This is a genomic window from Streptomyces sp. RG80 (assembly GCF_040446465.1).
Classification (GTDB): domain Bacteria; phylum Actinomycetota; class Actinomycetes; order Streptomycetales; family Streptomycetaceae; genus Streptomyces.
Window position 1 is genome coordinate 121845 of sequence record NZ_JBEAAJ010000011.1, and the last position, 55426, is coordinate 177270.

The window sequence follows — 55426 nt, forward strand, 5'->3', positions numbered from 1 at the left end:
TCAAAAGACCGGCAGTCTGTAACATGGGGGGATGACGACCTTCCAGCGAGCGCGCAGCGAGGAGCAGCGCGAGATCCGGCGGCGGGCGATCCTCGACACCGCGGCAGCGATGCTCGACGAGATGTCCGTGACCGCGCTCAGCCTCAACGAACTGAGCCGACGCGTCGGCCTGGCGAAGTCGAACGTGCTGCGCTACTTCGAGTCCCGCGAAGCCGTCCTGCTGGAACTACTGGACCGTGACTGGCAGCAGTGGAACGCCGCCCTCGCCGACCAGCTCGACGCCTCGGTCACGCACGACGCCCCGCCGATCCAACGCGGTGAGCAGTTCGCCGCCGTCGTCGCACACTCCCTCGAGCAACACCGAGTACTGTGCGACCTGCTCAGCGCCCAGGCAGGCGTCCTCGAGCACAACGTCTCCCCGGACGTGGCCGCCCGCTACAAACGCGCAGCCCTCGACAACGTCGCCGCTCTGGCCGCACTCGCCCGCCGGCACCTCCCCGAACTCGGCGTCCACGCCGACCAGTTCTGCGCCCAGGCGATCATGGTCAGCGGCGCGGTATGGACCCACGCCCGGCCCTCCGCCGCCATGCGCGCCGCCTACGAAGCCGATCCCTCTCTCGCCGCCCTGCGCATGGACTTCACCACCACCCTGCAGGAGATGCTCACCACCCTCATCGCAGGCACCCTCACCAGGGCGGAGCACTGACCCCCCGCTACTCCCCCACAGAAACCGACGGTTACGGCAGGGCGCCTTCACGCTTCCACTGAGGGCGCCCTTGCCTTGTCGGGCGGGCCTCCTTAGCCACCGGCGAGGCCCTCGGCCGTCCCGCCCACCGCACAGTCGGCATCAAGCCCCGACGCGGCACGGACCGCCAGCGGGGGTCGACGTTGCACATGCCGGTGGCGTCGTCGTCGTATTCGATGACGGGTCTAGCAGCGCCGGCATTGAAGTCGCGACCGCGAGGCGAGTAGGCGACGAAGCCGACGCCCAGCTCGTCGAGGACCGTGAAGAGCCGCTCAACGCCCCGGCCGAACAGGTGCACTCGACCTAAAGGTTGAAGGCCGGTTGCACGACATACACCCGGCCGATCGCGGGCCTGTGGGCCGGCCTCGTTCAGGCCGAAGTACTTGACCGCGCCGCAACCACCAGCTCCTTGAAGGTGCCCGACAAGACACCCCAGCGCAGCCTCGTCCACCAGGTGGATCGGTTGCGATCAGCGACTCGGCCTGCTTACTATTACGATCGTAATTCAATCACCTGGGTCACATCAGGCCAGTCCTCAGCGCTCTGGCCGTCCCTCTCCACTTCACCGGGAACCCTCATGGACCTCTCCGCCAGCACCGCCCTTGTCACCGGAGCGAACCGGGGCTTCGGCCGAGCCCTCGCCGCCGAACTCCTCAGCCGCGGCGTCACCGTCTATGCCGGCGCCCGCAATCCCGACCAGGTCGACCTCCCCGGTGCCAAGCCGATCGCACTCGACATCACCGACCCCGCCTCGGTCGCGGCCGCCGCCGCGGTCACCGGCGACGTGACCATCCTGGTCAACAACGCCGGCTCCTCGACCGGCGCCGACCTGCTCACCGCCGACCTGGACGACATCCGCCTGGAGATGAACACCCACTACCTCGGCACCCTGACGGTGACCCGCGCCTTCGCACCGCAGATCGCGGCCAACGGCGGCGGGGCGATCCTGAACGTCCTGTCCGGCCTGTCCTGGGTCAGCTTCCCGGAGATAGGCGCCTACTGCGCCGCCAAGTCCGCGGAGTGGTCACTCACCAACGCCCTGCGCGTACAACTGGCCGACCAGGGCATCCGCGTGGCCGGTCTGCACGTGGGCTACATGGACACCGACATGGTCCGTACCGTCGACTCGGCGAAGTCCGACCCGGCCGACATCGCGCGCATCGCCGTGGACGGCATCGCCGCCGGCGCCTACGAGATCCTCGCCGACAACGCGGCCCGCCAGGCGCAGGCAGCACTGTCCGGGGGCGTCGCCGTGCTCTACCCGCAGCTCCCCTGAGGGGCACTCGCCCCCTTGGCGGACGTGCCTGGCGGTTGGCCGGTGGATGAGGAATGAGCGACGGCTCGCCATCAGCGCCGATGCAGTTCCGGCTGGCAAGTCGGCGACACCCGCGCCCCACCAGGCGCAGCAGCACCGCGCTCGTCGGACGCGGTCACGACCACACAAATCGAAGCTCAAGCCCTCTACGAAATGGAAACCACGCCATGAGCCAGCCCAGCACGATCCGCCTGGAGCGGACGAACCCGCGGACCGCGAGGATCACGTTCTCGAATCCTCCCGTGAACCTCGTGACCCCCGAGTCCATCGTGGCGCTGCACAAGATCGTCCAGGAGCTCGAGAACGACCCTGACATCCAGGTCGTAGTCTTCAGCAGCGAACTGCCCGACTTCTTCATCAACCACTTCGACGCCTCTCAGGCCGACGGCGTGCCGGTGCCCGAACACGAGGACGACAACCCGGTCTGGACCGACATGGTCCTGCGGCTGAGCAAGGCTCCGTTCGTCAGCATCGCGGCCATCCGGGGCCGTACCCGCGGTGCCGGCAACGAACTGGCCCTCGCCTGCGACCTGCGCTACGCCAGCCGCGAGAAGGCGTTCTTCGGCCAGCCCGAGGTCGGCATCGGCATCGTCCCCGGCGGAGGTGGCGGCGAGCGGCTTCCACGCTCCATCGGCCGCGACCGCGCGCTGGAGGCGATCCTGACCAGCGCCGACTACGACGCCGACCTGGCCGAGCGCTGGGGATGGGTCACCCGAACCCTGCCCGACGCAGAGCTCGACGCCTTCGTCGACGCGACGGTCGCCCGTCTCGCCTCCTTCGACCGGCAGGCACTGGCGACCGCGAAGTCCCAGGTCAACCGGGCGACATTGCCGCCGGACGCCCACCTGGTCGCCGCCTTCGGCGAGTTCGCGGGCACCCTGACACAACCGGGATTCGCCGCGCGCGGAGCCGCACTTGGCGCACTGGCCGCCGAAAAGGGCCTCGACGTCGAGTACCAACTGGGCGAGTACATCGGCCGGGTCAACGAAACCCTCTGAGTTGCCCCCGGCCGTGCTCACGACGGGCCCAGCACCCGCAGGGCACCCACAGGCGCAGCGACGCCCTGGGCCCAGGGTCACCACGGTGGCCGGGCACGCTTCAACGCCAGCCCGGCCGGCGGCTCCCGGCCCGGGGGCCGCCGCAGTCGTCGGGGTCGGAACACGGAGAACGCGGCGCCCAATGCCCCACCACGCAGGGTGGTGCCGTGCACGTCGACCGGGAGCCGGCGGGCGGCTCAACGAACTGGCGCGCTGCACCACGAAGTTCGACGGGGCCAGTCGTCCCCTCTTCCGCACACGGGCTCCAGCCCAAGCACTACGCGTGCTCGGCCTGCTCACCGACGCCATCCGGCCCCCCGAAGCCCACGAAGCCCTGGCCCCTGGCGCGCCCCGGCCCCCTTCCTGCACCGTCCACCCTTCACCACTCAGTACAGTATTATGAGCGTAATATAATCCCTTCATGCTCGCGGTGGACGCCTCATCGGGCTCACAGCCCCCAACGCCGACCTCCCGGATGTCCGCCGCCAACACCCTGAGGAACCACGCATGCTCAACAGCCTGTGGACCCCGACCGTCGCCGGAAAGATCTCGCTGCCGCACCGTCTGGCGATGTCCCCCCTGACCCGCAGCCGGGCCACCCCGGACGGCGTGCCGACCGACCTCAACGCCGAGTACTACGCCCAGCGCGCCTCGCACGCCCTCATCATCACCGAGGGGACCCAGCCCTCCGCCGACGGCCAGGGCTACCCGGTGACGCCGGGGATCTACACGGTCGAGCACATCGAGGGCTGGCGGAAGGTCACCGACGCCGTACACAAGGCCGACGGACGCATCGTCATCCAGCTCATGCACGTCGGGCGCATCTCCCACCCCGACAACACCCCCCATCACCGGCAGCCGGTGGCCCCCTCCGCGATCAAGCCGGCAGGCCAGATGTTCACCGGCACCGGAATGCAGGAGATGCCGGAGCCGCGCGCCCTGTCCACCGAGGAGGTCGCCGCGACGGTCGACGACTTCCGGCGGGCCGCCGCGGCCGCCATCGCGGCCGGTGCCGACGGCGTCGAGATCCACGGCGCCAACGGCTACCTGGTGCACCAGTTCCTCGCCACCAACACCAACCAGCGCTCCGACCAGTACGGCGGCTCCCTCGACAACCGCATCCGCTTCGCGGTGGAGGTCGCCACCGCCGTGGCCGACGAGATCGGCGCCGGCCGCACCGGCATCCGACTCTCCCCCGGCAACCCCTTCCAGCTCGGCGACCTCGCGGAGGACGACACCCACGAGCTCTACCCGCACCTGGTGCGCGCCCTCGCCCCCCTCGACCTCGCCTACCTGCACCTCGCCCACGGCGGCGACGAGGAACTCCTGCACACGCTCCGCAGGCTGTGGCCCAACACACTGCTCCTCAACCGCGCCGGCACCGACATCCCCACCCGCGCCAAGGACATCGAGAACGGCATCGCCGACGTCATCACCGTGGGCTCGATGGCCCTCGCCAACCCCGACCTGGTCGAGCGCATACGCGCAGGCGCGCCCCTGAACGACCCCGACCCCGCCACCTTCTACGGCGGCGGCGCGGCCGGCTACACCGACTACCCCACCCACGCCGCCTGACCCAAGCGCCCGGCGCCCGGCGCCCGAGGGAGTCCCCTTCCTCGGGCGCTTCGGCGTACACCATGCACAGTCGGCAGGTCGGCCGCAAGATCACATTTCGGTCATAATATTACATGCGTCAGACCACAGATTAGGATGGGACACGAGGCAACGGCCCGGCGGAATTGAGGGAGGAACCCTGTGGCGCGCTACACCAAGGAGCACAAGCAGGTGACGCGGCAACGGATCATCGAGACCGCCGGCCACCGGTTCAAGCAGGACGGCATCGACGGCTCCGGCATCTCCACGCTGATGTCGGACGCCGGACTCACCAACGGGGCCTTCTACGCCCACTTCGAGTCCAAGGACGACCTTGTCGCCCACGTCGTCGCCGATCAGCTGCGCACGCAGGTGGAGCAGTACGACACGCTGCGACCCGGCCGCGAGGGACTCGAGGATTTCCTTCGCTGGTATCTGTCGCCCGAGCACCGGGACAACCCCGGTGACGGCTGCCCGTCCGCGGCCCTGCTCGACGAGATCGGCCGCTGCGGTGACGCGACCAAGGACGCCTACACCGACGGCGCCAGGGCCATCCTGGACGAGCTCGCCGCCCGCCTGAATCCGGCGGATCCGCAGTCCGCTCGCGGTCAGGCCATCGGGCTCTACACCATGGCGGTGGGGACGCTGCAGCTATCCCGGGCGATCTCCGACCGGAAGTTCTCCGACGAGGTCCTCGAGAAGGGAATCGAGAACGCCCTCGCCTTGGCGCGGTGCCAGTCACTGTCGGCTGGGTGACCACCTGGCAAGGGCCAGGACACCGGTACGCGCACCCACGCTCCCACCGTCAGAATGAGCGAGAGGACCCCGGAAAGCGCCTGCAATCCCGTCCCGTGACGGCAGCGTAGTTCCTACGTCGAACAGGTGACAGAGCCGTGACGCCACTGGGCGTCACGGCTCTGTTCCAACGTCTTCGGCCCGTACGCAGACCGCACCGCGGCCCTACGGCCGGCCGAAGAACTCGAGCGCCGTCGGCACGAACTGCTCGTGGTACTGGAAGATGCCGCCGTGGCCGCCGTCGGGGTAGATCACCAGCTCGGAGTTGGGCAGCCGCCGGTCCAGGTCGTACGTGTTCGACGTCGGCACCATGCGGTCGTCGTCACCGTTGGCGACGAGCACGGGGATCTTGATGACGGACAGATCCTGCGGCCGCGCCAGCCCCCAGCGGTGGATGGCCTTGAGCTGGGAGAAGTAGGAGGTGAGGCGGATCGCCTTGTCCCGGTCCTGCGTGCGCTCCTTCAGACGGGCCAGGAACTGCTTGCCGGCCCGAATCCCGTTCGGGGTGCGGGTGAAGAAGAGGAACTGCTTCACGTCCTGGAAGGTGAGCAGTGCCCGGACGGTGTCGTAGTGGGAGATCCGGGTGACGTTCTTGATGCCCTCACCTCCGGCCGGACCGGTGCCCGCGAGGATCAGCCTGCGGATGAGCTGCGGTTCGGTCTGGGCGATCACCTGGGCGATCATGGCGCCCATCGAGAAGCTGAGGACGTCCACCTTCTCGAACCCGAGCGCCCGGATGAAGGTGACGGAGTCCCTGGCCATCTCCTCGATGGTCTTCGGCGTCTTGCCGGTGGAGGCACCCACGCCCCTGAGGTCGAACGTGATCACCCGGTGCTTGGCGGCGATGCCGTCGACGACCCGGGGGTCCCAGTTGTCCAGGACCGCGGCGAGGTGGGTGATGAAGATGATCGGCGTGCCGGTCCGGGGGCCAAGGTCGCGGTAGGCGAAGGTCACTCCGTCGGCGGTGACGGTACGGGTCTGCGCGTTCTTGTACGACGTCACCACGTCGCCGTCGTTTCGTGTTTCGCGTGCGTTCACGGTCGTGCCCTTCGATGTGAGGGTTACCGCCACTGTGCGCAAACCCCTGCTTCCTCGCAGGTGGACGCAGCGCGGTTCCCAAATCTCCCGGCTGCGACTGCAGTCCGGAGTCGGCGGTCAGTGAAGGCCCAGGAAGTGGGAAACCCCCTGGATCAGGTCCCTGAACAACCTGTCGACTATTGAAGTATGACCGTACTTCCATTGGGGCGCAAGCGGACAGGCCGAACGAGTCGCAAGGGGCGGAATCACGAGTTCCACCGAGCATCGAGACAGCCGCCGCAGCGCACGGCCAGAACGGGCACGGCTGGACCGCCCGCGGCGGACTACGTCGTCGGCCTGATCGGGCACACCGAGCCGAGCGGGCGGCCGCCGCTCACCGTTCCTCGCCATGCCGGACAGCTACCGGGCCGCCGCGACCAGGTCCCGGGGTCAACACGGCTGGAGGTACGCCGATCTGACACGGCATCCGCGACAGCCCAGACCCGCCCCGGCCCTGAGTGCACCGGGATCCGGGATTATTGAATTACGTTCACAATACAATACATTGGAGGAACCTCTGGAGGGCGAGTGGCCCACCCGGCGCGTAGAGGAGTGTGCGGTGCGATACAGGAAAGAGCACAAGCAGGCCACCAGGCAGCGGATCATCAAGACGGCCGGCCGCCGGTTCAAGCGGGACGGCATCGACGCCTCGGGCATCTCCGCACTGATGTCGGATGCCGGACTCACCAACGGAGCCTTCTACACCCACTTCACATCGAAGGAGGAGCTGGTGGCCACCACGGTTGCCGACCAGCTGCGGGCGCAGAACGCGGACATCGTCGAGCACGCCGCCCCCGGCCGCGCCGGGCTTGAGCAGATCGTGCGGTGGTACCTGTCCGCCCAGCATCGCGACAGCTCCGACGACGGCTGCCCCTCCGCCGCCCTGCTCGACGAGATCCGGCGCTGCGCAGACCCGACCAGGCAGGCGTACACCGACGGGGTGCTGGTCGTCGCCGACAGCATCGCCTCCCGCCTGGCGCCCGAGGATCCGTCCTCGGTCCGCACCAAGACACTCAGCGCCTACGCCATGATGGCCGGGACGCTACAGCTCTCCCGAGCCCTCGCCGACCGGCAACTCGCCGATGAACTCCTCGAACAGGGCATCCACAACGCTCTCGCACTGCTGGGCATCGAGCACGGCCACGCCACCACCCCCGAACTGACCTCAGCAGAACGCACCCCGCCACCGCAGGCCACCCGTTGCGCCTGAGCAGCACACCGCTTGACCCCACACCGCCAGTTCCTGCACCAGATACCGACCACCCCGCCTGACCTCGCGGGCGGTCGCTCGGCGGACCGCCGAGGCCTCGCCGGCCCGCCCCGCGTCCGCCACGGACAAGACACCCCGAGACGGGGCCCTCCCGCCGGCCCATACGGGCCCCACGAGGAACCAACGGGAGAGTCGGGCCCACTTCGGTCGGCTGCGGTCAGGCTTCCGGGATCCGTGCCGTGGGCCGGCCGCTGCCGCTGTCGTGTGCCAGCGAGGCGAGGATTTCCTCGCGGCAGACCTCGAGGATTTCGTCCGCCAGCGGAGAACCATCGGGGCACGCCCGCGACAACATGACCGCGCCGACCGATCGCGCGAGCATGTCGAACACCATGGCGCGGGCCGCGCGCGGGTCCGCATCCCCCGGTGCGTCGCTTGAAGCCTGAAGGGCCGTCAGCAGGTTCTCGATCCCGGCCGCGAACTCTGTCTTGATGTCCTCCGGCTGACGTGCGGCGTCGCCACCAAGAGCCGCGATGGTGCAGCCGTCACCGCGCCCGTCGCGATGCTCCCGGGAGACGTAGCTCTCGACGAACTCGGCGGGGCCCAGACCTTCTGCCCGGGTCGCGGTCTGGGAGAGCCCGCTCGCGGACGCCTCGGCCATCAGGTCGGCCTTGGAGCGGAAGTGCTTGTAGAACCCGCCATGGGTGAACCCGGCGGCTGCCATCAGTTCCGCCACGCCGACACCGTCGTAGCCGCGCTCTCGGAACAGCCTGGCGGCCGTCGCGACGATGTGCGCACGGTTCTGCTCTACCTGTGCCTTGGTGACCCGCATGTGCAGCCGCCCCTCCTACGGTCGACGCTCGACGGCCAAGCTTACATAGATGTCGATCGACATCTAAGAGGTTGACTTTTTGAATGACGATCGTCATTCTATTGCTCATTCCCTCCAGAAAGGCGCAGGCCATGAGTGATACGCATGTGACCGCACCGACCCAGTTCATCGAGGTCGACGGCGACCGGTTCGCCTACCGACGCTGGGGCAAGCCCTCCGGCGTCCCGATCTTCCTCGTCCAGCACCTCCGCGGGGGAATGGACAACTGGGACCCCCTGCTCACCAACGGTCTGGCCGAAAGCCGTGAGGTCATCCTGTTCAACGGGCGCGGCATCGCCTCGTCATCCGGCACCCCGCGCAACCGGATGGAGGACATGGCCGACGACATCGCCGCGGTCATCCGGGCGCTGGGGCTGGAGCAGGTCGATCTGCTCGGCTTCTCGATCGGCGGCTGGCAGGCGGAGGAAGTCGCGCTGCGCCACCCCGAGTTGGTGCGCAAGCTCCTCCTGGTCGGCACCGGCCTGCGGGGCGGGGACCCGACGATGGACCCCAAGGTGCCCGAGGTGGCGACGAATCCGGTCCCCACCGTGGAAGACTTCCTCTTCCTGTTCTTCGGCCGCTCGGAAGCCGCCGTCGAAGCGGGCCGGGCCTTCTGGGAGCGCCGCCACCAGCGGGTGGACCAAGACCCGCCGAGCTCGCTCGCAGTCGCACAGGCCCAGCTCGAAGCAGTTGCCGCCTACGCCGAACCCCTGCCCGGCGAGAATCCCTACGCCTACCTCAACGCGATCACCCAGCCGACGCTGGTCCTCAACGGCGAGAACGACGTGATGATCGCCTCGATCAACTCCTGGCACCTCGCCCAGAACATCCCCAACGCCCAGCTGCTGATCTACCCCGACGCCGGGCACGGAGCGCACTTTCAGTACCCCGAGCGGTTCCTGAAGCACGCCCTTCAGTTCCTCGACGAGTAAGCAAGTCGACGCGCACGGGCGGCAGTCGAGCTCTCGAGGCCGCCCTGACCAGCACTCCCCGGGGCCTCGCCCCTCACCTTGGCGTGCCCCCGCGCCCGAATGAACCACCTGATCAGAAGACGCAGGCATGAAGATCGAAGGTTCGGTAGCTCTGGTGACCGGTGCCAACCGTGGCGTCGGCCAGGCATTCGCAGACGAGCTCCTCGACCGCGGTGCAACCAAGGTGTACGCGGCCGTCCGCGATGTCGCCTCCATCACGGACCCTCGGCTCACGCCCGTCGCGCTGGACGTGACGGACCCGGCAGCCGTCGCCGCGGCTGCCGCCGAGTTCGGCGATGTCGCGATCGTCGTGAACAACGCCGGTACCGCCAGCCGCAACCACGCCCTCTCCGCGTCGCTCGACGTGGCGCGCAGCGAGCTCGAGGTGAACTACTTCGGGCTCATCTCCATGACGCAGGCGTCGAGGCATCATCGATGAGATCAGTCGCACCGTGAAGTCCACGCTGCACGACGACCAGGCCCTGCTGTACCCGACCATCGAGGCGCAGTTCGCCGCGCAACTGGCCGGCTGACCCACGAAAGCGCCGACGCCGAGGGCGAATCCGCGGTACTCAGGTTGAGAGGGCCGCGTGTCGGTATCGCGCCCGTCGCGAAGGCTGACGCGGCCCCAGTCCCGGGCATGTAGCGGGGCGCCGGGGCCGGGTTCCTACAGTGCGGCTCCCACTCTGACCGTCACGGCCGCGTACCGCAGCGGCCGCTCAGACGTGGTCGTCCAGGAACTTCCGTATCTCGGCGATGGCCATGGGCCCCGTGCCGTGCGCCACCGTCTCGCCCTCCTTCAGCAGGACGTACGACGGGGCTCCGGTGACCCCGTATCGCTCGGTTGCGGCCGGACAGCGCGTGATGTCGGTGCGGACGACCGTCAGGCGGCCCGTGTAGTCGTCGGCGATGCCACCCACGACGAGGTCCATCACCCGGCAGGGCTCGATTGCCTTGGGCCAGGTCCCGATGAAGTACGCGAGGACCGGAACCGCGCTCATCCCGAGGATGAAATCGAACTCCGCGTCCTCACGGGGTCGGTGAACCCGCCTCACCATGGAAGCTCCTGACCTCGCGTTCCGTCATTCCCTCCCCATCATCCCTCGTGCGGTGCGCCAGGGATGACCCGGCGGTCGCCCGGCCGACCTGTCGGAGGGCAGGCCGAGCCGTTTCCGCCGCCATGCTGCTCAGAGACAGAGCGCCCCCAATGGGCTGCCCTGACTGGACGGTCGAAGAACGTGTCAGCCGGCCCGAAGACCGACCGCCAGCGTCAGTTCAAGCACCCGGTTCGGTGAGGCGAGATCGGGGAACAGCTCCCGCAGCTGCGACATCCGGTACCGGACGGTCTGGGGATGGACGAACAACGCCGCCGCCACCTCCTCCCGCCGGCCCTGGTGCAGCAGCCACGCCCGCAACGTCTCCTCCAGCCGCCGTGCGGTCGCTTCAGGCAAGGTCCGCAACGGTGCGAGTGCGCGGGCACGCAGGTCCGCGAACGCCTCCACGTCGGCGCTGAGCACCAGTTCGGGCAGGTGGTCCTCGGTGTCGCGGATGTCGGAGGAGAGGGAGCGCGCGCGTACGGCTCGTTCGTACGAGGCGGACGCACGGGTCCATGGCCGGGCCGGGCCGACCACGGCGGTGCGGCCGGTCAGCTGCCGCGAGAGACGGGCTCGATCGGCGTCGGGGACGAGGAGCACGCCGGAGGCGTCCGGCAGATCGTCGAGGACAAGGGTGCTCGGGTCGAGCACGCGATAGGCGGGCCGGGCCTGGGCGGCGGGAAGCAGGACCGCGGTCAGGGAACCCGGAGGCTGCCACCCGGCCCGTTGCGCAGAAGCCAGCAGCACGTCCGGGCTCGCGCCGGCGAGGAGGTCGCGGGCCAGGTGTTCCAGGTGGCGCTCCTGAGCCCGCCCCTGGGCGGCCAGTTCGTCGGCGTGGCCCGCGGCGCTCGCGGCGGAGAGCTCGTCGATGTAGGCGAAGGTCAGCTCGGCGAACTTGGCGACCTCGGCGGCGGGCAGGCCTGCGGGTACGGCGCCCGCTGCCAGGCATCGCCAGGCCACGCGGGCGCCGACGCGGTAGGCGCTGAGCAGGGCATCCATCGAACGGCCGTCGCGGACCTCGCCGCGCCCCAGCTCGTAGGCCGCGTCACCGGCGTCGCCGCCCGTGGCGTTCCCGCTCGCGAGGTCCAGGTAGTGCCCCAGGGCGGTGCGGACGGCCCGGCGGATGGTGCCGCCCATGCGGCCCGAAAGGGCGTTCGCGTAAGGGGGGACCTCGTCGATGATCGCCTGGACGACCTCGTCGGCGGTGCTCCTCAGCGTGGCCCGCACTGCGGTGACCGTCGTCTCATCCAGAGCCAATTCGCTGGCCCTCTGGATTGCATGACTCATGTTTTTGTTCCCTGCGAACAATTCAGCTGACCAGATTCACGTCCTGCGGTCAGGACTTTACGCCCTGAGGCACAGCAAGCTGGAGTCATGACGAGTACTGCCCTCCGCAGCAGGGCGTGGAAACTGCTGGAGATGGTCACGACGCCGCTGCTGCCGTCCGACTATCTCGACCTGGTCAGCCCCCTGCGTGCGGGCGCCGACCTCCGGGGGCGCATCGAGGCCGTGCACCCCGAGACGGATGACGCCGCGACCATCGTGATCAGACCGGGACGGGGCTGGCGCGGCCACGCAGCCGGGCAGTACGTGCGGATCGGGGTCGACGTCGACGGGGTGCGCCTGTGGCGTGCCTACTCCCTCACCTCGCCGACCAATCGCTCGGACGGCCGCGTCACGATCACCGTGAAGGCGATCCCGGACGGCAAGGTCAGCAACCACCTCGTCCGCAGGACGAAACCGGGCACGCTGATCCACCTCGACCAGGCGACCGGTGACTTCGTACTGCCGCAGGCCAAGCCCGCCAAGGTGCTCTACCTGACAGCCGGCAGCGGCATCACGCCCGTGATGGGCATGCTGCGCGACACCGAGTTCGACGACGTCGTCATGGTCCACTCCGCGCCACAGCCGCAGGACGTCATCTTCCGCAACGATCTGCACGCCCTGGTCGCGGACAGGAAACTGCGTCTGACCGAGCTGCACACCGACACGCACGGCATGCTCGACATCGCCCGTCTCGACGAACTCGTGCCCGACTGGACCGAGCGCGAGACCTGGGCCTGCGGACCCGCGGGCCTGCTCGACGCCGCCGAGAAGCACTGGGCCGAGCACGGCGTCCCGGAGCGTCTGCACACCGAACGCTTCCGCCCCACCATCGTCGCCGCCGGCGACGGTGGCGAGGTCACCTTCAGCACCACCGGCAAGACCGTCGACGCGGACGGCGCCACGCCGTTGCTGGACGTCGGCGAGGAGGCCGGAGTGCTCATGCCGTCCGGGTGCCGTATGGGCATCTGCTTCGGCTGCGTCACGCCGCTCAAGGCGGGCGCCGTCCGCGACCTGCGCACCGGCGAGATCACCGAGGCCGAGCCGGGCGTCCTCATCCAGACCTGTGTGTCCGCCGCGGCGGGCCCCTGCGACATCGAACGGTAGGAGCACCTTGACCGCCATCGACCCCACCGCCCACCTGACCGCGGAGCAGATCGAGGAGCTCGGCCGCGAGCTGGACGCGATCCGCGACGAGGTGATCGCCAGCCGTGGTGAGAAGGACGCCGCCTACATCCGCAAGGTCATCGGCGCGCAGCGCAAGCTCGAGCTTGCCAGCAGGGCTGTACTGCTGTTCTCGATCTTCCCGCCCGCGTGGGTGATCGGCACCGCCGGTCTGTCCGTGGCGAAGATCATGGACAACATGGAGATCGGCCACAACATCCTGCACGGCCAGTGGGACTGGATGCGGGACCCGAAGATCCACTCCACCACCTGGGAGTGGGACCACGTCTCGCCGGCCGACCAGTGGAAGCACTCGCACAACGAGCTGCACCACACGTACACCAACGTGATCGGCAAGGACAACGACCTCGGCTACGGCATCATGCGCGTCGACGAGGACCAGAAGTGGCACCCCTTCCACCTCGGCCAGCCGCTGTGGAACTTCATCAACGCCTGCTTCTTCGAGTACGGCATCGCAGCCTACGACCTGGAACTCGGCAAGAACCTGCACAAGCGCCGCCGCAAGAACCCGGAGTTCCGCGCGCGGGCCAGGGCCGTGGGCCGCAAGATCCGCAAGCAGGTGCTCAAGGACTACGTGATCCACCCGCTGCTGTCGGGCCCGTCGTTCCTCCCCACGCTCGCCGCCACGTTCACCGCGAACCTGGTCCGCAACCTCTGGTCCCACTCGGTGATCATGTGCGGGCACTTCCCCGAGGGCGTACAGGTCTTCGAGCGCCGGTCGATCAAGGGCGAGACGCGCGGCCAGTGGTACCTGCGCCAGATGATGGGCTCCGCGAACATCAGTGGCAGCAAGGCCATGCACTTCATGACCGGCAACCTCTCCCACCAGATCGAGCACCACCTCTTCCCGGACCTGCCGAGCAACCGCTACGCCGAGGTCGCGGTAAAGGTGCGCGCTCTGTTCGAGAAGTACGAGCTGGAGTACGTCACCGGCCCGCTGCCCAAGCAGGTGTACTCCGCGTGGCGCAAGGTCGTCCGGCTCTCGCTGCCGAACAAGAAGCCCACCGTCAAAACGCCGGACCGCGAGAAGGAGCTCGTCGCGGCCTGATTCGTACCGGGCGTCCAACGAGACCTCGGTGGCACCGGCCGCGGGCCGTACAGTCCCGACAGCCCTCAAACTGTATTGGTGACGGTAAGTAAACGACCCGACGGCCCACGCGAGATCGTGGACATCGGCTTCGCTCCCGCGGTCGGCGCACCGGCCGGCGTCGAGATCATGTCTCTGGCGCAGCTGCGGGAGCGGGCTGCCGTCCGCATGGGCAAGGCAGGGCTGGGGGAACCGCAGCGGCCGGCGTTCCACCACCTGATCGCCCTTTCCAGCGGCTCCTTGTGGCACACGGTGGATTTCACCGGCTACGCCCTCAAGCCGGGCTCCTGGCTGTGGGTCCGGCCCGGTCAGGTGCAGCAGTGGGGTGAGCTGCACGAGGCCGACGGCTCTCTGATCCTCTTCGAGCGCGACTTCCTGGATCCGGCCACCGTGGCCGCGGCGCGCGTGGACGATCCGCACGCCCCGGTGCTGCACGTTCCCGACGCCGAGGGTCGTCACGCGTTGGAGATGGCCGTGGCCCATCTGGCGCTTGAGTCCCAGTCACTGCACGGCATTGCGCTGGAAGCCCATGTGCAGGTGGTGCGCCACCTGTTGGCGGTTCTGGTGCTGCGCCTTGCGCAGCGCACCGCACCGGTCGGCAGCCGGGCTCCTGAACCCGGGGAGACGTTCATGGACTTCCGGGATGCCGTCGAACGCGGTTTCACCCGGACGCGCCGCCTGGAGGACTACGCCCACACTCTGGGCTACTCGCCCCGCACCCTCTCCCGGGCCACACTGGCCGGCGCGGGGGTGGGAGCGAAGGAGTTCATCGACCGGCGGGTGATCCTCGAAGCCAAACGCCTCCTGGCGCACGGCGACCAGTCCGCCTCCCGGATCGCGGCGCAGCTCGGCTTCACCAGCGCGACCAACTTCAGCAAGTACTTCCAGCAGCGCACCGGCCAGTCTCCGATCGCCTTCCGTGCGACGGTGCGGGGCCGGTCCTCGGCGAGCGGCCGGGGCGGTGCGCCCGGTTCCGGGCGAGCAGAGCGGTGACAGCTGCCCCTGCGAGGGGTGCCACGAGATAGACCCACAGATGTGACCAGTAGACGGACTGGTGGGCCCAGACGGCGGGACCGAACTGGCGGGCCGGGTTGGCGGATCCGCCGGTGAGGGTGCCGAGGGTGACGATGACCAGGGCGGTGGCGGCGGGTAGCGCGAGCGGGATTCAGCGCGACCACGCGGGGCGGGACATCAGCAGCAGGGCGACAGCGAGGATCGCCGCGGTCGCTGCGGCTTCGGCGGTGAACAGATCGGCGGTCGACAGGGCGACGGCGGGCTGGACCGCGGCGTACGCCATACGTTCGCCGACTGCCGGGCCCCAACGAAGCGGGCCAGGCCGGTGCCTGGCACGGAACCCGTGAGTTGAGCGGCGACGTACGGCAGGACACGGCGGCCGGGGAACGCGCCGGTCAGCCACAGGGCGAGGGTGACAGCCGGGTTCAGGTGGCCACCTGACCGACGGCCCCACGGGGAGGACAGCGCCCACGCGACTGCAGTCCCGACGATCAGGGCTACGGCCCCGAGCTGGAGGTGCGGCCCGGGCAGGGCCCGGCTGAGCGGCGAGGCCATCACCCATCGCACGGCGGTGACCAGGACGAACAGCACACCACCGGTGAGCGCGAACTCCACGACGGCCGCGGCCCGGGCGGTGCTGCCGCACGCGGGGGTACGCATCGTCAGCCCCAGGCCATCGCGCCGGTGGCGACCTTGGTGCACAGCTCCAGGGCCACCAGCAGGCCCAGGTCCGGGTGGCGCTCGAGGAGCGCGGCCTTCAATGCCTCGGAGTCGTTGCCGCTCTTGGCCAACACCTCGGTGTATTTCAGGGTGGTCGACATGGTGGTGTCGCCTTTCAGGGGGTTGTCGCGCGTGGGGTTAGGTTCAGGCGGCCGCGGCGGCGGCCAAGTGCTGGTCCAGGGCGCGGGTGAGCGCGTCGGCCGAGGAGACCGGGCCGCCCTGGCGGTCGGTGCCGTGTGCGGTGTGCAGCAGCAGCGTCGGGTAGCCGTCGACGCCCAGCCGGCGCACCTGGAGGAAGTCGGCCTCCGCCTCGGTGCGGGCGGCGGGCGAGACGTACGCGGCTCCCACCGCGTCGGCGTCCAGCCCCAGCTCGGTGGCTATGTCCCGGTAGACCGCGGCGTCGGAGAGGCTGCGGCCGTCGACGTACCAGGCACGCTGCATCGCGGCGGCGGCATCCAGGGCGTTCGCGCCCGGCTGGCTGCGCAGCGCGACCAGGCCGGTGGCGGCGTCGGCGGAGTCCATCAGCGCGCGCCGACCGGTGAACAGGCCGCCGGACAGCACCCGCAGCTCGATCCGGTCCGCGTTGACGGCGGCGAACTCGTGCAGGGCCGGGCCGAAGCCGTAGCACCAGCCGCAGTAGGCGTCGAAGGCGTCGAAGGCGTCGAAGGCGTAGGTAAGTCGAATGGGCTTCGTGGAACTCATCGCGTGTCGTCCTTTCCGGATTCCGTCACCCGGCTACCTGTCTCGGTCGGGCTGACACGCTCAAAGCTATGGTCAGAAGGTGGGACTTCTCAGATCCACAGACGACGCCCTATGGTGAAAAACTGACACCGTCGCGAAATTCAGATTCGGCGCGGGGTGGTTCCGTCCTGCCAGCGGTAGAGGCCACGCAGCAGGGAAATCCCGGCGCCGTGATGGATCAGCTCCCTATTGACGTGCAGGGCGATGCCCTCCATGGGATACCTCTCGAGGCCCACAGCGGAGATCTCCTACTACATCGCCTGCCATCCACCCGACACGACGCTCGACGAGCCGATCCGCATCGCGGGCAGCCGATGGGCGGGTTGAGGAATGCCCCCAGACCGCGAAGCAGGCGTGCGGCCTGGACGACTACCAGGTCCGCCGCTACCCCGGCTGGCACCGCCACATGGCCGAGGCCATCGCTGCCCACGCCTGCCTGACCGTCCTGCGGACCCGAGAGCTGGACACGGACAAAGCAGAACCGGATCCTCCCCGCTCATCCGCCTCAGCCTCGCCGAAATGGGTCAACCTGACGGCGACGACGCCAGCGCCAAGCGCACACAGCCCACCGTTGGAGTACTAGGCCAGGACGAGGGGCACGGTGATGGTGAGGTGTTCGTCCGTGGTCGGCAGGGCCCCGGCAACTGCATTCATACGGGCTGCGAGGTGGCCGATCACCCGGCTGGTCAGATCCTCGTCCCACTCCGCTGTGCCTTCCGGGGGCAGGCGCATCTCCTCCACGGCAGGTGGGGTGTCACCGACATAGCGCGCGGTGTCCTTGTTGACGACCCAACAGGCCAACGCGATCCTCACCTGCCCGGGTGCCGCCCACTGCGCCCGTACGTGGGCGCACATGGTGAAGTCGTCTCCACCGAAGGTGGCCGTCGTGGAAAACGAACTGCCCCGGGGGTACTGCCGTACCAGCTCGAGCACCGCCGGTTCCACAACGGCTCGCGCCATCGCTTCCGTATACACCGTCTGCCCCCGTCGATTCCGGCCTCCAGCATCCCAGACCGGGCCTGTGACGGACAGATCAACTACCGTCCAGGACACGTCCCTTCCAGAGAACACCTCGTGCACGTCGTGGGCCTGCGAGCGGTGCCGCACACGGACGGGCTAGGCCAGAGGTGAGCGGCCCGTCAGACCCAGTCGAGGGCGGCCGGTTCCCGCAGGAAGCTCACGAACACCGAGTCGTCGTCGTCCGGTCGGGCAGGGTCGTGGAGCACCTGCACCACGCCACCCTGGACGAGTGCGGACGCATCGGCGTACTTGCGCGTCACCCAGCGGCGTGTGCCGACGGCGTCGACGTAGGTGACCGTGGCGCTGGCACCCGCGGCGCGCCGCCCACCGGAGTCATCGCTGGAGTAGTGGATCCGCAGCTCGCCGATAGTCCCGGTGGTCCGCAGTCCCGCGAGGAGCAGGCGGTCCCGGGTGGCGGCGCTCGCGGCGGCCCGGCGCTGGCCCCGGACGGCCGACCACACCAGCAGCAGGGAGAGCACGACCAGGAGGCCCGGCAGCCAGAGGTCGGCGTAGTAGAGGGGCCACCGCCACCAACCCCAGGGTTCCGGCGGCTCGTAGTCCGTCACCACCCAGCCGACGCGGTCCGCTGCCGCCCAGCCCCGCGACCCGACAGCAACGCCCAGGGTGAAGCCGGAGACGCCGATCGCCAGGGCCCATCCGCCGGCGCCCCGTACGGCCCGGTAGCCGTCGAGTTGGCGGGCGCCCGCAGGCAGTCCCAGGCCTGCCAGGAGGCTTCCTGCGACCAGCCCGACGATGGCGAGCGGGACCGAGAAACGGGAGACATCGGTGCCGGACGGTGCGTTGAGGGAGATCGCGCGCAGCGCGTCGAACCACACAGCGACAAGGAGGCCGAGAACGAGGGCGCCCGCGGCGCCGAGGACGAACCAGATCACGCCCACCCGCAGGGCTGTCGGACTGCCCACCTGCCGATCGCGCTCCCGACGCCGACGCACTGACGGGTCCTCGGTCTCCATGACGCCTCCCGTGATACAGGTCGGCGCGGTCGCCGGGAGATCATGATAGTGAACCGATCGGGTGATGCCGGGGCCTGCGGTGTCGACGTCGCGGACCGCAACCAGGCACGGCCCCGCGTCCGCTGGGAGAGCTGTACTTCCCGCCGGAAGCGGGCACGGAACGGTAGGGGTCCACTCGGCGCGGATCTCCGCGGCCCGCCTCGCCACCTGCCTGCGAGACTTGCCCCATGTCACCAGTTGCCTTCACCAGGGTCGCGCCCGTTGTCCCTGTCCGAGATCTCGATGCGGCTCTGGACCGATACCGTCGGCTGGGCTTCACGGCGCACGCCTACGAGGGTCCGGAGCGTTACGGCTTCGTCGAGCGGGACGCGGTGTCGCTCCACCTCACGGAGCAGTCCGAGCACGATCCTCAGCACGCCGGAGCCGTCGTCTACCTCTACGTCAGTGACGCTGACGCCCTTCACGCACAGTGGAAGGCCTCCGGCGTCGAGGGCCGCTTCACCGAGCCGACCGACACGCCTTACGGGCTGCGGGAGTTCGCGTACGTCGATGGCGACGGCACGGCACACCGTGTCGGGTCACCACTGACAACCTGAAGCGCCCATAGAACGGCAAACTTCTTTGCCGGCGGATGTCGAGACTGCTCCGACAGCTACGTCCCAGGGGCAGATACGACGACCTTGGAGGGACCGCAATGGAAGCGACCGAGATCACCGAGATCCTCAACCGGCCGATCAGCCGAGAGCTGCTCGCACGCGACGTGCTCCGGCTGGCGTACGTGGCCAAGGACGGCACACCCCGGAACATCCCGATCGCGTTCACCTGGAACGGTTCCGAGATCGTCATGTGCACCACGAAAAACGCTCCGAAGCTTCCAGCCCTGCGCGAGAACCCGATGGTGGCCCTGACGATCGACACCGAGGTCCACCCGCCCAAGATCCTGCTGATCCGCGGTCGGGTCGAGCTGGACGTCGTCGACGGCATCCCGGACGAGTACCTCCAGATCAACGGCTCGTACAAGATGACGCCCGAGCAACGGGTCGCGTGGGAGGCCGAGGTCCGCTCGCTCTACGACGGGATGGTGCGGATCGTGGTGACCCCGACGTGGACGAAACTCATCGACTTCGAGACGACGCTGCCCAGCGCGGTCGAGGAGCTGGTCCGGCAGCGGGCCGAGCGTGAACGCCTCTGAGTACGACGCCTACTGGTAGCAGGGATTGCCGCACAGCACGGTGCCGGTGCCGCTCCCGCCGGCCGCCGTGGGGGTGCGACCGGTGACGGCCGCGGGCACCTTGCTGGTCTCCCAGGGCATGGGGACGGCTATGGCCTGCGGTCCGAGGGCAGTGAAAGCCGCGGTGGCCACGAATATGACGGCTAGCGCTTGCTTACGCAGACACATCTCAACTCCTTTGAGCGAGGGGTGGTGTTGGGCCGCTACGGCCAGCCTCACCGTACCCATTCAGCCGCGCCGCGAACTCGGCGCTCGAAACCCCGGCAACGGGCACCGGCGCCGTGACACGCCGCCGGATGGTCTATCGGGGCCGTTCGTAGATCTTCTGGTCATAACGTGCTGAATATGATGAAAACTCATGTCGCCTACCTGGCAGGTGCCGCAGTGCTCACCGGGGTGGGGCTCGGTGCCGGGCCGCCGGTCGCCGCGGACCACATGACTCACGTGGTCTTCCCAGGGGAGTCGATCCAGAAGGTGGTGGATGCCGCGGAGCCGGGAGACACCGTTCTCCTGGCGCCCGGCACGTATCGCCAGAGCGTCAAGGTGACCACGCCTGGCCTCACACTGCGCGGCACGGGCCACAGCACCGTCCTGGAGCCGGCCAGGACCAAGGCCGCCGAGAGCTGTGGCGAGGGCGGCAACGGTATCTGCGTGGTCGGGAAGAAGGACAAGACCATCAAGGGCGTCACCATCGCCTCCCTGACCGTGACGGGCTTCGCGAAGGCCGGAGTGTTCGCGGTGGGGACCGATGGGCTGAGCGTGCGCAACGTGAACGCGGTGGACAACGGGGTGTGGGGGATCGCGCAAGAGCGTTCGGTCCGCAGCGTGTTCCGCAAGAACACCGCCCGGGGCAACGGCGACGCCGGCCTGTTCCTCGCGAACACGGTCAGAGCCGAGGAGGGCGCCGAGGACACCGAGGGAACGGTGGTCGAACGCAACATCCTGGAAGGCAATCGGATCGGTGTCACCGTCCGGCGCCTGCGGAACCTCACCGTCGCGGACAACCGCGTCACCGGCAACTGCGCGGGCGTCTTCGTCGTGGGCGACGAGAACAAACCGAGGGCCGGCGCCCTGACCGTGCGCGACAACCGCATCGAGCGGAACAACAAGTCCTGCCCGAAGACCGCGCGGCTCGACGCTCTCCAGGGCTCCGGCATCGTGCTGACCGGCGCCGAGGACACCCTGGTGACGAAGAACCGCGTCACGGACAACATCGGCGACTCCTCGATGTCGGGCGGCATCGTCCTGTTCAAGAGCTTCGTGGGCACCGCCAACGAGCGGAACCGGATCACCGGCAACGTACTGAAGGGCAACGCCCCGGCGGACCTCGTCAACGCGGACACCGGCGCCGGCAACACCTTCCAGGGCAACTCCTGCCGGGCGTCCCGGCCCACAGGACTGTGCTGAGGGTCCTGAGGGCCGTGGGAAAGCTCATGAACTCCAAGAAGGAGGGCGGCTCATGACGACCGCACAGACCACGCAGATCTCATCGGCCGCATCGTCCGCGCCGGCCACCCCGGCGCCGCCCATGCGGCTCAGGGAACTCGTATTCGGAGCGGCATGCGCTGCCGCCCTCCGCGCGGCCGCTCGGCTGAAGGTCGCCGACGCCCTCGGTGACAGTCCGATGTCCGCGGAGGACCTCGCGGACGCGGTGCAGACCGAACCGAAGCCGCTACGACGGTTGTTGCGGGCCCTGTCCTGCTACGGCGTCTTCGCCGAGCGGCCGGACGGGACGTTCACCCACACGGACATGTCCCGACTGCTGCGCGTGGACGACCCGCACAGCCTGCGCGACATCGCGCTGTGGTGCACCGAGCCGTGGACCTGGGACGCGTGGCCACGGCTGGACGAAGCGGTGCGCTCCGGCCGCAACGTCGTGGAGGATCTGTACGGCAAGGAGTTCTTCCCGTACCTCAACGAGGACGCCCCGGAATCAGCCGACGTCTTCAACCGTGCCATGACGACCTCCAGCGTGCAGTCCGCGCGGGACGTCGCGCAGTTCCTGGATCTGTCGGGGGCCACCTCGGTCGCCGACATCGGGGGTGGTCAGGGGCATGTGGTGGCGAGCCTGCTGGAGAAGTACCCGTCGCTGCACGGGACTCTGCTCGACCTGCCGCGCGTGGTGGAGAACGCCGATCCGCGGTTGCGGGCGGGAGGCTCGCTCGCGGACCGGATGCGTCTCGTGCCCGGTGACTGCCGTACGGCCGTGCCGGTCAAGGCCGATGTGTACGTCATCAAGAACATCCTGGAGTGGGACGACGACAGTACGCGCCGCACATTGCGCAACGTCATCCAGGCGGGAGGTCCCGGAGCGCGGGTCGTGGTCATCGAGAACCTCGTCGACGACACTCCCTCGATGCGGTTCAGCACCGCCATGGATCTGTTGCTGCTCCTGAATGTGGGCGGCGCCAAACACACGACCGCCAGCATGGTCGGCAGGCTGACGGAGGCGGGCCTGGTCATCGGCGACGTCAGTCCGGTCAACCCCTATCTGCACGCGTTCGACTGCACCATCCCCGGCTGATGTCCTCCCAACCGCCGGTTGTCCGGCACGCAACGCGTGCCGGACAACCGGCGGTTCACATCAGGGCGTCAGGATGCGGCATCCCGCTCCCAGCGGTAGAAGCAGCGCGCCATCGCGTCCTTCGGTGAGCGCCAGGTCGCGGGATCGTACGCGGTGACGTACGCCGACAGCCGTTCGCTGATGTCCCGGAACTCAGGGTGCCCGGCCACTTTGGCAATGGCGGGTCCGGGGTCCCGCTCCGATTCGATGAGGTGCAGATAGACGTCGTCGAACTGGAAGAGACTGCGGCGGGCGACTCCCACGAGGTGGGGCAGTTCTCCCTTGTCCGACTCCTCGAACACCTTGGCGATGTCGACGGCCGACTCGGGCGCCATACGGGCGATGATCAGGGACTGGTGCATGGTCCTGTCCTCCGTCCGGATCAGTCGGACAGCACCGGCGTGGGCCGGCGCTCGGTGGCTGCCTGCTCGATCCGATCCCGGATCAGGGCCATCTGCACCTTGGAGTTGCGGTTGATGTTGTTCGTCATCCAGGCGTCGTCGACCGGTGCGTCGGGCTTCATCGCGAAGTCCTGGGTCCACACCATCCGGGTGCCCTCGAGCACCTTCTCGTACTGCCACACGATGTTCATGTAGGCGAAGGGGCCGGTCTCGACTCGGCGGGCCCGCACGGTGAGCGCGTCGCGGTCCGGTTCGCGTTCCGACACCCAGCTCCACACCTTCCCGTTGTCGTCGGGGTGCATGGTCAGCCGGAAGGTGGTCCTGTTCCCCTCCTGGGAGAGGATCTCGGCGGAGGCGTACTCACTGAACAGCTGCGGCCAGTTCGCGACGTCGTTGGTCATGTCCCAGACCAGGTCGAGCGGCGCGACGATGGTGATCTCGTTCTGTGTGTGCCCGGCCATGTCAGGCTCCTGCCAGAAGTGCGCTGTTGACGAGTTCGAGGAACTGCTGAGGGCTCTTGCTCTTCTCCGCGTCGACAGGCATGGGCGTGCCGTACCGGTTCTCCAGCTCACCCACGATGCCGAGCAGCGCGAGGGAGTCGATCCCGAAGGCGTCGAAGCCGGAGTCGTACCGCTGCCGGAGGTCCTCCGGGGACACGGTGACTCCGGCAGACTTCTTCATGAGCTCGGTGAGCTCTTCCACGGTGATTCGGTCACTCATGCGGTTTCTCTCCTGCTGTGTCGGGTGCTGTGTGATCAGTGCTGGCGATGCCTCGTCACAAGGCGTCGCCGGCGCCGCGCCGGAGCACGAGCGCCGAGTTCGACCCCATGAGTCCTCTGCTGAGGACCAGTGCCGTGCGCAGTTCGGCCGCGCGGGGGCGGGAGGTCACGAGGTCGAGGTCGTGGCAGGCGTCGAAGACGTTGGGGGTGGGCGGAATCTGACCGTGCTCCAGTGCGAGCACCGCCGCGGCGACGTCCAGGACGGGCGCCGCCGAGTAGCTCCGGCCGAAGCCGGTCTTCGGCGCGGTGACGGGGACGCGTCCGCCGTGTGTGCCCAGGGCGTCCACGATCGCCTGCGCCTCGGCAAGATCCGCCTCCGGTACTCCGAGAGCGTCGGCGAAGACCACGTCGATCTCCTCGGGCGCGCAGTCGGCCTCGGCCAAGGCGCCCAGGATTGCCTGGGCCAGCCCTTGCCGGGACTGCTCCCAGCGGGAGGCGCCCGTGAACGTGGACGCGTGGCCCGCCAGGGTGGCCCGCACGCACGCGCCCCGCCGACGGGCCGAGTCCTCGCTCTCGACGACGAGCATGGCGCCGCCTTCGGCGGGCACGAATCCGCAGGCCGCGGTCGTGAAGGGGCGGTAGGCGCACGCGGGGTCGTCGAGGGTGCTCAGCTCCGCGTAGCCGAGCTGGCAGACCATCGAGTAGGGGGCCAGGGGCGCCTCGGTCGCGCCGGCCACGATCACGTCGGTGCCGCGTCGCACGGCCCGTGCCGCGTGCGCCAGAGCGTCGAGGCCGCCGGCCTCGTCGGCGGCGACCACCCCGCAGGGGCCCTTGAAGCCGCGGCGGATGGAGATCTGACCGGTGCTCGCGGCGTAGAACCAGGCGATGGACTGATACGGCCCGACGAAACGGCTGCCCTTGTCCCACAGCCGCTGCAGCTCCCGCTGCCCGAACTCGCCGCCGCCGGAACCTGCCGCGGTCACCACGCCCACGGAGAACGGCTCGGCGTCCGTCGCGCTGCGGCCGAGGCCGGCGTCGTCGAGCGCTTGGTCGGCCGCGGCCATCGCGAAGTGGGTGAACCGGTCGGTCTGGACGAGGTAGCGCTCCTCGACCAGGGTCGGCGGGTCGAAGCCCCGGACCTCGCCGGCCACCCGCAGCGGCAGGTGCCCGCATCCCTCGCGGGTGATCCGGTCCAGGACGCTGATGCCCTCTTTGGTCGACTTCCAGAAGGTCTCGGTGCTGGTGCCGTTGGGCGCGAGCACGCCGATCCCGGTGATGGCCGCGCTCCGAGGATGTCCGCTCATGTTGTCTTCTCCCTCGGCAGGGTCAGGACCACCGCGGACTGGAAGCCACCGAATCCGCTGCCCACGGAGAGAACGCTGCTCAGCCTTCGCTCGCGGGCGGTGCGCGGGACGTAGTCCAGGTCGCACTCGGGGTCCGGCGTCTCGTAGTTCGCGGTGGGCGGGACGACCTGGTGGGTCAGGGACAGCGCACACGCGACGAGCTCGATCGCTCCGATCGCTCCGAGGGAGTGGCCCACCATGGACTTGATGGAGCTCATGGGCGTGTCGTAGGCGTGCGCGCCCAGAGCCCGTTTGACCGCTGCCGTCTCGTGCCGGTCGTTCTGGAGGGTGCCCGAGCCGTGCGCGTTGACGTAGTCGATCGCCGAACCGTCCAACCGGGCCTGGTCCAGGGCGTGTTCGATGGCCCGGGCCATCTCAAGGCCTTCGCCGGTCAGACCGGTCATGTGGTAGGCGTTGCCGAAGGTGGCGTAGCCGCCGATCTCGCAGTACACGTGTGCGCCGCGGGCCAGCGCGTGTTCCAGCTCCTCCAGGACGAGTACCGCGCCGCCCTCCCCCATGACGAACCCGTTGCGGTCCGCGTCGAAGGGGCGTGAGGCGTGGGCGGGGTCGTCGTTGTTCGGGGAGGTCGCCTTGATCGCGTCGAAGCAGGCCATGGTGATCGGTGAGATCGGCGAGTCCGACGCCCCGGTTATGCAGATGTCGGCCCGGCCCTCCTCGATCGTGTGGAAGGCGTATCCGACCGCGTCCAGGCCCGAGGTGCAGCCGGTGGAGACGGTCTGCACGGGGCCGCGGGCCTCGAAGCGCTCCGCCACCGTCGAGGCGAGGGTGCTCGGCGAGAACGCCCGGTGCAGATGCCGGCCTGCCTCCTGGTGGTCCACGTCCCAGCGTTTGCCTCGCTCGCTGACCAGCACGTAGTCGTGCTCCAGTCGGGTGGTGCCGCCGACCGCCGTGCCCAGTGAGACCCCTACGCGCCACGGGTTCTCCACGGCGAGGTCGAGGCCGGAGTCCCGGACCGCCTCCTCCCCGGCCGCCAGGGCGAACTGGATGTACCGGTCGCACCGGGCGATCTGCTCCGGGTCCAGTCCGTGGGCCGCCGGGTCGAAGTCGCACTCGGCGGCGATCTGCGAACGCAGTCCGGCGGGGTCGAAGAAGGTGATGCCCCGCGTCGCCGTGCGGCCGTGGGACAGCAGGTCCCAGAACGCCGGTACTCCGTCGCCGCCGGGGGCGACGACACCCATGCCGGTGACCGCCACGCGCCTGTTCATGATCGGACCTGAGGTCGCTCGGCCACCCGCCCCACGCCCGTGTGGGTCGGTTCCACCGCGATCGGCACTCCGTTCGCGTCCTCGGTGTCGACGTGTCCGAGCGGCGGGCTCGGGGCGAGCGGGCCGAGGTGGAAGACCATGCGGGCCTCCACCTTTCCGACGTTGCGGAAGCGGTGGCGCATGTGAGCGGGGATCAGCAGCCCTTGCTCGGGCTGCAGCGGGTGGGGTTCACCGTCCAGGTCCACCTCCAGCTGCCCGCAGAGGACGTAGATGAACTCCTCGGAGTACGGGTGGTAGTGCTCGGCGATGCGGTCGCCGGGCTGCACGATGGCCACGCCCATGAAGCCGCTGGTGGAGCCGACGGTGGTGGGGGTGAGCAGGGCGCGCAGGTCACCGCCGCGCCGGGTGTTGGGCTCGACCTCGCTCAGGTCCACGATTCCAGGAAGTTTGATCACGACGTTCCTCCGAACATGTGTTACTTCGGCATGGCGCGTGGCCGTCACGGCCCGGATGCCGGCGGGGCGAATCAGGCGTCGGGCGCCCGGCGGTCGGTGACGAGTGCCATGCGGGGCACGTTGAGGTGGCCGGCGAGGACGCCGTCCCTCAGCTCCGGGCCGGCCCCTTCGAGGGCTTCCGCGTCCAGGAGTTCCATGAGCTCGTTCGCCTGGCCACGGTCCGGGAGACCGAGTACGGCAACGTTGTCGAGCCCGCCGCGCACCTCCACCAGGCGCACCACGACGTCGTCGCGCTGGAAGATCGTGCTGCGCAACAGCGGCGTGCGCGGATCGTCCAGTGCCGCCTCGTCCTGACGGGCGAGCAGCTCGGCCAGGCGCAGACCGCGCCCTTCACGGGCCGGGTAGTACAGCGCCTGCCGCACGGCATCCGGACTGTCCTGGCCCACCGTCACATGGTGGACGGCGGGCAGCGCCGCGCGGGTGAAGAAGAGCCGGGCGGACTCGGGGTCGTCGAGGTCCCTGTCCTGCTCCAGATAGGGGTTGATGGCTTCCTCGACGGCTCGTACCTCGGGCTGCCTGGCGACGTGGCGCAGCGCGGCGAGCAGGTCGCCCCGCACCTCGATGGCCCGGACCACCCGGTTGCCGTGCATGAACAGGGAGGTGCGGCACAGCTGGGTGGTGTCGTCGACCTTCGGCTGCGGTGAGGCGTACCCGGCGAGGATCTCGGCCACGGTCTTCTCGCTGCCCGGCTTGACCGTGAAGGTGAGCGCGTGCCGGATCAGCCCGTCCCCGATTCTCGGTGACGTCTGAAGCCGACGGGCGCCGGGCTCGCTGTGCGCCACCGGGCCACCGGTCTCGCGCACGATGTGGAAGCGCAGTGACCGGGTGTCCCGGACACAGCTGTGCAGGGGCTCCACCATCCGTACGTGTTCCTCACTGTTCACCCAGGTGAGGAACGGCGGGGCACTTTCCCATTCGCTGGTGATGAGCCATTGCGAGGGATTCTCGATGGACTGGCACAGCTGGTCGCTGACATGTCCGGGGACGGACGCGACCTGGTTGCACAGCTGCTCGTACGCCTCCAGGAACTGCTGCTGGGCGCCGTCGTAGACGTCCACCAGCAGGACGACACGCAGCGGGGAACCGTCGAACACGGACTGAGAGACGCGTTGCGACGCCTCTCGCATGAGGGATTCCGAAACACGTTCGGACGTGGTGGTCATCCTGCGCACATCTCCTTGGCGGGAAGGAACCGGACGGGCTCGGTCACGTCGATATGCCTCCGACGTGCCTCGATCCTGAGCCCGCTCCCGCGAGCGCGCGACTCGTATGCGACTGGGCGGACGACCTTCGGGCCGCACGGACGGGCCCGACTCAGGCCAGGTGGGCGAAGACCACCAGGTTGTCCGTGTAGTCCCTGACCGTACGGTCGTAGTCACCCGCACAGGTGATGAGCCGGACCTGTGCCTGGGCCGTGTCGGCGTAGACACGTCGGCTGGGGAAGTTCTCCTTGTCGAACGTCTCCACGGCATCGACCACGAAGGACGCCGTGCGCCCGTCGGCCCGTCTGACCTGGAAGGTGTCACCCTTCTCCAGCTCTCCGAGGTCCGCGAAGACGGCCGCCGAGGTCGCCGTGTCGACGTGCCCGGCGATGATCGACGTGCCCGTCTCCCCCGGCGAGGCGCCCTTGGCATGCCAACCGACGAGGTTGGTGTCGTCGGCCGGGGGCGGCTCGAGCTGTCCGTTGCGGCCGATGGCGAGTTCCGTGAAGGGGGCGTCGACGGAGATCTTCGGAATGAGCAGGCGTACGGGTCTGGCTCGCGGCAGGTGTTTCCCCACGGTCTGTCCGGCCGGCGGTGCGGCCGCGGCGGCGGTGTGAGGGGCCTGCGAGGGGCGGGAGGTGGCGGACGGCTCGGTGTCGTTGCCGCCGAACAGGACCATGGCCAGGACCAGGGCCGCTGCCGCAGCAACCACCAGCACTTTGGTGCGGAGCTGGTTGTCTGCGGGGGAAGGGGGACTGACTGCCATCGGACGCTACCTCACCAGGGCACGGCGGAAGTTCGGACTAGGGGTGGGTACGGGGCAAACCGGCCGGGCCGACACGCGGCGCGCGCGTGACGGCCCGCGCGGCTATGTCATCCGGCATGGGTCAGGCCACACTTTCGGCGGTCTTCTTGCGGCGCGCCGCGTACAGACCAGTACCGAGTGCGGCCAGTACGGCCAGCCCGCCCGCGGTCACGGCCGGCGAGGCCAACGCGCCGCCTCCGGTGTGCATTCCGCCGCTGGGCTTCTCCTCACGGCCGCTCCACCCGTCGCCGTCCTGCTTCCCGCTCCAGGAGTCGTCCTCCTGCTTGCCGCTCCAGGAGCCCTCCTCCTGCCTCCCGCTGCCGGAGTCCTTGCCGTGCTCCTTGTCCTTGTACGTCTCCGGGTCGTACTTGGGGTCCTTCGCGGTGTCCGAACCGTCCACGGTGACCGTGGTCAGGGCCCCACCACCGGTGTGCATGCCACCGCGCGGCGAGTCGTGGCCCTGGTCCTTGCCATGGTCCTTGTCGTGGTCCTTGCCGTGGTCCTTGCTGTAGGAGGAGTCCGTGTGGTCCTCCCAGTCGTTCCCGGCCGCATGAGCGCCGGGTGCGCCGAGAACGAGGACGGTCGAAGCCGCCGCGGTGGCAAGGAGCATGCGAGCAGAGTGCATCTGACGTTCCTTCCGCCGAGGAGCAGGAAGCTGCCAGTTCGTCAGCTGAGGTGACCCGCCCTCGACGTGATCCACCGTCAGCGCGCAGAGTGCCTCACACCACTCGGGACGATCACTTGGGTGAACCCGTCCGAACCCCGGCGGGAGCGCGAGGTGACGACCCCATGACGCGGCCGGCCGTCCTCGATCGAGGGGCGGCCGGCCGTATCTCCCAAGGTCAGACCGCTGCCAGCAGCGTCCTCAGGGCATGGCGCAATGCCGACTCGGCGTCAGGTTCCGGCGCTGCGGCCCGCCATGCCACGAACCCGTCGGGCCGGACGAGTACGGCGCCTGCGGGTGATGTCCCATGAGCGGCCGCCCAGTCCGTCTCGCCCTCGGGGGTCAGCTCGGCCTCGGGAGTGCTGCCCACCCGGTACGAGGTCAGGGGGACGGACATCGACTCGGCGAGCCGGACGGCCGCCTCGTGCCAGCCACTTGGGTGATCGGCGTCGCTGAGCAGGACGAACGACCGTTCGTAGAGATCCAGCGTGGAGATCCGCTCGCCTCGGTGACGTACCGCCAAGTGGGGTGCCCTACTGCCGGGTTCCCCGGACAGCTCGAAGCGTTCCGGTACGACCGGGGCCTCGGGGTCGGTTCCGATGACGGCGCCCCGTGGATAGCGGTAGCCGAGGACCACGTTGAGGATGCCGCGCTGCGGGCCACCTCCACCGCCACCTGCGCCGCCACCGCCCATGCCGGGCGGCGGAGCGAAGCCGGGGTGGCTGTGCTCCACGGACCGTGCGGCGGCGCGGGCGCTGGTCGCCTCGGCCACCGGGCGCCGCTCGGCGTCGTAGGTGTCCAGCAGCTCCTCCCCCGCCCACCCGCCGAGCACCGCGGCCAGTTTCCACGCGAGGTTGTGCGCGTCCTGGATACCGGTGTTCGAGCCGAAGGCGCCGGTGGGGGACATTTCGTGGGCCGAGTCGCCGGCCAGGAAGACCCGCCCCGACCGGTAGCTGCGGGCGACCCGCTGGGCGGCGTTCCAGGGAGCCTTGCCGGTGATCTGGACGTCGAGGTCGGCCACTCCGACGGCGCGCCGGATGTGCTCGACACACCGCTCGTCGGTGAACTCCTCCAGGGTCTCGCCGTGTTCGGGATGCCAGGGAGCGTGGAAGACCCAGTTCTCGCGGTTGTCCACGGGCAGGAGCGCGCCGTCGGCTTCCGGGTTGGTCAGGTAGCAGACGATGAAGTGGCGGTCGCCCACGACGTCGGCGAGGCGGCGGGACCGGAAGGTGATGCTGACGTTGCTGAACAGGTCGCCAGGGCCGCTGTGGTCGATGCCGAGTTGCTCGCGAACGGGGCTGCGGGGGCCGTCCGCGGCGACGAGGTAGTCCGCCCGGATGGTGGTGTGCTCGCCGGTCTCCCGGCTCTTGACCACGGCGGTGACGCCGGAGGCGTCGGTGTCGAACGACAGCAGTTCGGTGTTGTACCGCAGATCGCCACCGAGCCGCTCGGCGTGTTCGAACAACACCGGCTCCAGGTCGTTCTGGCTGCACAGACACCATGAGCTGGGGCTGAAGCGGGCCAGTGCGCCGCCCGCGTCGATCTCCTTGAACAGCCACTCGCCCTCGTCACCCACCAGGGTGGGCGTCTGGAGGATCCCGTGGTTGTCGTCGAGTGTGGCGGCGGCCTCCCGGATCCCCGGCTCGACTCCGGCGGTCCGGAACAGTTCCATCGTGCGGACGTTGTTCCCGCGCCCACGAGGGTGGATGGAGGTTCCGGCGTGCCGCTCCACCAGCGTGTGCCGTACGCCCAACCGGCTCAGGAACAGCGAGGTCGACAGGCCGACGAGCGATCCGCCGACGATGAGGACAGGGACTTGATGGGTCGTGTGGTCGGTGTCGTGGTCTCTTGGTGCCATGGCCCGCCTCCAGCTCGTTGTGTCTACCGACCCGGCCGGATACGGCAGCGAACCTCATGCATGCCCCTCGACATCAGCGCGGGCCCAAGCTTCACCCGCTCAACTCGCCGGGTTCGCCGAGTCAGCGGACACGCGATGTACGACGCCGTCGACCGCGACTGGATCAGCGGGCGATCGAGATCGCGAAGGGTGCGAATCCGCTGGAGCGGATCACGTGCGGGACGAACAGGACGGCGGCCTCCGTGGCGCGGGCGGTCTGGATCCCGCCGAGATCAGTGATCCACTCCTTGCGCCAGCCGAGGTCGACGAGCAGCTCACGGACGGTCTGCTTGGCCTGTGGGTCGTCGCCGGAGAGGAAGGCGTCGGGCGCCTGGGTGAGTGTGGCCGGCGCGGTCATGACCGGGAAGAGCATGGTGTTGAGTGTCTTGACGACGTGCGTTTCGGGGAGGGCTTCCTGGAGTTGCTCGGCGAGGCTGGAGCCGGGGTGGATCAGGTCGGCGGGCAGTCCGTCCGGTCCGTCGACGGTGGCGTTGGAGACGTCGACGAGGATCTTGTCGCGCAGTTCCTCGCGCAGGGCGACGAGCCCGTCCAGCGAGCCGGCGCCCGGGGTGGCGTTGATGACGATCCGGGCTGCCCGAGCAGCGTCGGCGGCGGCGCCCGGCGTGCGGTCCGCCACGGTCACCTCATGCCCTGCCCGGGTGAGGGCTGCGGCGAGGTTGCCGCCGACGCGGCCGTTTCCGAGAACTGCGATCGTGGTCATGGTGATCCGGTCCTTTCCTGGGTGCGGGTCGTGGTGTGCGGTCAGCGTGAGAGGGTGGCGACGGCCTCGGCGTGGACGCCGTGTGCTGCGGCCAGGAAGCTCTCGCTCTGCGGGGTCCAGGGGCGGCCCTCGGCGTCGGAGATCCGTCCGCCGGCCTCGGTGACGAGCAGCGCCCCGGGCAGCAGGTCCGCGCGGGCGCCGGCGAACTGCCAGAAGGCGTCGATCCGGCCGGCGGCCACGTTCGCCAGGTGCAGGGTCGCGGGCACGGCGGTGCGGACGACGAGCGCGTCGAAGAGCATCGCGGTGATCGAGGAGCCGACGCGCCGCACGACCTTCTCGTCCTCGTCCGGCCGGGCCTGGCTGGTGGCCACGATGCTCAGGCCGAGGTCCTCGGTCCCTGAGACGCGCAGCGGCCGGCCGTCGAGGTGGGCGCCCGCGCCGGTTCGCGCGGTGTAGGTCTCGCCGGTCAACGGCAGATGGACCGCGGTGAGCACCGGCTGGTTCTCCCGTACGAGGGTGGCGGTCACCGCCCACTCCGGCAGGGCGTGCAGATGGTTGACGTTGCCTTCGGCCGGATCCACGACCCACCATTCGCCGGGCGGCAGCTCCCCGCCGTCCAGCTCGTCCTCCACCCAGCCCGCGTCCGGGCGCAGGCTCGTGAGACGGGGGCGCAGGATGTCGAGGGCCGCGTCGTCGTTGGAGGCGAGCGCACGCATCAGCTCGTCGCGGGTCTGGTGGCGGACCACCTCCCCGAAGCGCTCGCGCAGCGCCGAACCGGCCGCGCGTACGGCGATCGCGGTCTGGTCGAGGAAGCCGGCGTCAAAGGCGGCGACGTCGGTGGTCTGAAGCGTTTCGGGCATGGCGGTAACTCCCGTGTGAGTAAGGGGTGTTGAAGAGGCCCGACGGGCCGGCTGTGCGCTCCGTCCTGGGCTCTTCTCGAAGGTATAGAGCCCTTTGATTAACTTCAAATGCATGTAAAGCACGGCTAGGATTACTCACATGCAATTGGATTTGAACCTGCTCGCCGCGCTCGACGCGCTGCTGGAGGAGGGGAGCGTGGCCGGGGCAGCCGCGCGCCTGCACGTCACCGCCCCCGCGATGAGCCGGAGCCTGGGCCGAATCCGGCGTACCACCGGGGATCAGATCCTGGTGCGCACCGGTCGCACGATGACCCCGACGCCGTATGCGATCGCCGTCCGCGAACAGGTGCACGAGCTGTTGCAGCAGGTCCAGGGGGTGCTGGCGCCGAGCCGGGAACTCGATCTGGCAACGCTGGAGCGCACTTTCACCCTCCGCTGGCACGATTCCCTGGTCGCCCTGAGCGGCCCCGCACTGCTCACGGCTGTGCGCGAGGAGGCGCCGGGCGTGCGCTTGCGCTTCGTCGCGGAATCGAGCACCGACACCCCCGAGCTGCGGCGCGGCGAGGTCGACCTGGAGGCGAACGCCAACCGCCCGAGCGCACCGGAGATCCGTGCCGAGAACGTGGGCGAGACCCGTCTCGTCATCGTCGTGCGGCAGGGGCACCCCCTCACTCGCACCAGGACCGTCACCGCGGAGCGGTACGCCGCCGCCGAGCACGTCGCCGTCTCGCGCCGTGGAAACCTCAGCAACGCCCTCGACGACGTCCTCGCCCAGCACGGCCTCACCCGCCGCGTGGTGGCGACCGCGCCCACGGAAGCGGCCGCGCTGGAGTTCGCGCGCGGCTCCGATCTCCTGGTCAGCGTCCCCGAGGCCACCACGCGGTCAGCGGTCGCCGACCTCGGCCTGGTCGTGCTCCCCCTCCCGTTCGAACTCCCGGCGGCACCGATCTACCTGTCGTGGCATCAGCGCTACGACACCGACCACGCCCACACCTGGCTGCGCGGGCTCGCACGAACCGCGCTGGCCACGCACGCGGCGTCAGCGTCGTAGGTGGCGCCGTCCGGTCGCTGTCACAGCAGGCCCGGCCGCTGCCACTCGGCGCCGAGGACGTGGTGGTCGAGGAAGTTGAGAAAGGTCTCGTACCACAGGCGCGCGTGGTTCGGCTTGAGGATCCAGTGGTTCTCGTCGGGAAAGTAGAGGTACTTCGCGGGGACTTCGTGCCGCTGGAGTTCCTGGAAGAGCGTGGCGCCCTGTCCGACGGGCACGCGGTAGTCCTTCGCGCCGTGGATGACCAGCATCGGGGTGCGGATCTTGGCGACGTCCAGGTGCGGCGAGTCGGCCTCGTACCGCTCGGGGCGGGTCAGGGGGTCGCCGAAGATCCGCTGGAAGTACCAGGGCACGTCGGTGTCGCCCTGGAACATCCGCAGGTCCCACAGGCCCGCATGGCTGACGATCGCCCTGAACCGGTCCGTGCTGGTGGCGACCCGGTTCGCCATGTATCCGCCGTAGGAGCCGCCCGCGAGCGCCGTACGTGAGGCATCGATGTCGTCCCGGGCCTCGGTCGCGTCGGTCAGGGCGATCACATCCGTGTAGGGGCGCCCGCCCCACTGCCCCCAGCCGCGCCGGTGGTTGAGCTGTCCGTAGCCGGTCGACAGGGCCGGGTCCGGCAGCAGCACCGCATAGCCGCGCGCGGCGAACGGCCACGGGTTCCACCGCCAGGTCCAGCCGTTCCAGCTGAACTGCGGTCCGCCGTGGACGGCGACGAGCAGCGGCGCGGGCCGCTCGGCGGACGCGCCCTCGGGCAGCACGAGCCAGCCGCGCAGCACGAACCCGTCGTCCGCCTCCGCGCGCACCTCGGTGAGCGTGCCGGGCAGCTCCCCGACGCCACCCGGGGCGGGCAGTTCGACCGGGGTCTGGTCGGCGACGTCGGCGTCGATCCGGACGGGCGTCGGCGGCGCGTCGACCGCGTGGCGCAGGGCGTAGAGCGTCCGCCCGTCGGGGGCCACGGTCAGCGAGCCGTACGCGCCCGACGCGGTGAGCCGCGTGACGCCGCCGTCGGGGGCACGCCGGAAGACGGGCGCGTGTCCTTGCTCGTCGGACGTGAAGAAGAGCGTGTCGTCGACCGGTGAACAAGCCACCCCACCGGGCCAGTTGTCGAACCCGGGCAGCAGGTCCCGCACCGCGCCGTCCGTCAGGTCGATCCGGACGAGAGTCGCGTCCCAGGGTTCGTCGTACGTCGGGAAGCGCATCCGGGAGCACACTACGGCCGAGCCGTCGTGCGTGAACCGCGGCGCCTCGTAAAGGTGCTCCAGATCGCCGACGACCCGGATCTCCTCACCGCTCACCGCGTCGGCCACCACCACGGCGGTGCGGTGCTCGTCCGGGACCCGCCCGGGCACGAACCGGCGGTACGCGACCCGTGTGCCGTCCGGCGACAGCGCCGCGTCCCCCGGATCCTCCAGGCCGACTCCCTGCCCACCGGCGTCGACCGGCTCCGCGTCGGCACCGGCACGCACGAAGGTGTGCGGCTCCGCGGGGCCGAGGTCGTGGTCCCAGGCGCGGGTCGGTCCGGCCTCGTACAGGATCGCGGTGACCTTCGCGTCCTTGCGTGCCGTACGCAGCTTGCCGTGCGCCTCGGCGTCGGCGGCGCCCGGCAGCAGCCCCGCGGTGTGGCAGAGCGCGCCCGAGTCCCGGGCGACGGTGACCGCGGCGATCCCGCCCGGGTGCCGGGCCACCACCGCGGCCTCGCCGCGCGAGGGCAGCGCCCACAGCGCGGCGCCCTCGTCCTCGTCGCTGTCCCCTGCCGAGTCGGCGCGGCCGGACAGGAAGTACAGCGTCCCGTCCGGACCGAAGACTGGCCCCGACTCGCCCTTGTCGGACCGGGTCAGCCGCAGCGCGTCGCGCTCCCCCGCCGGGTCGATCTCCCACAGCCCGGACACGAACCGCGTCCCGTCCCCGGACAACGACTGCACGGCGGCGACGAGTCGCGTGCCGTCGGCGGACAGGGCAAGTGAGTTGACGCGGGGGCGGGCGACGAAGGCGGACAGGTCACGGAAGGTGGAGGGGCCACCGGAGGACTCGGTCATGCAGGCGATTGTCGCCTCCCGCACGACGCGACGGCCAGGGCGTCCGGCCCCGACGCAAGGATCCCGCCCGATGTCCGCGGGGCACCCTTCCATCGGGGGAACCCCGTCGCCCGGCGCCCCTGACCTGGGGGCGACGTGCTGGCCATGACCCTCACCGGCCGCGCCGCCGACTCCCCGGCCGGCGGCGCGCCCTGCACCGGTTCACCACGCCGTATGCGCACCGTGATCGCGATGGTCGCCGGGGCCCGCCGCGCCGGCGAGAACTACTTCGCGAGGAAGGCCAGCAGCGCCGCGTTGACCTCCTCCGCGTGCGTCCACAGCAGCCCGTGCGGGGCGCCCTCGATCTCGACGTACTCGGCGGAGGGCAGCAGCGCGTGGAACGGCCGGCCGGTCGCGTCGATCGGCAGGATGCGGTCACCGGTGCCGTGCACGATCAGCGACGGTACGTCGACCTTGGCCACGTCGGCCCGGAAGTCGGTGATCCAGGTCGGCACGCAGGCCACCGAGGCGTGCGCCGAAGAACCCGCGGCCACGTTCCAGCTGTTGCGCAGGGCCTCCTCGCTGATCCGGCTGCCCAGCGTCTCGTCCAGGTTGTAGAAGTCCTGGTAGAAGGCGCTGAAATAGGCGTACCGGTCCTTGGTGACCGCCGCCGAGATCCCGTCGAAGACCTCCTGGGGTACGCCGGTCGGGTTGTCGTCGGTCTTGAGCAGGAAGGGCTCGAGGGAGGCCAGGAAGGCCGCCTTGGCGATCCGGCCCGAGCCGTAGGTGCCCAGGTAGCGGCCCACTTCGCCGGTACCCATGGAGAAGCCGACCAGGACCGCGTCGGTCAGGTCCAGCTCCTCGACCACCTTGGCGAGGTCGGCGGCGAAGGTGTCGTAGTCGTAGCCCGTGGTCGGCTGCGAGGACCGGCCGAAGCCGCGGCGGTCGTAGGTGATGACCCGGTGCCCGGCCTCCAGGAGCGCCGGGACCTGGCGCTCCCAGGAGTGGCCGTCGAGCGGGTAGCCGTGGATCAGCACGACGGGCTGTCCGGTGCCGTGGTCCTCGTAGTAGAGCTCGACGGGCGCGCTGTTCTCTTCGCCAACGGTGATGTACGGCATGTCGGTTGGTCCTCCTCGTAGGGAGACTCCAGCTCACCAGGGACTCCCCGCACCCGCCAGGCAGAAGTGCAGGCGGAAGTAGAGAGCGCTTGCTCTAATTGTCGTGATGACCAGTCATGAATCTGCACCCCGGCAGCCCGAAGCTCCCGTCGGCGGCACCGCCTTCGGCGTGATGCTGCGCTCCCTGCGCAGAACCGCCCGGCTGACCCTGGAGGAGCTGTCCGAGGCGTCCGGGGTGAGTGTGCGCGCCCTCGGCGACCTGGAGCGCGGCCGCAGCCGGGGACCGCAGCGCCGTACGGTCGACGCGCTCGCCGCCGCCCTCCGTCTCGACGGCGAGCAGCGCGAGCGCCTCCAGCGGCTGGCCGACGCCGGGCGGGAACGCGGAGGGGCACCGGCAGCGCCGTATCTCCTGCGCACCGTCCCGGACTTCACCGGCCGGGAGCAGGAACTGGCCGACCTGGAGGCCCTCGCCGGCGGGGCCCGGACCCGGGCCGCGGTGCTCTTCGGGCCGGGCGGGCAGGGAAAGACGACACTGGCGGCGGAGGCGGTACGGCGGTTGTCGGGCGCCTTCCCGGACGGCTGCGTCTGCGTCCAGCTGCACGGGATGAGCGACTCCCCGTTGCCCGCCGCCGAGGCGTTGGTCCTCCTGCTCACGGCACTCGGTCACCCACCCGACCGGATCCCGGTCGACCCGGTCGCTCGTGAGGCCGTCTACCGGGCCGCACTCGCCGGCCGGCGGGCGCTGGTCGTCCTCGACGACGCGGCCGACGAGAGTCAGGCCAGGCCGCTGCTGCCGGACGCCGAGGGCAGTTTCGTGCTGGTCACCAGCAGACGGCCGCTGGCCGGACTGGAAGGCGTGCGGCGGATCAGGCTCGGCGGGCTCAGCGGCGGGGAATCGGCACGGCTGCTGGAACGGATCATCGGCACCCCGCGGACCGGCGGACAGCCGGAGGCGATCACCCGGCTGACCCAACTGTGCGGGCACCTCCCGCTGGCCCTGCGGATCGTCGGCAACCGCCTCTCCAGCCGCCCGAGTTGGACCCCGACCCGGCTGGTGGACCAACTCGCCGACGAGGAACGCCGGTTGAATGGCCTGGTCGCGGGCGACCTCGCCGTCCGCAGCGCGCTGGCCCTGTCCTACGGTCAACTCACCGACCCGCACCGCATGTTGTTGCGCCGACTCACCCTGCTGCCCGGCCACGACACCGGCCCGGACCTCGCGGCCGTCCTCTGCGGCGAGGACCCGCTCACCACCGAGGACTCCCTCGACCTGCTGGTCGACCGGGGCCTGTTGGAGGAGACGACACCCCGCCGGTACGCCCTGCACGATCTCGTACGGCTCTTCGCCCGCGAGCGACTGCGGGACGAGGAGGAGGACGCGGACACGGTCAGCATCCGGGTGGCGGACTGGCTGTTGCGGTCGGCTTCGGCGGCGGGCCGCCTGTTCGAGGCGCCGGACTCCGCGCCGGAGCCGTGGCCGGGTGAGCCCGCGCCGTTCATCCCCGCGTCCGCCGCCGAGGCCGAGGAGTGGCTGACCGTCGAACGCGCCCAGTGGGCAGGCGCGTTGCCGGTGCTGTCCGCGGCCGGCCGGCATCGGGAGATCCTCCACACGGCCCGCACGCTGTACTGGTTCTCCGACCGCTGGGACGCCTGGCCGGAGTGGCGGACCCTGTTCTGCCACGGCGTCCGCTCGGCGGCGGCGCTCGGCGACCGGGCGGCCGAGGCCCACCAGCTCAACTGTCTGGCCTGGACGTACTCGGTGACCGACGGCCGCCACCGGGAGGCCGAGGAACACGCCCGCCGCGCGCTGGAGTTGGCCACGGAGGTGGGCGACGTCGGGCAGCAGGCCTGGGCGTCGACGTACATCGCCGGGGCCTGTATGAGCCTTGACCGCCCCGCGGAGGCGGCCGAGGCCGCCGAGCGCGCTGTACGGCTCTTCGCGACCACCGGTGACGAGGCGGGCCGGGCGGTGTCCCGGCGGGTCCTCGGCAGCGCTCTGCGTGAGGCGGGCCGCGCCGAGGAGGCACTGGCCGTCCACCTGGCTCTGCTCGGTACCCGGGCCGGTGACGTGCCCGGGTTCCAGGAGTTCGCCGAGGCCATCGTCCGCCATCAGATAGCCCGCGACCTGCTCGCTCTGGAGCGCTGGCCCGAGGCGGTGCGGGCCTTCCGGGCCGTCATGGCTCCCGTCACCCACGGCGGCACCAGTCGCTTCCAGGCCCGGGCCCTCGCCGGCCTCGCCACGGCCCTGGAGCACTGCGGCGAATCGACCGAGGCCCGCGCCCACCTCACGGAGGCCCACCGGCTGTTCGTCACGGCCGGCGACTCGACCTCCGCCGCAAAGACGGCGGCCGCCCTGGCACGCCTCGCGGGGACATCCGGTGACGACGAGTAGGCCGCCGGTCGGAAGACCGTGTCATCGCGAAGGGATGCGGAACTCGAATTCGGGACGGTCCCACGGCACGGCGGGCGGGGTCGCGAGCACGGTCCCGGTCCGCACCGCGCCGACGCGGTGGTAGAAACCCTCGGCGGGGATGTGCGACACCACCCTGAGGCGGTCGAGCCCGGCGGCACGGGCTTCGGACTGCATGTGCGCGATGAGCAGCCGTCCGATACCCCGTCCTTGCGCTTCGTCGGCGACGAAGAGCAGGTCGAGTTCCGGTGGAGCGAGGACGAGGGAGTAGAACCCGAGGATCCTGCCTCCGTGCTCCTCGGCATCGACGGCCACGAACGTGCGGTGGGCCTCGATGTAGTCGGGACCGACCCGGTAGCCGGCGACTGCCCCTGCGTACTTGCCCTCGTAGGCTCCTGAACCACGCACGAGCCGGGTGAGCCGTTTGGCATCCCGCGCGACGGCTCTACGGATCGTGATCGACCGGCTGCCCGGGGACGTGCGTGAGCTCATCGGGAGAGTATTTCGCACCGGGCAGGGCCGTCGCGCGGCGGGTCGCCACGCTGACGGTGACGCGCCGCATGTGCACCTTCGCGGGCTTCCGGCAGGGGTGGCGCTACCCATGCCGGGCGTGGGCCGTTCTACCCTGTGCCGCCCGCCTCGGACGGCCGACTGGAAGGGGCGGGAGGGCGGTCAGGCGTCGATCTGGTGGAGTGTGTCGTCGACGACGCTTGTCGCCAGCCACTGCTCGACGGCGGTGATGTGAACGGTCGCGGCGGAGACCGCGAGCAGCGCGTCGCGGGCCTCAAGTGCGCGGAGGATCGCCTCGTGATCCTGGTGGGCGCTCTCCAGCGCGTCGCGGGTGCGGCTGCCTCGGACGATGCGTACCCGCTGAGTACGGGTGGAGAGCACTTCGAGGAGCATGGAGAGGACCGGGTTGCCGACGGCTTCGACGATGCGCAGGTGGAAGGCGATGTCGTGGGCGACGAAGTCCTCGACGGTCGCGGCGGAGCGGCACCGGTCGAGGATGTCGCGGAGGTCCTGGAGGTCGTGCGGTTGCAGCATGGCCGCGGCCAGTCCGGTCGCCTGGGGTTCGAGCAGTCGGCGCACCTGGAGCAGTTGCAGGGCGGCACGCCCCTGGGAGACGTCGGCTGCGAAGGACAGTGTCTCGAGGAGGAGGTGGGGCTCCAGGCTCGAGACGTAGGTGCCGTCGCCCTGTCGGCTGACCAGGATCCGCATGGCGGTCAGGGCGCGCACGGCCTCGCGCAGTGAGTTGCGGGACAGGCCCAGCTGTCGGGCGAGGACATCCTCCTTGGGCAGGCGGGAGCCCGGCTCGAGTTCGCCGGCGACGATCATCGCCTTGATCTTGTCCATTGCCTCGTCCGTCAGTGCCACGAGGGTGCCTTTCTGTGGGGGGTGCGTAGCCGGCGCGCTCCGCCCGGTCCTCTTCCGGGCAGAGGGTGGTGGGCGGAGCGCGGAGCTTCGGGGAGCCGGCCGCTAGTCCTGCTTCTCGCCGGAGGCGAAGCGGGAGATGATCAGGGCGACGATGATGATCGCGCCGTTGAGGAACTGGTTCCACAGGGGCGGTACACCGGCCAGTGTCATGACGTTGATGACCAGCTGGAGGGTGAGGACGCCGGTGAGGGCGCCGAAGACGGAGCCCTTGCCGCCGTTGAGGCTGACCCCGCCGATGACGGTCGCGGCGAAGACCTGGAAGATCCAGCCGCTGCCCTGGGTGGCGGAGATGGAGCCGTAGTGCCCGGTGTAGAGGATGCCGGCGAACGCGGCGAGCACGCTGCCGATGATGAGGACGATCCAGACGATGCGGTCGACGCGGATACCGGCCGTGCGGGCGGCCTCGGAGTTGCCGCCGATCGCGTACAGCGCGCGGCCGTGCCGCAGCCAGGCCAGCGCGCTGCCGCCGACCGCGAAGAGGATCGCGCACACCCAGATGGCGGCGGGCACGCCCAGCCAGGACGCCTTGCCCAGGTAGGTGAAGGAGGAGGGCAGTTCGACGATGGACTGGCCCTCGGACAGGGCCACTTGGAGGCCGCGGAGCATGGTCAGGCCGCCGAGCGTGACGATGAAGCCGTTGAGGCGCAGTTTCAGGATGAGGAAGCCGTTGACGGCGCCGATCACCGCGCCGACCAGGAGGCAGAGCGGGACGGCCGTCCATTCGGGAAGCAGTCCGAGGCCCGTGAACCGTCCGCCGGTGGAGGGCAGCACGAGCCATACGGCGATGACCGGAGCCACGCCGATGGTCGACTCCAGGGACAGGTCCATCCGTCCGCAGATGAGGATGAAGGTGGTGGCGAGGACGAGCAGGCTCAGCTCGGTGGACTGCTGGGCGACGCCTATGAGGTTGTCGGCGGTGAGGAAGGCCGGCGAGACGATGAACCCGATCAGCATCAGGACGAGGATGGCGGGGACCAGGGAAAGTTCACGGAAGCGGCCGAGGTCGATCCGGCGGCGGGTGGTGTCCGCGGTGGCCGGGTCCGCCGCGCTCGTCGCGGGCTCGGTGAGATCTGTGGTGGCGGACATGACTACCTTCCGTGCTGGTCGGTGCCGGATACGGCGGAGGCGAGGGGGGTGCCGATGCCCTCCATGGCGGCGACGACGTGTTCGTCCTTCCAACCGGCGTCGAACTCGGCGACCACCTGGCCGTGGAACATGACGACGACCCGGTCGCAGACCTTGAGGTCGTCCAGTTCGTCGGAGACGATCAGTGCGGCCTTGCCGGTGTCGGCGACCTCCCGGATCCTGCCGAGCAGGAACTCCTTGGACTTGACGTCGACTCCGTTGGTGGGCCGGATGGCCACCAGGACATGGGGGTCGGTGGCCAGGGCGCGGGCGACGACGACCTTCTGCTGGTTGCCGCCGGAGAGGGCGGAGACCGCGGTGGCGGCGCCCGGGGTCTTGATGTCGAGGTCCTGGATCATGCGCTGGGCGAAGGCCCTGGTCCGGGCGGGCAGGACCGTGCCGAACGGGCCGAGCTGGTCGGTGACGGTCAGGGTGGCGTTCTCCGCCACGCTGCGGTTGTTGACCAGTCCCTGGAGGTGGCGGTCCTCGGGCACCAGGCCGACCCCGGCGGCGAGGGCGGACGGCACGCTTCCGGTGCGCACGGTCCGGCCGCCGACCGAGATCCTGCCGTCCTTGGCCCGGTGCAGACCGGCGACGGCCTCGCCCACCTGGACATTGCCGCTGGCCGCGGCTCCGGCGAGCCCGATCACCTCGCCCGCGCGGACCGAGAGGGACAGCTCCTCGCAGGCACCGGGAAGTGTCAGGCCGCTGATCTCCAGCAGCTCCGCCGAGTCGGCCCGTGCGGCCGGGGACCTGCTCCCGGCCACGGCCGCGACGGAGGTGGACTCCCCGGTCATGGCCTCCACCAGCGCCTCGTGACCGAGCTCTGCCACGGGCGCGGTGAGGATGTGGGCCGCGTCGCGGTAGACGGTGACCGTGCTGCAGAGGTCGTACACCTCTTGCAGGTGGTGGGAGATGAAGAGGAAGGCGACGCCCTGGTCCTGCAGGTCGCGCAGTTTGTCGAAGAGGCGGCCGATGCCGCGGGCGTCGAGCTTGGCGGTCGGTTCGTCGAGGATGATGAAGCGGGCGCCGAAGGACAGCGCCCGGGCGATCTCGACGAACTGCCGCTGCTCGACGGTGAGGTCCTTCGCGCGAGCGGCGGGGTCGACGGCCACCCCGTACTCGCCGAGCAACTCCTCCGCGCGCAGCCGCAGTTGCTTCCAGCGGATGGGCTGCACGGCACCGGCGCTCTGCCGGTTCAGGAAGAGGTTCTCGGCGACGGTCAGGTCACCGATGATCGTGGAGCGCTGGTAGACACAGGCGACGCGGGAGCGCCAGGCGTCGATGTCGCCGAATGCGGGCGCCGGCTCGTCCGAGAAGCGCAGGGATCCGGTGTCGGGCTGCTGGAGGCCGGTGAGGATGGACACGAGCGTCGACTTGCCGGCGCCGTTGCGGCCGACCAGGGCGTGCGACTCGCCCGCGGCGATGCTGATACGGGCGTCGCGCAGGGCGACGGTCGCGCCGAACCGTTTGCTGATGCCGGTCGCCTCGGCCACCGGGGCCGGATGCCCGGGGCCGGTCGCCGGGGCGGTCGCGGTGTCCGCCATGGTGGATTCCGTCCTTTTGACGTCGGATGCTGGGAGCGGGGAAGGGCGCGGTGGGGACGGAGGCAGGGGCCGGTCCCTCCCCACCGCGGGCTTGAGCTGCCGGTGATCAGCCGACGTTGTTGCCCCACAGGGTCTTGTCGTCCACGTTGTCCTTGGTCACCAGCGGGGCGGGCAGCTGGTCCTCCAGGCCGTTCGGGATCTTGACGATGGTGGAGTCGTGGTCGGTCTTGCCCGGCTGGAAGGTCTTGCCCTCGGCGGCGGCCTGGGCGTAGTACACCGCGTACTTGGCGTAGAGGTCGGCGGGCTGGGAGATCGTGGCGTCGATCTGGCCCTTGCGGATGGCGTCGAACTCCTGCGGGATGCCGTCGTTGGAGATGATCGAGATGTGGCCCTTCTCGCCGGCCGGCTTGAGCAGCTTCTTCTGCTCGAGGAGCGCCAGGGTCGGCTGCAGGAAGACGCCGCCTGCCTGCATGTAGATGCCGTTCAGGTCCGGGTGCTGGGCAAGCAGCGACTGCAGCTTGGCGGAGGCCACGTCGCCCTTCCAGTCGGTGGGCAGCTCGAACACCTTGATCTTGGGGAACTTCGTCTTCATACAGGAGGCGAAGGCCTCGGAGCGGTCGCGGCCGTTGATCGAGTCCAGCGCGCCCTGCAGCTCGGCGACCTTGCCCTCACCGTTCAGCTGCTTGCCGAGGTACTCGCAGGCCTTGGTGCCGTAGGCCTTGTTGTCGGCGCGCACGACCATGTAGACGTCGCCCTTGTCGGGGCGGGTGTCGACACTGACGACGGGGATCTTCTTCGACGCGAGGGTGTCCAGGGTGGAGGCGATGGCACCGGTGTCCTGGGGTGCCATGACGACGGCCTTGGCCCCGGTGTTCTGGAACACCTGCACGTTCGCGACCAGCTTGGTGACGTCGTTCTGCGAGTTGCTCAGCGGCAGGGCGTTGACACCGTCGGTCTTGATGTCCTTCTTCAGGTACTCGGCGTAGGAGTTCCAGAAGTCGGAGTCGGAGCGCGGCAGGTCGATACCGATGGCTGGTGCGTCACTGCTCGAGGCGGCCGAGTCGGAGCTGTCGCGGTTGCACGCGGTGACGAGCGACATCGCCGCCAGGACGGCGAGGACGCCTGCGGCGGTGGAGCGGGGGCGAGCGAGCTTCATGACCGTGTTCTCTCTTCAGGCAGGGCGGGGAGCCGCCGGGTGAGGGTGAAGGGGGCGTATTCGCCTGCGGGGGAAGGACGAGGCCGCCGACCGGGCAGTCTGCGGATCCGGCACAGGGGACGTGCGGACCGCATCAGACGGGGCGTGAGGGAGTGGCAGCCAGACGGACGTGGAGGCCGAACGACCGCACGGAGCACCGGTTGCTCACCGGAACGTGCAAGCCATTCCTCCGATGTATATCGGACGTCGAGGACGTTACGACGGCATTGCCAGCGTTGACAAGAGTCCACTGCCGCAGATTTCCGTGACATCGGCCCGCGGAGCGCCGCGAGCCCGCGCGGGCATCCTGGACTCTCCACCGCAACCGCTTCTCACCTGGGCCTATACCGACGTCAGGGGGCTCGGGGCACCGAGCGGCAGCAGCTCACGATTCAGCAACGACGCCGCTGCGGCCCCTTGCAGGAGGGGTCGACAGGGGTCGCACGAGGGGGTTTCCACCCTCGCGAGACCGCGAGATCCGTCCGACCGTCCTGCTCTCAGCAGGGAGGATGCGCGTGTGAGCGCTCCTTGGATTCATCGGAGGGAGGAGGCACTCCCAGCCATCATTTACCCGCAAAGACGTCGATATCGACCAGGCCTGCGGGGTACCGTCACCTGCGACGGAAAAATACATCCGAGGTTTTCTTGGTCAGTGGCTCCTTCTGCGCTTACAGTCACCCTGCCGCCATTCCTCCGATGACTGTGAAGATGCGCCGGCCCTCCGCAGGTCCTCACCCCCTCACGAACCACCCATGGCAAGGGAGTTGCCCAGTGAAACTGCTACGAGTCGGCGCGCCCGGCGAAGAGCGGCCCGCTGTCCGCACCGATGACGGCCAGCTGCTGGATCTGTCCTCCGTGGCCTCGGACATCGACGGCGCGTTCCTCGCCGGGGACGGTGTCGACCGGGCCCGCGTGGCGATCACGGCGGGCGGACTGCCCGAACTGGACACGGACGGTCTGCGGATCGGCGCTCCTGTCGCCCGCCCCGGCAAGATCGTCTGCGTCGGCCTGAACTACCGCGACCACGCCGCCGAGACCGGAGCGCCGATCCCCCCGCGTCCGGTGGTGTTCATGAAGGACCCGGGCACGGTCGTGGGCCCGTACGACGAGGTGCTGATCCCCCGGGGCTCGGTGAAGACGGACTGGGAGGTCGAACTGGCGGTCGTCATCGGCCGACGGGCGCGCTACCTCGACGGGCCTGCCGCCGCGCGGGCCGTGATCGCCGGTTATGCGGTCAGCCACGATGTCTCCGAGCGCGAGTTCCAGCTGGAGTACTCGCCGCAGTGGGACCTGGGCAAGTCCTGCGAGACCTTCAATCCCCTCGGCCCCTGGCTGGTCACCGCCGACGAGGTGGGCGACCCGCAGAACCTCGCGCTGCACCTGAGCGTCAACGGCGTCAAGCGCCAGGACGGCCACACCAGCGACATGATCTTCCCGGTCGACCACATCGTGGCGTATCTGAGCCAGTACATGGTTCTGGAGCCGGGCGATGTGATCAACACCGGTACGCCCGCGGGCGTGGCCCTCGGCCTTCCCGGCACCCCCTATCTGCGTTCCGGCGACACCGTCGAGCTGTCCGTGGACGGACTCGGCAGCCAGCGCCAGACCTTCGGCCAAGCGTGAAAGGCATCCCCTTGACTGCCAACTCAGCCCGGATCACCGCGGTCGACACCTACGACGTCCGCTTCCCGACCTCACGGGAACTGGACGGCTCGGACGCGATGAACCCGGACCCCGACTACTCCGCCGCCTACGTCGTGCTGCGCACCGACGCCGGCGACGGGCTCGAGGGCCACGGCTTCACCTTCACCATCGGACGCGGCAACGACGTCCAGGTCGCCGCGATCAACGCACTGCTGCCGCACGTGGTGGGGCGTGACGTGGCAAAGCTGTGCACCGACCCGGGCTCGCTCAGCCGCGACCTGATCGGGGACAGTCAACTGCGCTGGCTCGGCCCCGAGAAGGGCGTGATGCACATGGCGATCGGCGCCGTCGTGAACGCCGTGTGGGATCTCGCCGCCAAGCGGGCGAACAAGCCGCTGTGGCAGCTGCTCGCCCACGCCGAGCCCGAGTGGCTGGTCTCCCAGGTCGACTTCCGCTACATCGCCGACGCCCTCACCCCCAAGGACGCCCTGGGGCTGCTGCGCGAGGGCCGCACGGGGCTCGCCGAGCGCGAGACGACCCTGCTGGAGCGCGGCTACCCCGGCTACACCACCTCCCCCGGCTGGCTCGGCTACTCCGACGACAAGCTCACCCGGCTCGCCAAGCAGGCCGTCGCCGACGGCTTCACGCAGATCAAGCTCAAGGTCGGCGCCGACCTCGACGACGACATCCGGCGGATGCGCGCCGCCCGGGCCGCCGTCGGACCGGACATCCGCATCGCCATCGACGCCAACCAGCGCTGGAACGTCGACGAGGCGATCGAGTGGACCAACAGCCTCGCCGAGTTCGACCCGTACTGGATCGAGGAGCCCACCAGCCCCGACGACGTCCTCGGCCACGCCACGATCCGCGAGGCGGTCGCCCCGGTCAAGGTCGCCACCGGCGAGCACGTCCAGAACCGCATCGTCTTCAAGCAGCTCCTGCAGGCCGGCGCCCTCGACGTCCTCCAGATCGACGCCGCCCGGGTGGGCGGGGTCAACGAGAACCTCGCCATCCTGCTGCTGGCCGCCAAGTTCGGGGTGCCGGTGTGCCCGCACGCCGGCGGAGTGGGGCTGTGCGAGCTGGTGCAGCACCTGTCGATGTTCGACTACCTGACCCTGTCCGGCACCACCGAGAACCGGGTCATCGAATACGTCGACCACCTCCACCAGCACTTCACCGCACCCGTGGTGATGCGCGACGGCCACTACACCGCGCCGCTCGACCCCGGCTTCTCCGCCACCATGCGCGAGGAGTCCATCGACCAATACCGCTACCCCGACGGGACGTTCTGGGTGGCCGACCGCGCCGGACAGGAGGATGCGGCATGACCGGTCTGTCAGGTCTCAGAGCCGTCGTCACCGGAGGCGCCGCCGGAATCGGGCTCGCCACGGCCCACGCCCTGGCCGCGCAGGGCGCGGCAGTGGCCGTCCTCGACCTCGAACCCGCCGGTGTGCCGAAGCCGTTGCTCGGACTCAGGGCCGATGTGAGCGACGACGCCTCGGTGCGCTCCGCCGTCGAAGCTGCGGCCACCGCGCTGGGCGGCATCGACATCCTCGTCAACAACGCGGGCATCGGCGCCATCGGAACCGTCGAGGACAACCCCGACGAGCAGTGGCACCGCGTCCTGGACGTCAACGTCCTCGGCATGGTCCGCACCACCCGGGCCGCACTCCCCCATCTGCGCAGGTCCGCGCATGCGGCCGTCGTCAACACCTGCTCCATCGGGGCCACCGCCGGACTCCCGCAGCGCGCGCTGTACTGCGCCAGCAAGGGCGCCGTGCTCTCCCTCACCCTGGCCATGGCCGCCGACCACGTCCGCGAGGGCATCCGCGTCAACTGCGTCAACCCCGGCACCGCCGACACCCCCTGGGTGGGCCGGCTGCTGGACGCCGCCGACGACCCGGAAGCAGAGCGTGCCGCGCTCAACGCCCGCCAGCCCCTGGGCCGTCTGGTCACCGCCGACGAGGTGGCAGCCGCCATCGTCTACCTCGCCAGTCCGGCCGCGGCGTCCGTCACCGGCACCGCCCTCGCGGTGGACGGCGGCATGCAGGGGCTACGACTGCGCCCGGCGAGCCGGTCGTGAGGACCACCACGCTGGGCGGCAGCGCGGTCGAGGTCACGCCACTCGCGCTCGGCTGCGCCGGCCTCGGCAACCTGTACCGGCCCGTCACCGACGAGGCCGCCCTCGCCACCGTGGAGGCGGCCTGGGACGCCGGAGTCCGCACCTTCGACACCGCACCCCACTACGGGCTCGGCCTGTCGGAACGTCGGCTCGGCATGGCATTGCGCAACCGCCCTCGGGACACCTACACCGTCTCCACCAAGGTGGGCCGACTGCTCGTACCCGACCCGCAGGGCGACTGCGACGACGACCTCGCGAACGGCTTCGCCGTCTCCGCGACCCACCGCCGCGTCTGGGACTTCACCGCGGACGGAGTGCTGCGCTCGCTGGAGGCGAGCCTGGACCGCCTCGGCCTCGACCGGATCGACGTGGCCCTGCTGCACGACCCGGACGACCACGCCGAGCAGGTGCTGCGCGAGGCGTACCCGGCGCTCGAACGCCTGCGCACCGAAGGCGTGGTGGGGGCCATCGGCATCGGCATGAACCAGTCGGTGCTGCCCACCCGCTTCCTGCGCGAGACCGACATCGACGTGGTGCTGCTGGCCGGCCGCTACACCCTCCTGGACCAGGACGGCCTCACCGAACTGCTGCCGGAGGCCGCCGCCCGCGGCCGGAGCGTGGTCATCGGCGGCGTCTTCAACTCCGGGCTGCTCACCGCCCCGCGCCCCGGCGCCACGTACGACTACGCCCCGGCGCCCCAGCCGGTGCTCGACCGCGCGCTGCGCCTGCTGGAGGTGACCGAGCGCCACGGCGTTCCGCTGCGCGCCGCCGCCCTGCGCTTCCCCTTCGGCCACCCCGCGATCGTGAGCGTCCTGACCGGCGCCCGCTCCCCCGAAGAGGTACACGACACCGTCGAGCAGCTGCGCCGCCCGATCCCTGACGCCCTGTGGGACGAACTGCGCGCCGAGGGGCTGCTCGCCGAGGGCACCCCCGTCCCCGTATCGACGCCGTCGAAGGAGCCCTCATGAGGATCGCCCTGCACACCAGGGTCCGCGCCGACCGCGTCGAGGAGTACGAGGCGGCGCACCGGGAGGTGCCCGAGGAGCTGACCGCAGCGATCCGCGCCGCCGGGGCGAGCGAGTGGACGATCTGGCGCAGCGGCGCCGACCTGTTCCACGTCCTGGAGGTCGAGGACTACCCGGCGATGATCGCCGCGTTGGAGAAACTGCCGGTCAACATCGCCTGGCAGGCGCGGATGGCCGAGCTGCTGGACGTCGTCCACGACTACTCCGCAGAGGGCGCCGACGCCTCGCTGCCGATGGTATGGCAGCTGTGACCGTGCCACATCCCTGGCCGGGCATCATCGACGCCCACCACCATGTGTGGCAGCTCTCGGTGCGGGACCAGAACTGGATCACCGGCCCCGAACTCGCTTCACTGCGCCGTGACTTCACCCTCGCCGACCTGGCGCCGGAGGCCCGCGCCGCCGGCGTCTCCGCCACCGTGCTGGTACAGACGATCACCGTGCCGGAGGAGACACCGGAGTTCCTCGCCCTCGCCGCGTCAAGCGATCTGATCGCCGGCGTGGTCGGCTGGACCGACCTCACCGCCCCTCATGTCGCCGACGCTCTCGCGTGGTTGCGCGCGGGCTTCGGTGGCGAGTACCTGGTCGGCATCCGCCATCAGGTGCAGGGAGAACCGGACCCTCGTTGGCTCGTGCGCCCCGACGTGCTGCGCGGCCTGACCGCGGTGGCCCAAGCGGGACTCGTCTACGACCTGGTGGTGAAGCCTCATCAACTCAGGGCCGCCGCCGAGGCCGCCGCGCGCCTGCCGCACCTCACGTTCGTCCTGGACCACGCGGGCAAGCCGCCCATCGCCTCCGGCGCCCTGGACCCATGGGCCGAGGAGATCCGGTGGTTCGCCGCCCTCCCCAACACCGTCTGCAAACTGTCCGGCCTGGTCACCGAGGCGGACTGGGGCACCTGGACCATCGAGGACCTCAGGCCGTACACCGACACGGTCCTGGACGCCTTCGGTCCCGAACGCGTCATGTTCGGCTCCGACTGGCCGGTCTGCCGGCTCGCCGCCTCCTACGGCCAAGTGGCCGACACGGCACAGAAGCTGACGGCCTGGCTCACCCCCGCAGAACGCCACGAGGTCTTCACCGGCACCGCCGCACGGACCTACGGCCTGACCGTCAACGGATCGCCGGGCCCACTCCAGGAAGCACCATGCGCATAGCTCTCTTCATCACCTGCTTCAACGACACCATGTTCCCCCGCACCGGCCAGGCGGTGACCGCGCTCCTGGAACGCCTCGGCCACACCGTGGAGTTCCCACAGGCGCAGACCTGCTGCGGCCAGATGCACTTCAACACCGGCTACCGCCCCGAGACCCTGCCCATGGTGCGCCGCTTCACCGAGGTCTTCGCGGGCTACGACGCCGTCGTCGCCCCCTCCGGATCCTGCGCCGGCATGGTGCGCGACCACCACCGGACGGTCGCCGCCCAGTACGGGGACACCGCCCTCGCCGAGGCGGTCGAACAGGTGGCACCCACGGTGTACGAACTGTCGGAACTCCTCGTCGACGTGCTCGGCGTCACCGACGTCGGCGCGTACTTCCCGCACCGGGTCACCTACCACCCCACCTGCCATTCACTGCGCATGCTGCGCGTCGGCGACCGCCCGCTCAGGCTGCTGCGCGCGGTGAAGGGCATCGACCTCGTCGAACTGCCCGCCGCCGACTCGTGCTGCGGTTTCGGCGGCACGTTCGCGCTGAAGAACGCCGACGTCTCCAACGCCATGCTGGCGGACAAGATGCGCCATGTCCTGGACACCGGCGCCGAGTTCCTGACCGCGGGCGACAACTCCTGTCTCACGCACATCGGCGGCGGCCTGTCCCGGCTCCGCACCGGCGTCGGGACCCTGCACCTGGCCGAGATCCTGGCCGCCACGGAAGGGGGCGCACGGTGAGCGGCGCCGACAACGTCGTATGGCTGGGCACACCAGCCTTCCCCGAGGCCGCGCGCGAGGCACTCGCCGACACCCGGCTGCGGGCGAACCTGCGCCGGGCCACCGGCACCATCCGCGACAAGCGCCTCGCGGTCGCCGCCGAACTGGAGGACTGGGAGGAGCTGCGGGAGACGGCCGCGACGATCAAGCGCCGCACGCTGCGCCACCTCGACCACCATCTCCTGCGGCTGGAGAAGGCGGTGACCGCCGCGGGCGGAACGGTCCACTGGGCGGCGGACGCCGCCGAGGCCAACCGCATCGTCACCGAACTGGTCCAGAAGACCGGCGAGCGCGAAGTCGTCAAGGTCAAGTCGATGGCCACGCAGGAGATCGGCCTCAACGAGGCTCTCGCCGACGCCGGCATCCGCGCGTACGAGACCGATCTCGCCGAGCTCATCGTGCAGTTGGGCGGCGACCGGCCCTCGCACATCCTCGTGCCGGCCATCCACCGGGGCCGCTCCGAGATCCGGGAGATCTTCCGCCAGGAGATGCGGGCATGGGGCAAACCCGCCCCCGACACCCTCACCGACGACCCGCGCGACCTCGCCGAAGCGGCCCGGCTCCATCTGCGGGAGAAGTTCCTGCGGGCCAAGGTGGCCGTCTCCGGTGCCAACTTCGCCGCCGCCGACACCGGCACGGTGGTGGTCGTGGAGTCGGAGGGCAACGGGCGGATGTGCCTGACGCTGCCGGAGACACTGATCACCGTCATGGGGATCGAGAAGGTGCTGCCGTCCTTCGCCGACCTGGACGTCTTCCTCCAGCTGCTGCCCCGCTCGTCCACGGGCGAGCGTATGAACCCGTACACCTCGTTGTGGACCGGCGTCACCGAGGGCGACGGCCCCCGGGACTTCCACCTGGTGCTCCTCGACAACGGCCGAACCGCCACCCTCGCCGACGAGGTGGGCCGCCAGGCGCTGAACTGCATCCGCTGCTCGGCCTGCCTGAACGTCTGCCCCGTCTACGAGCGCACCGGCGGCCACGCCTACGGCTCCGTCTACCCCGGGCCGATCGGCGCCGTCCTGACCCCACAGCTCGTCGGCGTCGAGAACGCCGCCTCACTGCCCTTCGCCTCGACCCTGTGCGGCGCCTGCTACGACGCATGCCCCGTGAAGATCGACATCCCCGAGGTGCTGGCCCATCTGCGAGCCGAGGTCGTCGAGGCGAAGCGCCGGGACCGGCTGCTGCCCACCACCGAGGCACTGGCCATGAAGGCCGCGGCGACGGTGCTGTCCTCCCCCAAACGCCTGGCGGCGGTCCAGCGACTCGCAGCCCTCGGGGCCCGCCTGGTGGCTCGCGAGGGCCGGATCGGCTTCCTGCCGGGCCCCCTCGCCGGCTGGTCCGCGACCCGGGACGCTCCCGTGCCGGCCCGGGAGTCGATGCGTGCCTGGTGGCGCCGTACGAGAACAACGCGACGAGACGAAGGCCGTACGACGGCGCAAGGGAAGGAAGCACGATGAGCGGGCGCGAGACAGTCCTCAGCTCGGTGCGGGCGGCTCTCGGAAACGTGCCGGACTCCGAGCACCCCGTGGACGTCCCGGTGCCGCACGGACGTCGTGCGGACCACGCGGGGCCGGACATCGTCGGGCTGTTCACCGAACGCGCCGCCGAATACCGGGCGACGGTAGTCCGTGTGCGGCCGGCCGGCGCCGCGGCCGCCGTCGGGCGCGCCCTGGCACGCACCGGAGCACGGTCCGTGGTCCTGCCTCCGGGACTCCCCGAGGATCTCGTTCCCGAGGGGCCCTGGTCGCGGCTGGAGGACGTTCCGCCGCTGACGGTGGACCAACTCGACGCGGCGGACGCCGTGATCACCACCGTCGCCATCGCCATCGCCGTCACCGGAACCGTGACCCTCGACCACGGCCCCGGCCAGGGCCGCCGGGCCCTGACCCTGCTGCCGGACCAGCACATCTGCGTGGTCCGGGCGAGCCAGATCGCTCCCGACGTGCCCGAGGCGCTGGAACGGCTGGACCCGTACCGGCCGCTGACGTTGATCTCCGGCCCGTCGGCCACCAGCGACATCGAACTGGAACGGGTGGAAGGCGTGCATGGGCCGCGCGTCCTGGACATCGTCGTGATCGAGGACGCGTAGCGGCACCGGGCACGGCTCGGCGGACAAAAGCCCAGTGCGGCGGCGCCCTTCAGCGCCGCCGCATTGATGTCACTGCTCAGCTGTGTCCTTGAGCTGCTCTCAGCCGACCGGGCTGATCGTCCACAGCAGGTTGTTGCTCTGCTGCCACGTCCACTGCTTGGTCACCGACCCCGAGGCGACCATTCCGCCGCCGTCGAGGACCAGTCCCGTGCTGCGGTTGGCGATGGAGTACTGGCCTTGGCCTCGGTGCACGATCTGCCATTGCTGGGTGTTGCCGCCGTCCCAGGCCTTCTGCCGGGCAGGGTCGCCGTTGTTGGTGGCGCCCCAGCCGTCGGCGACCATGCCGTTGGTGCGGTTGACGAGCCGGTAGTAGCCGTTCCCGAGTTCGATGGCCTGCCACTGGAGATTGTTGCTGTTCACCGCCTCCCACTGCTTGAGGTTCGAGCCGCTCGCGACGTTGCCGCCGCTGTCCAGCACCAGATGGTTCGTGACATTGGCCAGCCGGAAGTACTTGTCGGGCCTGAACGTCACCTTCAGCGAGGCGATGACGTCGTTGTTGCCGGTCACCCGGAGGTCGGGGGTGTTCGAGGTGAACGTCCAGGCGGTGCCGGTGAAGTTGTCGCCGGAGTAGCCCGTGACCTGGTAGCCGTCGGGCACCAGGAGGGAGGAGGTCATGGCGGGTCCCAGGCCGGCGGCGGACAGCTGGGCGGAGGTGTAGCCGCCCAGCGCCAGGACGGCCCGGGAGCCTTCGTAGTTGACATTCTGGAACACCGTCGCCGAGACCCGCACGGGCATGCCCTGTACCTCGACGCACACCACGGAGTCGATGGCGTTCGGAGCGGTGGCGGGAACGGTGACGTTGATCTGGTCGGTGACCGTGTACGGGAGCGAGACCGAGGGGTTGTTCAGCAGATAGACGCGGCTGATCGTGTTGTCGATCGCCGGGATCCGCAGCTGCCCGTTCGTGGGCCAGGTGAAGACGTGGGCGAAGAGCTTGCCGGTCTTCTTGGTGACCTTCCCCCAGGCGGGTTCCGCGGCGAACGGGCTGCCGCTGGTGCCGTGAATGCTGTCGCTGTACGTCGACATCCATGAGGCCAGACCGTTCAGGACGGTCTGGGTTCCCGCGCTGACCGAACCGTCGCCCTTGGGGCCGATGTTCAGCAGGTGGTTGCCGTCCCGGGAGACGACCGTCACGAGCTCGCGGACGATGTCCGAGACCGATCGGTAGGAGTTCTCCTTCGACGCGTCGTAACCCCAGGCGCCGTTCATGGTGGCGCACCGCTCCCACGGCCGGCCCATCGGCGTGCTGGGTATGCCGAACTCCGCGACCGCGTAGTCGCCCAGGCCGTGGTCCCGCTTGACCCGCTCGTTGACGATGAGGCCGGGCTTGCGGGCGATCAGCCAGTCGTAGAGGCCTTGGCCGTCCGATGTCAGCCACCAGTCCTCGAGGGTGGGGCTGGAAGGCTCGTCGAACCAGTCGCCGTCGAACCACAGCAGCGCCGGGTCGTAGCGGTCCAGGAGTTCCTGGAGCTGCGCCTTCATGTCGGCGATGTAGGCGCTGCGGGCGGCCTGCGAGGACATCGTGGTGAGACCGCCCTCGTGACGGTCGATCTGGGACGGGTGGTTCCAGTCGAGGATCGAGTAGTAGAGGCAGAACTTGATGCCTCGGCTCTCGCACTCCGTCTTGAGGTCCATGAGCAGGTCGGTCTGGATGCCGTTGTAGTCGTGCAGGTTGTACTGCTTGCTGCCTGTGGTGTCGGTGAAGCCGGGGACGTTGGAGTCCCACATCGCGAAGCCCTCGTGGTGCTT

56 protein-coding genes and 4 pseudogenes (1 of these 60 running past the window's edge) are annotated in these 55426 nt (G+C 69.9%); 27 read left to right on the plus strand and 33 right to left on the minus strand.

From position 1 onward, the window contains the following. Positions 1–31 precede the first annotated feature (31 nt). From ABKA17_RS35210 to ABKA17_RS35230, 5 genes are all read left to right on the plus strand, one after another. On the plus strand, positions 32–706 hold the full coding sequence (locus tag ABKA17_RS35210; protein WP_353696411.1) for a TetR/AcrR family transcriptional regulator: 675 nt from the start codon (positions 32–34) through the stop codon (positions 704–706). Between the two features lie 616 nt (positions 707–1322). Next, positions 1323–2021: an SDR family oxidoreductase gene (locus ABKA17_RS35215; RefSeq protein ID WP_353696412.1), complete on the plus strand. Its 699-nt coding sequence runs from the start codon at positions 1323–1325 to the stop codon at positions 2019–2021. A gap of 206 nt (positions 2022–2227) precedes the next feature. Next, complete coding sequence (locus ABKA17_RS35220) at positions 2228–3058, plus strand: enoyl-CoA hydratase/isomerase family protein (protein ID WP_353696413.1); 831 nt, start codon at positions 2228–2230, stop codon at positions 3056–3058. 546 nt (positions 3059–3604) lie between these two features. Continuing rightward, entirely contained in the window at positions 3605–4672 is a 1068-nt protein-coding gene (locus ABKA17_RS35225; RefSeq protein ID WP_353696414.1) for an alkene reductase, read from the plus strand. Positions 4673–4852: 180 nt separating this feature from the next. After that, a complete protein-coding gene (locus ABKA17_RS35230) occupies positions 4853–5446 on the plus strand; it encodes a TetR/AcrR family transcriptional regulator (protein ID WP_353696415.1) in 594 nt (197 codons plus the stop codon). A gap of 204 nt (positions 5447–5650) precedes the next feature. Here ABKA17_RS35230 and ABKA17_RS35235 read toward each other — a convergent pair whose 3' ends face one another. Then, complete coding sequence (locus ABKA17_RS35235) at positions 5651–6523, minus strand: alpha/beta fold hydrolase (RefSeq protein WP_353696416.1); 873 nt, start codon at positions 6521–6523, stop codon at positions 5651–5653. Positions 6524–7121: 598 nt separating this feature from the next. On the opposite strand from ABKA17_RS35235, the gene ABKA17_RS35240 reads away from it, so the two are divergent. Then, on the plus strand, positions 7122–7772 hold the full coding sequence (locus ABKA17_RS35240) for a TetR family transcriptional regulator (RefSeq protein ID WP_353696417.1): 651 nt from the start codon (positions 7122–7124) through the stop codon (positions 7770–7772). Between the two features lie 217 nt (positions 7773–7989). Here ABKA17_RS35240 and ABKA17_RS35245 read toward each other — a convergent pair whose 3' ends face one another. Beyond that, positions 7990–8601: a TetR/AcrR family transcriptional regulator gene (locus ABKA17_RS35245; RefSeq protein WP_353696418.1), complete on the minus strand. Its 612-nt coding sequence runs from the start codon at positions 8599–8601 to the stop codon at positions 7990–7992. Positions 8602–8732: 131 nt separating this feature from the next. Between ABKA17_RS35245 and ABKA17_RS35250 the strand changes: the two genes are divergently transcribed. Both ABKA17_RS35250 and ABKA17_RS35255 read left to right on the plus strand, forming a co-directional pair. Further along, a complete protein-coding gene (locus ABKA17_RS35250; protein WP_353696419.1) occupies positions 8733–9572 on the plus strand; it encodes an alpha/beta fold hydrolase in 840 nt (279 codons plus the stop codon). Between the two features lie 127 nt (positions 9573–9699). Continuing rightward, on the plus strand, positions 9700–10050 hold the full coding sequence (locus ABKA17_RS35255; RefSeq protein ID WP_353696420.1) for an SDR family NAD(P)-dependent oxidoreductase: 351 nt from the start codon (positions 9700–9702) through the stop codon (positions 10048–10050). 280 nt (positions 10051–10330) lie between these two features. Here ABKA17_RS35255 and ABKA17_RS35260 read toward each other — a convergent pair whose 3' ends face one another. Continuing rightward, the gene (locus ABKA17_RS35260) at positions 10331–10669 is read right to left on the minus strand and encodes a thioredoxin family protein (protein ID WP_353696421.1); all 339 of its coding nucleotides are present in this window, start codon (positions 10667–10669) and stop codon (positions 10331–10333) included. A 183-nt stretch (positions 10670–10852) separates the two neighbouring features. After that, complete coding sequence (locus ABKA17_RS35265) at positions 10853–11992, minus strand: PucR family transcriptional regulator (RefSeq protein ID WP_353696422.1); 1140 nt, start codon at positions 11990–11992, stop codon at positions 10853–10855. Positions 11993–12079: 87 nt separating this feature from the next. Between ABKA17_RS35265 and ABKA17_RS35270 the strand changes: the two genes are divergently transcribed. From ABKA17_RS35270 to ABKA17_RS35280, 3 genes are all read left to right on the plus strand, one after another. Then, the gene (locus tag ABKA17_RS35270; protein WP_353696423.1) at positions 12080–13135 is read left to right on the plus strand and encodes a ferredoxin reductase; all 1056 of its coding nucleotides are present in this window, start codon (positions 12080–12082) and stop codon (positions 13133–13135) included. Between the two features lie 7 nt (positions 13136–13142). Further along, a complete protein-coding gene (locus ABKA17_RS35275; protein ID WP_353696424.1) occupies positions 13143–14261 on the plus strand; it encodes a fatty acid desaturase family protein in 1119 nt (372 codons plus the stop codon). Between the two features lie 78 nt (positions 14262–14339). Then, the gene (locus ABKA17_RS35280) at positions 14340–15293 is read left to right on the plus strand and encodes a helix-turn-helix domain-containing protein (RefSeq protein WP_353696425.1); all 954 of its coding nucleotides are present in this window, start codon (positions 14340–14342) and stop codon (positions 15291–15293) included. A gap of 46 nt (positions 15294–15339) precedes the next feature. Here ABKA17_RS35280 and ABKA17_RS35285 read toward each other — a convergent pair. From ABKA17_RS35285 to ABKA17_RS35310, 6 genes and pseudogenes are all read right to left on the minus strand, one after another. Then, positions 15340–15465 (minus strand): annotated as a pseudogene (locus tag ABKA17_RS35285) (aquaporin); the annotation flags it as partial. Then, positions 15466–15597, minus strand: a complete 132-nt coding sequence (locus ABKA17_RS35290) for a hypothetical protein (protein WP_353696649.1) — start codon at positions 15595–15597, stop codon at positions 15466–15468. Between the two features lie 23 nt (positions 15598–15620). Next, positions 15621–15974 (minus strand): annotated as a pseudogene (locus tag ABKA17_RS35295) (aquaporin); the annotation flags it as partial. Between the two features lie 2 nt (positions 15975–15976). Beyond that, on the minus strand, positions 15977–16135 hold the full coding sequence (locus tag ABKA17_RS35300; protein WP_353696426.1) for a hypothetical protein: 159 nt from the start codon (positions 16133–16135) through the stop codon (positions 15977–15979). Positions 16136–16178: 43 nt separating this feature from the next. Further along, positions 16179–16736 carry a DsbA family protein gene (locus tag ABKA17_RS35305; protein WP_353696427.1) on the minus strand — a complete coding sequence of 186 codons (558 nt, stop codon included), beginning with the start codon at positions 16734–16736 and terminating at the stop codon, positions 16179–16181. Between the two features lie 140 nt (positions 16737–16876). Further along, positions 16877–17011, minus strand: a pseudogene (locus ABKA17_RS35310) (DinB family protein); the annotation flags it as partial. Between ABKA17_RS35310 and ABKA17_RS35315 the strand changes: the two are divergent. After that, positions 16998–17358: pseudogene (locus tag ABKA17_RS35315) on the plus strand (IS701 family transposase); the annotation flags it as partial. The pseudogenes ABKA17_RS35310 and ABKA17_RS35315 sit on opposite strands and share 14 nt — an antisense overlap. Here the strand turns inward: ABKA17_RS35315 and ABKA17_RS35320 are convergent. Beyond that, positions 17355–17735: a hypothetical protein gene (locus ABKA17_RS35320; protein WP_353696428.1), complete on the minus strand. Its 381-nt coding sequence runs from the start codon at positions 17733–17735 to the stop codon at positions 17355–17357. The pseudogene ABKA17_RS35315 and the gene ABKA17_RS35320 sit on opposite strands and share 4 nt — an antisense overlap. A 179-nt stretch (positions 17736–17914) precedes the next feature. Next, a complete protein-coding gene (locus ABKA17_RS35325; RefSeq protein WP_353696429.1) occupies positions 17915–18718 on the minus strand; it encodes a DUF3592 domain-containing protein in 804 nt (267 codons plus the stop codon). Between the two features lie 278 nt (positions 18719–18996). On the opposite strand from ABKA17_RS35325, the gene ABKA17_RS35330 reads away from it, so the two are divergent. Both ABKA17_RS35330 and ABKA17_RS35335 read left to right on the plus strand, forming a co-directional pair. Then, on the plus strand, positions 18997–19365 hold the full coding sequence (locus ABKA17_RS35330; protein ID WP_353696430.1) for a bleomycin resistance protein: 369 nt from the start codon (positions 18997–18999) through the stop codon (positions 19363–19365). Between the two features lie 98 nt (positions 19366–19463). Further along, positions 19464–19961 carry a pyridoxamine 5'-phosphate oxidase family protein gene (locus ABKA17_RS35335; protein ID WP_353696431.1) on the plus strand — a complete coding sequence of 166 codons (498 nt, stop codon included), beginning with the start codon at positions 19464–19466 and terminating at the stop codon, positions 19959–19961. A 9-nt stretch (positions 19962–19970) separates the two neighbouring features. Here ABKA17_RS35335 and ABKA17_RS35340 read toward each other — a convergent pair whose 3' ends face one another. After that, positions 19971–20132, minus strand: coding sequence for a hypothetical protein (locus tag ABKA17_RS35340; RefSeq protein WP_353696432.1), 162 nt, complete (start codon positions 20130–20132; stop codon positions 19971–19973). Between the two features lie 213 nt (positions 20133–20345). On the opposite strand from ABKA17_RS35340, the gene ABKA17_RS35345 reads away from it, so the two are divergent. After that, on the plus strand, positions 20346–21407 hold the full coding sequence (locus ABKA17_RS35345) for a right-handed parallel beta-helix repeat-containing protein (protein ID WP_353696433.1): 1062 nt from the start codon (positions 20346–20348) through the stop codon (positions 21405–21407). Positions 21408–21459: 52 nt separating this feature from the next. Continuing rightward, entirely contained in the window at positions 21460–22524 is a 1065-nt protein-coding gene (locus ABKA17_RS35350; RefSeq protein ID WP_502994471.1) for a methyltransferase, read from the plus strand. A gap of 68 nt (positions 22525–22592) precedes the next feature. Here ABKA17_RS35350 and ABKA17_RS35355 read toward each other — a convergent pair whose 3' ends face one another. From ABKA17_RS35355 to ABKA17_RS35410, 12 genes are all read right to left on the minus strand, one after another. Beyond that, entirely contained in the window at positions 22593–22925 is a 333-nt protein-coding gene (locus ABKA17_RS35355; RefSeq protein WP_353696434.1) for a TcmI family type II polyketide cyclase, read from the minus strand. Positions 22926–22945: 20 nt separating this feature from the next. Next, complete coding sequence (locus ABKA17_RS35360) at positions 22946–23425, minus strand: SRPBCC family protein (protein ID WP_353696435.1); 480 nt, start codon at positions 23423–23425, stop codon at positions 22946–22948. A gap of 1 nt (position 23426) precedes the next feature. Then, entirely contained in the window at positions 23427–23684 is a 258-nt protein-coding gene (locus ABKA17_RS35365; protein WP_353696436.1) for an acyl carrier protein, read from the minus strand. Positions 23685–23739: 55 nt separating this feature from the next. Continuing rightward, positions 23740–24987, minus strand: a complete 1248-nt coding sequence (locus ABKA17_RS35370) for a ketosynthase chain-length factor (RefSeq protein ID WP_353696437.1) — start codon at positions 24985–24987, stop codon at positions 23740–23742. Further along, positions 24984–26252: a beta-ketoacyl-[acyl-carrier-protein] synthase family protein gene (locus ABKA17_RS35375; protein WP_353696438.1), complete on the minus strand. Its 1269-nt coding sequence runs from the start codon at positions 26250–26252 to the stop codon at positions 24984–24986. Before ABKA17_RS35375 ends, ABKA17_RS35370 begins: the two co-directional genes overlap by 4 nt. Then, positions 26249–26686: a cupin domain-containing protein gene (locus ABKA17_RS35380; protein ID WP_353696637.1), complete on the minus strand. Its 438-nt coding sequence runs from the start codon at positions 26684–26686 to the stop codon at positions 26249–26251. Before ABKA17_RS35380 ends, ABKA17_RS35375 begins: the two co-directional genes overlap by 4 nt. Before the next feature lie 92 nt (positions 26687–26778). After that, positions 26779–27930: a SchA/CurD-like domain-containing protein gene (locus ABKA17_RS35385; protein ID WP_353696439.1), complete on the minus strand. Its 1152-nt coding sequence runs from the start codon at positions 27928–27930 to the stop codon at positions 26779–26781. Positions 27931–28081: 151 nt separating this feature from the next. Further along, positions 28082–28735, minus strand: coding sequence for a class F sortase (locus ABKA17_RS35390; RefSeq protein WP_353696440.1), 654 nt, complete (start codon positions 28733–28735; stop codon positions 28082–28084). A gap of 121 nt (positions 28736–28856) precedes the next feature. Further along, positions 28857–29384 carry a hypothetical protein gene (locus ABKA17_RS35395; protein WP_353696441.1) on the minus strand — a complete coding sequence of 176 codons (528 nt, stop codon included), beginning with the start codon at positions 29382–29384 and terminating at the stop codon, positions 28857–28859. Positions 29385–29616: 232 nt separating this feature from the next. Continuing rightward, positions 29617–31296, minus strand: a complete 1680-nt coding sequence (locus ABKA17_RS35400) for an FAD-dependent oxidoreductase (protein WP_353696442.1) — start codon at positions 31294–31296, stop codon at positions 29617–29619. 163 nt (positions 31297–31459) lie between these two features. Continuing rightward, positions 31460–32056, minus strand: a complete 597-nt coding sequence (locus ABKA17_RS35405) for an NADPH-dependent F420 reductase (RefSeq protein ID WP_353696443.1) — start codon at positions 32054–32056, stop codon at positions 31460–31462. Between the two features lie 41 nt (positions 32057–32097). Continuing rightward, positions 32098–32916, minus strand: a complete 819-nt coding sequence (locus ABKA17_RS35410) for a 3'(2'),5'-bisphosphate nucleotidase CysQ (RefSeq protein WP_353696444.1) — start codon at positions 32914–32916, stop codon at positions 32098–32100. A 139-nt stretch (positions 32917–33055) separates the two neighbouring features. On the opposite strand from ABKA17_RS35410, the gene ABKA17_RS35415 reads away from it, so the two are divergent. Beyond that, the gene (locus ABKA17_RS35415) at positions 33056–33967 is read left to right on the plus strand and encodes a LysR family transcriptional regulator (protein ID WP_353696445.1); all 912 of its coding nucleotides are present in this window, start codon (positions 33056–33058) and stop codon (positions 33965–33967) included. Positions 33968–33987: 20 nt separating this feature from the next. On the opposite strand, the gene ABKA17_RS35420 is transcribed toward ABKA17_RS35415, so the two are convergent. Together ABKA17_RS35420 and ABKA17_RS35425 are read right to left on the minus strand one after the other, a co-directional pair. Continuing rightward, positions 33988–36003, minus strand: a complete 2016-nt coding sequence (locus ABKA17_RS35420) for a S9 family peptidase (protein ID WP_353696446.1) — start codon at positions 36001–36003, stop codon at positions 33988–33990. 263 nt (positions 36004–36266) lie between these two features. Beyond that, positions 36267–37100, minus strand: coding sequence for an alpha/beta fold hydrolase (locus ABKA17_RS35425; RefSeq protein WP_353696447.1), 834 nt, complete (start codon positions 37098–37100; stop codon positions 36267–36269). Positions 37101–37206: 106 nt separating this feature from the next. On the opposite strand from ABKA17_RS35425, the gene ABKA17_RS35430 reads away from it, so the two are divergent. Beyond that, positions 37207–39492, plus strand: coding sequence for an ATP-binding protein (locus ABKA17_RS35430; protein ID WP_353696448.1), 2286 nt, complete (start codon positions 37207–37209; stop codon positions 39490–39492). A 21-nt stretch (positions 39493–39513) separates the two neighbouring features. Here the strand turns inward: ABKA17_RS35430 and ABKA17_RS35435 are convergent, their stop codons facing one another. The 5 genes from ABKA17_RS35435 to ABKA17_RS35455 form a co-directional block, all read right to left on the minus strand. Then, positions 39514–40002, minus strand: coding sequence for a GNAT family N-acetyltransferase (locus tag ABKA17_RS35435; protein ID WP_353696449.1), 489 nt, complete (start codon positions 40000–40002; stop codon positions 39514–39516). A gap of 180 nt (positions 40003–40182) precedes the next feature. Beyond that, positions 40183–40884, minus strand: coding sequence for a FadR/GntR family transcriptional regulator (locus ABKA17_RS35440; protein WP_353696450.1), 702 nt, complete (start codon positions 40882–40884; stop codon positions 40183–40185). Positions 40885–40986: 102 nt separating this feature from the next. Continuing rightward, positions 40987–42030, minus strand: coding sequence for an ABC transporter permease (locus ABKA17_RS35445; protein ID WP_353696451.1), 1044 nt, complete (start codon positions 42028–42030; stop codon positions 40987–40989). A 2-nt stretch (positions 42031–42032) separates the two neighbouring features. Beyond that, positions 42033–43616: a sugar ABC transporter ATP-binding protein gene (locus tag ABKA17_RS35450; protein WP_353696452.1), complete on the minus strand. Its 1584-nt coding sequence runs from the start codon at positions 43614–43616 to the stop codon at positions 42033–42035. A 106-nt stretch (positions 43617–43722) separates the two neighbouring features. Beyond that, positions 43723–44772 (minus strand): sugar ABC transporter substrate-binding protein, encoded by a 1050-nt coding sequence (locus ABKA17_RS35455; RefSeq protein WP_353696453.1) that lies wholly within the window; start codon positions 44770–44772, stop codon positions 43723–43725. A gap of 810 nt (positions 44773–45582) precedes the next feature. Here ABKA17_RS35455 and ABKA17_RS35460 point away from each other — a divergent pair. From ABKA17_RS35460 to ABKA17_RS35500, 9 genes are read left to right on the plus strand one after another with little or no spacing between them, the layout of a single operon-like run. Continuing rightward, a complete protein-coding gene (locus tag ABKA17_RS35460) occupies positions 45583–46434 on the plus strand; it encodes a fumarylacetoacetate hydrolase family protein (protein ID WP_353696454.1) in 852 nt (283 codons plus the stop codon). A gap of 11 nt (positions 46435–46445) precedes the next feature. Next, the gene (locus tag ABKA17_RS35465; RefSeq protein ID WP_353696455.1) at positions 46446–47783 is read left to right on the plus strand and encodes an L-fuconate dehydratase; all 1338 of its coding nucleotides are present in this window, start codon (positions 46446–46448) and stop codon (positions 47781–47783) included. Then, positions 47780–48538, plus strand: coding sequence for an SDR family NAD(P)-dependent oxidoreductase (locus tag ABKA17_RS35470; RefSeq protein ID WP_353696456.1), 759 nt, complete (start codon positions 47780–47782; stop codon positions 48536–48538). Before ABKA17_RS35465 ends, ABKA17_RS35470 begins: the two co-directional genes overlap by 4 nt. Beyond that, positions 48535–49545, plus strand: coding sequence for an aldo/keto reductase (locus tag ABKA17_RS35475; RefSeq protein ID WP_353696457.1), 1011 nt, complete (start codon positions 48535–48537; stop codon positions 49543–49545). Before ABKA17_RS35470 ends, ABKA17_RS35475 begins: the two co-directional genes overlap by 4 nt. Next, positions 49542–49853: an L-rhamnose mutarotase gene (locus tag ABKA17_RS35480; RefSeq protein ID WP_353696458.1), complete on the plus strand. Its 312-nt coding sequence runs from the start codon at positions 49542–49544 to the stop codon at positions 49851–49853. The genes ABKA17_RS35475 and ABKA17_RS35480 overlap by 4 nt, the downstream gene beginning before the upstream one ends. Then, positions 49850–50758, plus strand: coding sequence for an amidohydrolase family protein (locus ABKA17_RS35485; protein ID WP_353696459.1), 909 nt, complete (start codon positions 49850–49852; stop codon positions 50756–50758). The genes ABKA17_RS35480 and ABKA17_RS35485 overlap by 4 nt, the downstream gene beginning before the upstream one ends. Next, positions 50749–51489, plus strand: coding sequence for a (Fe-S)-binding protein (locus tag ABKA17_RS35490; protein WP_353696460.1), 741 nt, complete (start codon positions 50749–50751; stop codon positions 51487–51489). Before ABKA17_RS35485 ends, ABKA17_RS35490 begins: the two co-directional genes overlap by 10 nt. Continuing rightward, positions 51486–52985, plus strand: a complete 1500-nt coding sequence (locus tag ABKA17_RS35495; protein WP_353696461.1) for a LutB/LldF family L-lactate oxidation iron-sulfur protein — start codon at positions 51486–51488, stop codon at positions 52983–52985. The genes ABKA17_RS35490 and ABKA17_RS35495 overlap by 4 nt, the downstream gene beginning before the upstream one ends. Next, positions 52982–53617, plus strand: coding sequence for a LutC/YkgG family protein (locus ABKA17_RS35500; protein WP_353696462.1), 636 nt, complete (start codon positions 52982–52984; stop codon positions 53615–53617). The genes ABKA17_RS35495 and ABKA17_RS35500 overlap by 4 nt, the downstream gene beginning before the upstream one ends. A gap of 99 nt (positions 53618–53716) precedes the next feature. On the opposite strand, the gene ABKA17_RS35505 is transcribed toward ABKA17_RS35500, so the two are convergent. Further along, positions 53717–55426, minus strand: partial view of an alpha-L-fucosidase gene (locus ABKA17_RS35505; protein ID WP_353696463.1) — the 3' portion only. The gene runs 345 nt beyond the window's last position; 1710 of the gene's 2055 nt are visible here — the last part of the coding sequence; its start codon lies beyond the right edge, outside the window — the gene reads right to left on this strand; its stop codon occupies positions 53717–53719.

Excerpts from the sequence above, each read along its gene's own strand:
- ABKA17_RS35210 (WP_353696411.1), top strand. The coding sequence starts at position 32 with ATGACGACCTTCCAGCGAGCGCGCAGCGAGGAGCAGCGCGAGATCCGG.
- ABKA17_RS35215 (WP_353696412.1), top strand. The coding sequence starts at position 1,323 with ATGGACCTCTCCGCCAGCACCGCCCTTGTCACCGGAGCGAACCGGGGC.
- ABKA17_RS35220 (WP_353696413.1), top strand. The coding sequence starts at position 2,228 with ATGAGCCAGCCCAGCACGATCCGCCTGGAGCGGACGAACCCGCGGACC.
- ABKA17_RS35225 (WP_353696414.1), top strand. The coding sequence starts at position 3,605 with ATGCTCAACAGCCTGTGGACCCCGACCGTCGCCGGAAAGATCTCGCTG.
- ABKA17_RS35245 (WP_353696418.1), bottom strand. The coding sequence starts at position 8,601 with ATGCGGGTCACCAAGGCACAGGTAGAGCAGAACCGTGCGCACATCGTC.
- ABKA17_RS35250 (WP_353696419.1), top strand. The coding sequence starts at position 8,733 with ATGAGTGATACGCATGTGACCGCACCGACCCAGTTCATCGAGGTCGAC.
- ABKA17_RS35255 (WP_353696420.1), top strand. The coding sequence starts at position 9,700 with ATGAAGATCGAAGGTTCGGTAGCTCTGGTGACCGGTGCCAACCGTGGC.
- ABKA17_RS35260 (WP_353696421.1), bottom strand. The coding sequence starts at position 10,669 with ATGGTGAGGCGGGTTCACCGACCCCGTGAGGACGCGGAGTTCGATTTC.
- ABKA17_RS35265 (WP_353696422.1), bottom strand. The coding sequence starts at position 11,992 with ATGAGTCATGCAATCCAGAGGGCCAGCGAATTGGCTCTGGATGAGACG.
- ABKA17_RS35270 (WP_353696423.1), top strand. The coding sequence starts at position 12,080 with ATGACGAGTACTGCCCTCCGCAGCAGGGCGTGGAAACTGCTGGAGATG.
- ABKA17_RS35290 (WP_353696649.1), bottom strand. The coding sequence starts at position 15,597 with ATGGCGTACGCCGCGGTCCAGCCCGCCGTCGCCCTGTCGACCGCCGAT.
- ABKA17_RS35300 (WP_353696426.1), bottom strand. The coding sequence starts at position 16,135 with ATGTCGACCACCCTGAAATACACCGAGGTGTTGGCCAAGAGCGGCAAC.
- ABKA17_RS35305 (WP_353696427.1), bottom strand. The coding sequence starts at position 16,736 with ATGAGTTCCACGAAGCCCATTCGACTTACCTACGCCTTCGACGCCTTC.
- ABKA17_RS35320 (WP_353696428.1), bottom strand. The coding sequence starts at position 17,735 with ATGGCGCGAGCCGTTGTGGAACCGGCGGTGCTCGAGCTGGTACGGCAG.
- ABKA17_RS35330 (WP_353696430.1), top strand. The coding sequence starts at position 18,997 with ATGTCACCAGTTGCCTTCACCAGGGTCGCGCCCGTTGTCCCTGTCCGA.
- ABKA17_RS35335 (WP_353696431.1), top strand. The coding sequence starts at position 19,464 with ATGGAAGCGACCGAGATCACCGAGATCCTCAACCGGCCGATCAGCCGA.
- ABKA17_RS35345 (WP_353696433.1), top strand. The coding sequence starts at position 20,346 with ATGATGAAAACTCATGTCGCCTACCTGGCAGGTGCCGCAGTGCTCACC.
- ABKA17_RS35350 (WP_502994471.1), top strand. The coding sequence starts at position 21,460 with ATGACGACCGCACAGACCACGCAGATCTCATCGGCCGCATCGTCCGCG.
- ABKA17_RS35355 (WP_353696434.1), bottom strand. The coding sequence starts at position 22,925 with ATGCACCAGTCCCTGATCATCGCCCGTATGGCGCCCGAGTCGGCCGTC.
- ABKA17_RS35360 (WP_353696435.1), bottom strand. The coding sequence starts at position 23,425 with ATGGCCGGGCACACACAGAACGAGATCACCATCGTCGCGCCGCTCGAC.
- ABKA17_RS35365 (WP_353696436.1), bottom strand. The coding sequence starts at position 23,684 with ATGAGTGACCGAATCACCGTGGAAGAGCTCACCGAGCTCATGAAGAAG.
- ABKA17_RS35370 (WP_353696437.1), bottom strand. The coding sequence starts at position 24,987 with ATGAGCGGACATCCTCGGAGCGCGGCCATCACCGGGATCGGCGTGCTC.
- ABKA17_RS35375 (WP_353696438.1), bottom strand. The coding sequence starts at position 26,252 with ATGAACAGGCGCGTGGCGGTCACCGGCATGGGTGTCGTCGCCCCCGGC.
- ABKA17_RS35385 (WP_353696439.1), bottom strand. The coding sequence starts at position 27,930 with ATGACCACCACGTCCGAACGTGTTTCGGAATCCCTCATGCGAGAGGCG.
- ABKA17_RS35390 (WP_353696440.1), bottom strand. The coding sequence starts at position 28,735 with ATGGCAGTCAGTCCCCCTTCCCCCGCAGACAACCAGCTCCGCACCAAA.
- ABKA17_RS35395 (WP_353696441.1), bottom strand. The coding sequence starts at position 29,384 with ATGCTCCTTGCCACCGCGGCGGCTTCGACCGTCCTCGTTCTCGGCGCA.
- ABKA17_RS35400 (WP_353696442.1), bottom strand. The coding sequence starts at position 31,296 with ATGGCACCAAGAGACCACGACACCGACCACACGACCCATCAAGTCCCT.
- ABKA17_RS35405 (WP_353696443.1), bottom strand. The coding sequence starts at position 32,056 with ATGACCACGATCGCAGTTCTCGGAAACGGCCGCGTCGGCGGCAACCTC.
- ABKA17_RS35410 (WP_353696444.1), bottom strand. The coding sequence starts at position 32,916 with ATGCCCGAAACGCTTCAGACCACCGACGTCGCCGCCTTTGACGCCGGC.
- ABKA17_RS35415 (WP_353696445.1), top strand. The coding sequence starts at position 33,056 with ATGCAATTGGATTTGAACCTGCTCGCCGCGCTCGACGCGCTGCTGGAG.
- ABKA17_RS35420 (WP_353696446.1), bottom strand. The coding sequence starts at position 36,003 with ATGACCGAGTCCTCCGGTGGCCCCTCCACCTTCCGTGACCTGTCCGCC.
- ABKA17_RS35425 (WP_353696447.1), bottom strand. The coding sequence starts at position 37,100 with ATGCCGTACATCACCGTTGGCGAAGAGAACAGCGCGCCCGTCGAGCTC.
- ABKA17_RS35430 (WP_353696448.1), top strand. The coding sequence starts at position 37,207 with ATGACCAGTCATGAATCTGCACCCCGGCAGCCCGAAGCTCCCGTCGGC.
- ABKA17_RS35435 (WP_353696449.1), bottom strand. The coding sequence starts at position 40,002 with ATGAGCTCACGCACGTCCCCGGGCAGCCGGTCGATCACGATCCGTAGA.
- ABKA17_RS35445 (WP_353696451.1), bottom strand. The coding sequence starts at position 42,030 with ATGTCCGCCACCACAGATCTCACCGAGCCCGCGACGAGCGCGGCGGAC.
- ABKA17_RS35450 (WP_353696452.1), bottom strand. The coding sequence starts at position 43,616 with ATGGCGGACACCGCGACCGCCCCGGCGACCGGCCCCGGGCATCCGGCC.
- ABKA17_RS35455 (WP_353696453.1), bottom strand. The coding sequence starts at position 44,772 with ATGAAGCTCGCTCGCCCCCGCTCCACCGCCGCAGGCGTCCTCGCCGTC.
- ABKA17_RS35470 (WP_353696456.1), top strand. The coding sequence starts at position 47,780 with ATGACCGGTCTGTCAGGTCTCAGAGCCGTCGTCACCGGAGGCGCCGCC.
- ABKA17_RS35480 (WP_353696458.1), top strand. The coding sequence starts at position 49,542 with ATGAGGATCGCCCTGCACACCAGGGTCCGCGCCGACCGCGTCGAGGAG.
- ABKA17_RS35490 (WP_353696460.1), top strand. The coding sequence starts at position 50,749 with ATGCGCATAGCTCTCTTCATCACCTGCTTCAACGACACCATGTTCCCC.
- ABKA17_RS35500 (WP_353696462.1), top strand. The coding sequence starts at position 52,982 with ATGAGCGGGCGCGAGACAGTCCTCAGCTCGGTGCGGGCGGCTCTCGGA.